General features: G+C 60.8%; 57 protein-coding genes, 1 tRNA gene and 1 pseudogene (2 of these 59 cut by a window edge). 28 read left to right on the forward strand and 31 right to left on the reverse strand.

Going from position 1 to position 56761, the window contains the following annotated elements:
• Positions 1 to 197: the final stretch of an aldo/keto reductase gene (locus tag PY649_RS14275; protein WP_285869132.1), read on the forward strand. 799 nt of this gene lie to the left of the window's left edge; the window shows 197 of its 996 coding nt (coding positions 800–996); its start codon lies off the left edge, out of view; the stop codon is at positions 195 to 197.
• A 105-nt stretch (positions 198 to 302) separates the two neighbouring features.
• Here the strand turns inward: PY649_RS14275 and phnF are convergent, their stop codons facing one another.
• Entirely contained in the window at positions 303 to 1052 is a 750-nt protein-coding gene (gene phnF / locus PY649_RS14280) for a phosphonate metabolism transcriptional regulator PhnF (RefSeq protein ID WP_285869133.1), read from the reverse strand.
• Positions 1053 to 1294: 242 nt separating this feature from the next.
• Between phnF and phnG the strand changes: the two genes are divergently transcribed.
• From phnG to PY649_RS14325, 9 genes are all read left to right on the forward strand, one after another.
• Positions 1295 to 1777 carry a phosphonate C-P lyase system protein PhnG gene (gene phnG, locus PY649_RS14285; protein WP_285869134.1) on the forward strand — a complete coding sequence of 161 codons (483 nt, stop codon included), beginning with the start codon at positions 1295 to 1297 and terminating at the stop codon, positions 1775 to 1777.
• Positions 1774 to 2376, forward strand: coding sequence for a phosphonate C-P lyase system protein PhnH (phnH, locus tag PY649_RS14290; RefSeq protein WP_285869135.1), 603 nt, complete (start codon positions 1774 to 1776; stop codon positions 2374 to 2376). Before phnG ends, phnH begins: the two co-directional genes overlap by 4 nt.
• 4 nt (positions 2377 to 2380) lie before the next feature.
• On the forward strand, positions 2381 to 3478 hold the full coding sequence (locus tag PY649_RS14295) for a carbon-phosphorus lyase complex subunit (RefSeq protein WP_285869136.1): 1098 nt from the start codon (positions 2381 to 2383) through the stop codon (positions 3476 to 3478).
• Entirely contained in the window at positions 3475 to 4425 is a 951-nt protein-coding gene (locus tag PY649_RS14300; RefSeq protein WP_285869137.1) for an alpha-D-ribose 1-methylphosphonate 5-phosphate C-P-lyase PhnJ, read from the forward strand. The genes PY649_RS14295 and PY649_RS14300 overlap by 4 nt, the downstream gene beginning before the upstream one ends.
• Before the next feature lie 17 nt (positions 4426 to 4442).
• Positions 4443 to 5219 carry a phosphonate C-P lyase system protein PhnK gene (gene phnK / locus PY649_RS14305; RefSeq protein ID WP_285869417.1) on the forward strand — a complete coding sequence of 259 codons (777 nt, stop codon included), beginning with the start codon at positions 4443 to 4445 and terminating at the stop codon, positions 5217 to 5219.
• 3 nt (positions 5220 to 5222) lie between these two features.
• On the forward strand, positions 5223 to 5945 hold the full coding sequence (gene phnL / locus PY649_RS14310; RefSeq protein ID WP_285869138.1) for a phosphonate C-P lyase system protein PhnL: 723 nt from the start codon (positions 5223 to 5225) through the stop codon (positions 5943 to 5945).
• Positions 5942 to 6667 carry an amidohydrolase family protein gene (locus PY649_RS14315; RefSeq protein WP_285869139.1) on the forward strand — a complete coding sequence of 242 codons (726 nt, stop codon included), beginning with the start codon at positions 5942 to 5944 and terminating at the stop codon, positions 6665 to 6667. Before phnL ends, PY649_RS14315 begins: the two co-directional genes overlap by 4 nt.
• Complete coding sequence (locus PY649_RS14320; RefSeq protein WP_285869140.1) at positions 6607 to 7089, forward strand: amidohydrolase family protein; 483 nt, start codon at positions 6607 to 6609, stop codon at positions 7087 to 7089. Before PY649_RS14315 ends, PY649_RS14320 begins: the two co-directional genes overlap by 61 nt.
• Positions 7090 to 7237: 148 nt before the next feature.
• Positions 7238 to 8215, forward strand: a complete 978-nt coding sequence (locus tag PY649_RS14325; RefSeq protein WP_285869141.1) for a serine hydrolase domain-containing protein — start codon at positions 7238 to 7240, stop codon at positions 8213 to 8215.
• Between the two features lie 37 nt (positions 8216 to 8252).
• Here PY649_RS14325 and phnE (PY649_RS14330) read toward each other — a convergent pair whose 3' ends face one another.
• The 4 genes from phnE (PY649_RS14330) to phnC all read right to left on the reverse strand — a co-directional run bounded on the left by phnE (PY649_RS14330) (position 8253) and on the right by phnC (position 12078).
• Positions 8253 to 9104, reverse strand: a complete 852-nt coding sequence (phnE, locus tag PY649_RS14330) for a phosphonate ABC transporter, permease protein PhnE (protein WP_285869142.1) — start codon at positions 9102 to 9104, stop codon at positions 8253 to 8255.
• Complete coding sequence (gene phnE / locus PY649_RS14335; protein WP_285869143.1) at positions 9101 to 9994, reverse strand: phosphonate ABC transporter, permease protein PhnE; 894 nt, start codon at positions 9992 to 9994, stop codon at positions 9101 to 9103. Before phnE (PY649_RS14335) ends, phnE (PY649_RS14330) begins: the two co-directional genes overlap by 4 nt.
• A 264-nt stretch (positions 9995 to 10258) precedes the next feature.
• Positions 10259 to 11179: a phosphonate ABC transporter substrate-binding protein gene (phnD, locus tag PY649_RS14340; RefSeq protein ID WP_285869144.1), complete on the reverse strand. Its 921-nt coding sequence runs from the start codon at positions 11177 to 11179 to the stop codon at positions 10259 to 10261.
• 62 nt (positions 11180 to 11241) lie between these two features.
• On the reverse strand, positions 11242 to 12078 hold the full coding sequence (phnC, locus tag PY649_RS14345; RefSeq protein ID WP_285869145.1) for a phosphonate ABC transporter ATP-binding protein: 837 nt from the start codon (positions 12076 to 12078) through the stop codon (positions 11242 to 11244).
• A 580-nt stretch (positions 12079 to 12658) separates the two neighbouring features.
• Between phnC and PY649_RS14350 the strand changes: the two genes are divergently transcribed.
• From PY649_RS14350 to PY649_RS14360, 3 genes are all read left to right on the forward strand, one after another.
• Positions 12659 to 18160 (forward strand): alpha-2-macroglobulin family protein, encoded by a 5502-nt coding sequence (locus PY649_RS14350; RefSeq protein WP_285869146.1) that lies wholly within the window; start codon positions 12659 to 12661, stop codon positions 18158 to 18160.
• 9 nt (positions 18161 to 18169) lie between these two features.
• Positions 18170 to 20257: a penicillin-binding protein 1C gene (gene pbpC / locus PY649_RS14355; protein WP_285869147.1), complete on the forward strand. Its 2088-nt coding sequence runs from the start codon at positions 18170 to 18172 to the stop codon at positions 20255 to 20257.
• 90 nt (positions 20258 to 20347) lie between these two features.
• Positions 20348 to 20707 carry a nuclear transport factor 2 family protein gene (locus PY649_RS14360; protein ID WP_285869148.1) on the forward strand — a complete coding sequence of 120 codons (360 nt, stop codon included), beginning with the start codon at positions 20348 to 20350 and terminating at the stop codon, positions 20705 to 20707.
• 146 nt (positions 20708 to 20853) lie between these two features.
• Here PY649_RS14360 and pheT read toward each other — a convergent pair whose 3' ends face one another.
• The 6 genes from pheT to infC all read right to left on the reverse strand — a co-directional run bounded on the left by pheT (position 20854) and on the right by infC (position 26197).
• On the reverse strand, positions 20854 to 23277 hold the full coding sequence (gene pheT / locus PY649_RS14365; RefSeq protein ID WP_285869149.1) for a phenylalanine--tRNA ligase subunit beta: 2424 nt from the start codon (positions 23275 to 23277) through the stop codon (positions 20854 to 20856).
• A gap of 16 nt (positions 23278 to 23293) precedes the next feature.
• Positions 23294 to 24376, reverse strand: coding sequence for a phenylalanine--tRNA ligase subunit alpha (gene pheS / locus PY649_RS14370; protein ID WP_285869150.1), 1083 nt, complete (start codon positions 24374 to 24376; stop codon positions 23294 to 23296).
• A 37-nt stretch (positions 24377 to 24413) separates the two neighbouring features.
• Positions 24414 to 24548 (reverse strand): hypothetical protein, encoded by a 135-nt coding sequence (locus tag PY649_RS14375; protein ID WP_285869151.1) that lies wholly within the window; start codon positions 24546 to 24548, stop codon positions 24414 to 24416.
• Between the two features lie 145 nt (positions 24549 to 24693).
• A complete protein-coding gene (rplT, locus tag PY649_RS14380; protein ID WP_285869152.1) occupies positions 24694 to 25098 on the reverse strand; it encodes a 50S ribosomal protein L20 in 405 nt (134 codons plus the stop codon).
• A gap of 37 nt (positions 25099 to 25135) precedes the next feature.
• A complete protein-coding gene (gene rpmI, locus PY649_RS14385; RefSeq protein WP_028750884.1) occupies positions 25136 to 25339 on the reverse strand; it encodes a 50S ribosomal protein L35 in 204 nt (67 codons plus the stop codon).
• A gap of 321 nt (positions 25340 to 25660) precedes the next feature.
• A complete protein-coding gene (gene infC, locus PY649_RS14390; protein ID WP_181315998.1) occupies positions 25661 to 26197 on the reverse strand; it encodes a translation initiation factor IF-3 in 537 nt (178 codons plus the stop codon).
• A 279-nt stretch (positions 26198 to 26476) separates the two neighbouring features.
• Here infC and PY649_RS14395 point away from each other — a divergent pair, with 279 nt between their 5' ends.
• Positions 26477 to 27289: an alpha/beta hydrolase gene (locus tag PY649_RS14395; protein ID WP_285869153.1), complete on the forward strand. Its 813-nt coding sequence runs from the start codon at positions 26477 to 26479 to the stop codon at positions 27287 to 27289.
• A gap of 235 nt (positions 27290 to 27524) precedes the next feature.
• Entirely contained in the window at positions 27525 to 28124 is a 600-nt protein-coding gene (locus PY649_RS14400) for a transglutaminase-like cysteine peptidase (RefSeq protein WP_285869154.1), read from the forward strand.
• A 224-nt stretch (positions 28125 to 28348) separates the two neighbouring features.
• Here the strand turns inward: PY649_RS14400 and mbfA are convergent, their stop codons facing one another.
• The gene (gene mbfA / locus PY649_RS14405) at positions 28349 to 29332 is read right to left on the reverse strand and encodes an iron exporter MbfA (RefSeq protein ID WP_285869156.1); all 984 of its coding nucleotides are present in this window, start codon (positions 29330 to 29332) and stop codon (positions 28349 to 28351) included.
• Positions 29333 to 29569: 237 nt separating this feature from the next.
• Here mbfA and PY649_RS14410 point away from each other — a divergent pair, with 237 nt between their 5' ends.
• Positions 29570 to 30037 carry a group III truncated hemoglobin gene (locus tag PY649_RS14410; RefSeq protein WP_285869157.1) on the forward strand — a complete coding sequence of 156 codons (468 nt, stop codon included), beginning with the start codon at positions 29570 to 29572 and terminating at the stop codon, positions 30035 to 30037.
• Between the two features lie 590 nt (positions 30038 to 30627).
• Here PY649_RS14410 and PY649_RS14415 read toward each other — a convergent pair.
• Both PY649_RS14415 and PY649_RS14420 read right to left on the reverse strand, forming a co-directional pair.
• Positions 30628 to 31542, reverse strand: coding sequence for an EamA family transporter (locus tag PY649_RS14415; RefSeq protein WP_285869158.1), 915 nt, complete (start codon positions 31540 to 31542; stop codon positions 30628 to 30630).
• 96 nt (positions 31543 to 31638) lie between these two features.
• Positions 31639 to 32664 carry a histone deacetylase family protein gene (locus tag PY649_RS14420; RefSeq protein ID WP_285869159.1) on the reverse strand — a complete coding sequence of 342 codons (1026 nt, stop codon included), beginning with the start codon at positions 32662 to 32664 and terminating at the stop codon, positions 31639 to 31641.
• A 160-nt stretch (positions 32665 to 32824) separates the two neighbouring features.
• Here PY649_RS14420 and PY649_RS14425 point away from each other — a divergent pair, with 160 nt between their 5' ends.
• Complete coding sequence (locus tag PY649_RS14425; protein ID WP_285869160.1) at positions 32825 to 33436, forward strand: HAD family hydrolase; 612 nt, start codon at positions 32825 to 32827, stop codon at positions 33434 to 33436.
• Positions 33437 to 33451: 15 nt separating this feature from the next.
• Here PY649_RS14425 and PY649_RS14430 read toward each other — a convergent pair whose 3' ends face one another.
• Positions 33452 to 33976 carry a GNAT family N-acetyltransferase gene (locus tag PY649_RS14430; RefSeq protein WP_285869161.1) on the reverse strand — a complete coding sequence of 175 codons (525 nt, stop codon included), beginning with the start codon at positions 33974 to 33976 and terminating at the stop codon, positions 33452 to 33454.
• A gap of 18 nt (positions 33977 to 33994) precedes the next feature.
• Entirely contained in the window at positions 33995 to 34564 is a 570-nt protein-coding gene (locus tag PY649_RS14435) for a helix-turn-helix domain-containing protein (RefSeq protein WP_285869163.1), read from the reverse strand.
• Positions 34565 to 34692: 128 nt separating this feature from the next.
• On the opposite strand from PY649_RS14435, the gene tenA reads away from it, so the two are divergent.
• The 4 genes from tenA (at position 34693) to PY649_RS14455 (ending at position 37888) form a co-directional block, all read left to right on the forward strand.
• Positions 34693 to 35391: a thiaminase II gene (tenA, locus tag PY649_RS14440; protein WP_285869164.1), complete on the forward strand. Its 699-nt coding sequence runs from the start codon at positions 34693 to 34695 to the stop codon at positions 35389 to 35391.
• Between the two features lie 85 nt (positions 35392 to 35476).
• Positions 35477 to 37300, forward strand: a complete 1824-nt coding sequence (lepA, locus tag PY649_RS14445) for a translation elongation factor 4 (protein WP_285869165.1) — start codon at positions 35477 to 35479, stop codon at positions 37298 to 37300.
• A gap of 58 nt (positions 37301 to 37358) precedes the next feature.
• Positions 37359 to 37589, forward strand: a complete 231-nt coding sequence (locus PY649_RS14450) for a type II toxin-antitoxin system CcdA family antitoxin (RefSeq protein ID WP_285869166.1) — start codon at positions 37359 to 37361, stop codon at positions 37587 to 37589.
• Positions 37589 to 37888, forward strand: coding sequence for a CcdB family protein (locus tag PY649_RS14455; RefSeq protein WP_285869167.1), 300 nt, complete (start codon positions 37589 to 37591; stop codon positions 37886 to 37888). The genes PY649_RS14450 and PY649_RS14455 overlap by 1 nt, the downstream gene beginning before the upstream one ends.
• A gap of 2 nt (positions 37889 to 37890) precedes the next feature.
• On the opposite strand, the gene PY649_RS14460 is transcribed toward PY649_RS14455, so the two are convergent.
• Together PY649_RS14460 and PY649_RS14465 are read right to left on the reverse strand one after the other, a co-directional pair.
• Positions 37891 to 38346 carry a GFA family protein gene (locus PY649_RS14460; protein ID WP_285869168.1) on the reverse strand — a complete coding sequence of 152 codons (456 nt, stop codon included), beginning with the start codon at positions 38344 to 38346 and terminating at the stop codon, positions 37891 to 37893.
• Between the two features lie 271 nt (positions 38347 to 38617).
• Positions 38618 to 39313: pseudogene (locus PY649_RS14465) on the reverse strand (type 1 glutamine amidotransferase); the annotation flags it as partial.
• A 123-nt stretch (positions 39314 to 39436) separates the two neighbouring features.
• Here PY649_RS14465 and PY649_RS14470 point away from each other — a divergent pair.
• Entirely contained in the window at positions 39437 to 39730 is a 294-nt protein-coding gene (locus PY649_RS14470; RefSeq protein ID WP_285869170.1) for an Rdx family protein, read from the forward strand.
• A 97-nt stretch (positions 39731 to 39827) separates the two neighbouring features.
• On the opposite strand, the gene PY649_RS14475 is transcribed toward PY649_RS14470, so the two are convergent.
• Together PY649_RS14475 and PY649_RS14480 are read right to left on the reverse strand one after the other, a co-directional pair.
• A complete protein-coding gene (locus PY649_RS14475; protein WP_285869171.1) occupies positions 39828 to 39965 on the reverse strand; it encodes a hypothetical protein in 138 nt (45 codons plus the stop codon).
• 154 nt (positions 39966 to 40119) lie between these two features.
• Positions 40120 to 40548, reverse strand: a complete 429-nt coding sequence (locus PY649_RS14480; RefSeq protein WP_285869172.1) for a BA14K family protein — start codon at positions 40546 to 40548, stop codon at positions 40120 to 40122.
• 181 nt (positions 40549 to 40729) lie between these two features.
• Here PY649_RS14480 and PY649_RS14485 point away from each other — a divergent pair, with 181 nt between their 5' ends.
• Positions 40730 to 42151: a phosphomannomutase gene (locus PY649_RS14485; RefSeq protein ID WP_285869418.1), complete on the forward strand. Its 1422-nt coding sequence runs from the start codon at positions 40730 to 40732 to the stop codon at positions 42149 to 42151.
• Between the two features lie 92 nt (positions 42152 to 42243).
• Positions 42244 to 42328: transfer RNA gene (locus tag PY649_RS14490), tRNA-Leu, on the forward strand.
• 424 nt (positions 42329 to 42752) lie between these two features.
• Here the strand turns inward: PY649_RS14490 and PY649_RS14495 are convergent.
• Positions 42753 to 43763, reverse strand: coding sequence for a COG3904 family protein (locus tag PY649_RS14495; protein ID WP_285869173.1), 1011 nt, complete (start codon positions 43761 to 43763; stop codon positions 42753 to 42755).
• A gap of 131 nt (positions 43764 to 43894) precedes the next feature.
• Positions 43895 to 44179 (reverse strand): hypothetical protein, encoded by a 285-nt coding sequence (locus PY649_RS14500; protein ID WP_285869174.1) that lies wholly within the window; start codon positions 44177 to 44179, stop codon positions 43895 to 43897.
• 52 nt (positions 44180 to 44231) lie between these two features.
• On the opposite strand from PY649_RS14500, the gene PY649_RS14505 reads away from it, so the two are divergent.
• Positions 44232 to 44498, forward strand: a complete 267-nt coding sequence (locus PY649_RS14505; RefSeq protein WP_285869175.1) for a hypothetical protein — start codon at positions 44232 to 44234, stop codon at positions 44496 to 44498.
• Positions 44499 to 44629: 131 nt separating this feature from the next.
• On the opposite strand, the gene PY649_RS14510 is transcribed toward PY649_RS14505, so the two are convergent.
• From PY649_RS14510 to PY649_RS14525, 4 genes are read right to left on the reverse strand one after another with little or no spacing between them, the layout of a single operon-like run.
• A complete protein-coding gene (locus PY649_RS14510; protein ID WP_285869176.1) occupies positions 44630 to 46549 on the reverse strand; it encodes a beta-N-acetylhexosaminidase in 1920 nt (639 codons plus the stop codon).
• Between the two features lie 26 nt (positions 46550 to 46575).
• A complete protein-coding gene (locus PY649_RS14515; protein ID WP_285869177.1) occupies positions 46576 to 47352 on the reverse strand; it encodes an SDR family oxidoreductase in 777 nt (258 codons plus the stop codon).
• Between the two features lie 21 nt (positions 47353 to 47373).
• Entirely contained in the window at positions 47374 to 48237 is an 864-nt protein-coding gene (locus tag PY649_RS14520; protein ID WP_285869178.1) for a MurR/RpiR family transcriptional regulator, read from the reverse strand.
• A gap of 13 nt (positions 48238 to 48250) precedes the next feature.
• Complete coding sequence (locus tag PY649_RS14525) at positions 48251 to 48640, reverse strand: RidA family protein (protein ID WP_285869179.1); 390 nt, start codon at positions 48638 to 48640, stop codon at positions 48251 to 48253.
• A gap of 112 nt (positions 48641 to 48752) precedes the next feature.
• Between PY649_RS14525 and PY649_RS14530 the strand changes: the two genes are divergently transcribed.
• From PY649_RS14530 to PY649_RS14540, 3 genes are read left to right on the forward strand one after another with little or no spacing between them, the layout of a single operon-like run.
• Entirely contained in the window at positions 48753 to 49235 is a 483-nt protein-coding gene (locus PY649_RS14530; RefSeq protein WP_285869180.1) for a hypothetical protein, read from the forward strand.
• A gap of 11 nt (positions 49236 to 49246) precedes the next feature.
• The gene (locus tag PY649_RS14535; protein ID WP_285869182.1) at positions 49247 to 50737 is read left to right on the forward strand and encodes a M81 family metallopeptidase; all 1491 of its coding nucleotides are present in this window, start codon (positions 49247 to 49249) and stop codon (positions 50735 to 50737) included.
• A 1-nt stretch (position 50738) separates the two neighbouring features.
• On the forward strand, positions 50739 to 51842 hold the full coding sequence (locus PY649_RS14540; protein WP_285869183.1) for a D-TA family PLP-dependent enzyme: 1104 nt from the start codon (positions 50739 to 50741) through the stop codon (positions 51840 to 51842).
• Positions 51843 to 51943: 101 nt separating this feature from the next.
• On the opposite strand, the gene PY649_RS14545 is transcribed toward PY649_RS14540, so the two are convergent.
• The 5 genes from PY649_RS14545 to PY649_RS14565 form a co-directional block, all read right to left on the reverse strand.
• A complete protein-coding gene (locus PY649_RS14545) occupies positions 51944 to 53101 on the reverse strand; it encodes an ABC transporter ATP-binding protein (protein ID WP_285869184.1) in 1158 nt (385 codons plus the stop codon).
• Positions 53102 to 53186: 85 nt separating this feature from the next.
• On the reverse strand, positions 53187 to 54416 hold the full coding sequence (locus PY649_RS14550) for an extracellular solute-binding protein (protein ID WP_285869185.1): 1230 nt from the start codon (positions 54414 to 54416) through the stop codon (positions 53187 to 53189).
• A 34-nt stretch (positions 54417 to 54450) separates the two neighbouring features.
• Entirely contained in the window at positions 54451 to 55308 is an 858-nt protein-coding gene (locus tag PY649_RS14555) for a carbohydrate ABC transporter permease (protein ID WP_285869186.1), read from the reverse strand.
• Positions 55305 to 56189: a carbohydrate ABC transporter permease gene (locus PY649_RS14560; protein WP_285869187.1), complete on the reverse strand. Its 885-nt coding sequence runs from the start codon at positions 56187 to 56189 to the stop codon at positions 55305 to 55307. The genes PY649_RS14555 and PY649_RS14560 overlap by 4 nt, the downstream gene beginning before the upstream one ends.
• 13 nt (positions 56190 to 56202) lie before the next feature.
• A protein-coding gene (locus PY649_RS14565) for a Gfo/Idh/MocA family protein (protein ID WP_285869188.1) crosses the window boundary here: on the reverse strand, positions 56203 to 56761 show its final stretch. It continues 602 nt past the right edge of the window; the window shows 559 of its 1161 coding nt (coding positions 603–1161); the start codon falls outside the window, past its right edge — the gene reads right to left on this strand; it ends in the stop codon at positions 56203 to 56205.

The raw sequence follows: 56761 nt of genomic DNA on the forward strand, positions 1-56761 counted from the left end.
CCTGGGTGCTGCACCAGGGCGACTACATCGTACCGATCCCCGGAGCCCGCAAGCTTCACCATCTGGAACAGAATGCGGCCGCTGCCGACATCACCCTCTCGGCCGGCGAAGTTCAGGAACTGACTGATATCATTCCGCTCGGGCAGGTGGCCGGCAAGCGCTACTCCGACGCGTCGCTGGCGATGACCAACCGCTAAGTCATCTCTCTATTTTCCCCTGCGCAACATCGGCACCGGCCTCATCGCCGGTGCCGATTTTTTTGTCCTTCAATCGCGCGGATCGGGACCGAAAGCGGGATGCGCTTATTCGATGACGAGCTGGACGCGATCGCCGGAGAAGCAGGAGATTCCGAAGGAGATCGGACGCCCCTCGGCATCGACGTCGACCTTGTGTATCTCGATCACCGGCCGCGTCTTCGGCAATTTCAGGGTCTTGGCCTCGCGCACGCTCGGCAGGCGGGCAATGATGCGGGTGCTCTTGCGCTTGTAGTCGTTGATCCCGAAGGAGCGGTAGGCGACGGTGCGCGACGGGTTCTGGCGCAACAATTCGTCAATGCCGCGGAAGCGTTCAGCGGGAAAATAGCTGCGTGCCATGCTGAGCGGCCGGCCGCTGACCTCACCCATGGAGTCGATCACCACCACTTCGGCGCCGCGCGGCAATTCGAGATTGCGCAATGTGGCAGCATCGGCCTCCTCGATCGAGCTCGCCAGAATACGGCGCTGGCTTTCGAGGCTGGCGCGGCTCATGTTTTCCGTCCAGCGCGTGCGCTCGCCGAGCGCATAGGGAATTGCGTCTTCGGCGACGAAGAGGCCGCGACCGTGTTCGATGCGGATCAGACCTTCCTTTTCCAGCTCGGCCAGCGCCCGGCGGACAGTGAAGCGGCTGACGTCAAAGTGCCTCGCCATGTCGAGTTCGGTCATCAACTGCATGCCGGCAACCAGTTTGCCGCTGCGGATATCCTCGCGCAGCGACGACGCAACACTACGCCACAGCCGGCCACGCTCCTGACCCTCGCCACCATGGATGTCACCGGTTTCTGCCATTGAAGCCATGTTTCCGATCCTTTGCGCATGGCCGTCGGGCCAGGTTTATCGGGAGACTTCGCCTCACCGAAATCATTTCCGCAATCGTCATAAGGGTGAAACAGACGATCTGTAAAGGTCCGTACTGCGAAAATAAGGTACGGACCTTTGTTATATTTGGGTTGCGATTTTCCCGTGTTTTTCCGCCGCCGAAGACATTGCGGCGGACGCACGGTCATGGCCGCAAACCGGCTTTCCTCAGGGGTGAGATAGTGCAAGACGACCACGGACAAGACGTAGCGGCTGGCGACAATGCCGACCGGAGGCGCTGGATGGGCATTCTGGCCCGTGCAGGCCGCAGTGAACTAGAAGAGGCCTGGAACGGGCTGCGTGAGCAGCCGGCCTATGAATGGCTGCGCCAGCCGGAGGTTGGCCTCGTGATGGTGCGGGCGCGGGCCGGCGGCACGGGCGACGCCTTCAACATGACCGAGATGAGCATGACGCGCTGCGCGCTGCGGCTTGCCGACGGCACGACCGGTTATTCCTATGTCCAAGGCCGCGACACCAGGCAGGCGGAGCTTGCCGCCGTCTTCGACGCGCTGATGCAGAAGCCGGAGCATCGTCTCGCTATCGCCGGCACGGTCATCGAACGCCTCGAAGGCAAACAGGCGGAACGGCGGCTGCAAAAGAGCCTGAAGGCTGCCTCCACCAAAGTCGAATTCTTCACCATGGTGCGTGCGGAGACGAAGAAATGAGCGTCGCTATCGATACAAGAAACCTGAAGCCGGGCTTTGCCGAGCCGATTTTCGATGCCCAGGCAACCTTCCGCGGCATTCTAGACGCCACCGCCTATCCCGGTCGTGTCCATAGCCTGGATCGGCTTGCCGACGTGCCCCATCTCCTGATGCCGGCGACGGCGGCGATTGTACTGACCCTTCTCGATTTCGAGACGCCAGTCTGGCTCGACCTCGACAACAGCTCGGCCGCCGCAAATTATATCCGCTTCCATGCCGGTTCGCCGCTGGTCTCCGACACCGCCAACTGCCGCTTCGCCATCGTGACGACGGCGGCGGAGATGCCGCCGCTCTCAGCCTTTTCCTTCGGCGAGGACAAATATCCCGACACATCCTGCACGCTCATCCTGCAGGTTCCGTCGCTGACCTTGGGAAAGCCGATGCGCTGGACCGGCCCCGGCATCCAGCATGCTGCGGTTTGCGGCATCGACGGGCTGCCGGAAACATTCTGGCAGGATTGGGACGACAATCACGGGCTCTACCCGATGGGCGTCGATGTGATTTTCGTGAACGGCAGTGAGATCATCAGCCTGCCGCGCGGCATCAGAGTGGAGGAATAACCCCATGTATGTTGCAGTCAAAGGCGGCGAACGCGCCATTTTGAATTCCCACAAACTGATCGCCGAAGAGCGGCGCGGCGACACGTCGGAAGCGGAGCTTTCGGTCGGCCAGATCGAAAGCCAGCTTGGCCTCGCTGTCGACCGCGTGATGACCGAAGGTTCGCTTTACGACCGCGAATTGGCGGCGCTGGCGCTAAAGCAGGCGCAAGGCGATGTGGTGGAAGCCGTATTCCTCTTGCGTGCCTATCGCACGACCCTGCCGCGCATCGGCATCACCGAACCGATCGATACGGCAGCCATGGACATCGAACGCCGTGTCTCGGCCGCGTTCAAGGACCTGCCGGGCGGCCAAGTGCTCGGCCCGACTTACGACTATACGCACCGCCTGCTTGACTTCGACCTGATGGAGGAAGCCGCCAGGGACCATCGGGCCGAAATTGCCAATCAGCCGCTCGATGCCTCCATGCCCCGCGTTACCGATATCGTGGCGCAGGAGGATTTCATGGAGCATGAAATCCCGGTCCGCGAAGGCGAGCCGGTCTACGACCTGACGCGCCAGCCCATGGCCTTTCCGGCAGACCGCGATCAGCGGCTGCAGAACCTGGCGCGTGGCGACGAAGGCTTCCTCACCTCGCTTGCCTATTCGACCATGCGCGGTTACGGCGGCAGCCACCCTTACGTCGGCGAAATCCGAATGGGTGAAGTGCCGGTCGAATTCGTGCCGGAGGAACTGGGCTTTGCCATCGAGATCGGCGACATCGTCGTCACCGAATGCCAGATGATCAATCATTTCGGTGGCTCGAAGACGGAAGCTGCCCGCTTCACGCGCGGTTACGGTCTCGCCCTCGGCAAGAGCGAACGCAAGGCAATGGCAATGTCGCTGGTTGACCGGGCGCTGCGCTGCCGCGAGCTCGGCGAGATGGCGCGTTATCCGGCACAGGACGAGGAATTCGTCCTCTATCACACCGACAATGTCGAGGCGGCCGGTTTCGTCTCGCACCTGAAGCTTCCCCACTATGTCGACTTCCAGGGCGACCTCCAACTGCTGCGCGGACTGCGTGCGGAATTCGAGGCACGCCAAACCAAGGAGGCAGCCGAATGAGCGCGGCCCAAGAAGACAACAACCAGGAAAAAACCAAGGCCGGTGACGCCTATAACTTCGCCTATCTCGACGAGCAGACAAAGCGGATGATCCGCCGCGCGATCCTCAAGGCAGTCGCCGTACCCGGCTATCAGGTACCTTTCGGTGGACGCGAGATGCCGCTCGCCTATGGCTGGGGCACCGGCGGCATTCAGGTGACGGCAAGCGTCATCGGCCCGAAAGATGTCTTGAAAGTCATCGACCAGGGTGCCGACGATACGACGAACGCTGTTTCCATCCGCCGCTTCTTCACCCGCGTTGCCGGTGTGGAAACGACCGAGGCAACCTCCGATGCCACCGTCATCCAGACCCGCCATCGCGTGCCGGAAATGCCGCTCACCGAAGGCCAGATCCTCGTCTACCAGGTGCCGCAGCCGGAACCCCTGCGCGGCCTCGAACCGCGCGAGATGGAGACGCGGAAGATGCATGCCTATGCCGAATACGGGCTGATGCAGGTGCGTCTCTACGAGGATATTGCCCGCTACGGCCAGATCGTCACTGCGCATAGCTATCCGGTCATGGTCAATGGCCGTCATCTGATGTCGCCGACGCCGATCCCGAAATTCGACAATCCGAAGATGACGCACAATCCGGCGATCCAGCTTTTCGGCGCCGGCCGCGAAAAGCGCATCTATGCCGTTCCGCCCTACACGACGGTGCGCAGCCTCGATTTCGACGATCATCCTTTCAAGGTGCAGAGCTGGAAAAGCTGCTGCGCGCTCTGCCGCGCGACCGACAGCTATCTCGACGAAGTCGTGACCGACGACAAGGGCGGCCGCATGTTCGTCTGCTCCGATACCGATCATTGCACCACCCGTCGCGCGGCCGGCCATGTCGGCCCGGAAGGCGGCAATCCGACAGCACTGGCGCTGACCTCGCTCAACGAAACCGAGAAGGAGCCGTCGTGATGGCTGCCGTTTCAACACTGCGTCGCGCGCCGCTGATGCGCGTCAACGGCATCTCCAAGACCTTCGGTGATGTCGCCGCCTGCAAGGATATCTCCTTCACGCTTTATCCCGGCGAAGTCATCGGCATCGTCGGTGAGTCCGGCTCCGGCAAGTCGACCTTGCTCAACTGCCTCTCGGCCCGCATGAAGCCCGATGCCGGCAGCATCGAATACGATACACGCCGGCATGGCCTCATCGATATCCTTTCGCTCTCCGAGCCCGAACGGCGGATGCTGATGCGCACCGACTGGGGCATCGTCCATCAGAACCCGCGCGACGGCCTGCGCATGAATGTCAGCGCCGGCGGCAATGTCGGCGAGCGGCCGATGGCGGTCGGCGATCGGCACTACGGAGAGATCCGCGCCAATGCCGAGGATTGGCTCTCCAAGGTCGAACTTGATATCGCCCGCACCGATCATAAGCCGACTACCTTTTCCGGCGGCATGCAGCAGCGCCTGCAGATCGCCCGCAATCTGGTGACCAAGCCACGCCTCGTCTTCATGGACGAGCCGACCGGCGGCCTCGACGTTTCGGTGCAGGCTCGCCTGCTCGACCTGCTGCGCGGGCTGGTGCGTGAACTCGGCATCGCCGCCATCGTCGTAACGCACGATCTCGCGGTCGTTCGTTTGCTCGCCGACCGGCTGATGGTGATGTGGCGCGGCGACGTCGTGGAGCAAGGCTTGACGGATCAGGTGCTGGACGACCCACACCATCCCTATACCCAGCTTCTGGTTTCCTCCGTATTGCAGGTCTGAGCGATGAACGACGATATCAATTCCGCAGCCACGCCGATCAGCGTTCGGTCGCTGTCGAAAACCTTCACGCTTCATACCCAAGGCGGCACCCGCATCCCCGTCTTCGCCAATCTCGATCTCGATGTCCGTCGCGGCGAATGCGTTTGCCTGCACGGACCTTCAGGCGCCGGCAAGTCGACGCTGCTGCGTTCGCTTTATGCCAATTACAAGCCGCACAAGGGGTCGATCCTGGTCAAGCATGACGACACCGTGGTCGATCTCGCCACGGCAGAGCCTTGGGAAGTAGTGGAAGTCCGCGGCCGCACCATCGGCTATGTCAGCCAGTTCCTGCGCGTCATCCCGCGCGTGCCGACGCTGGAGATCGTCGCTGAACCGGGCCTGATGCGCGGCATCCCGCGTGAAGACGCCGAAGCGAAAGCCAAGGCGTTGCTCACGCGGCTCCGGATCCCGGAGCGGCTGTGGAGCCTGGCGCCGGCGACCTTTTCCGGCGGCGAGCAGCAGCGCGTCAACATCGCCCGAGGCTTTGCGGTAGACTATCCGATCCTGCTGCTCGACGAGCCGACAGCCTCGCTGGACGCTCAGAACCGCCGCACGGTCATCGACATCATTCTTGAGGCGAAAGCGCGCGGCACGGCGATCGTCGGAATCTTCCACGATCAGGAGGTGCGCGACGCCGTTTCCGACCGTCTGTTCGAAGTTCTGGCCTATCAAGGGAGCGCAGCGTGATCGATTCACTCGTCCTGACCAACGCCAAGATCATCCTCCCTGAGGAGGTCATCAAGGGTACCATCCACATCGCCGATGGTCTCATCGATGATATTTCCACCGGGTCCAGTGCCGCCGCCGGCGCGATCGACTTCAACGGCGATTATCTGATGCCGGGCATTGTCGATCTCCACACCGACAGCCTGGAGAAACACGTCATGCCGCGTCCCGGCGTGCGCTTCAACACCGTTCTGGCGGCGATGGCGCATGACGCCCAGATCATTGCGTCCGGCATTACGACGGTGCTCGACGCCATCTGCATCGGCTCCAGCCTGCGCAATCCCGAGCGTAACGAAATCCTGATGCCGATGGTCGACGGCATCCGTACCGCCCGCGCACGCGGCTTGCTGCGCGCCGACCACCAGTTGCACATGCGCTGCGAGATCACCGACGACCGCGTGGTCGAGATGTTCGAACCTTTCGCCGCCGATCCGCTGACACGCATGATGTCGGTGATGGATCATTCGCCGGGGCACCGCCAATCGCCGGACCTCGAGAAATACAAGCAGAAGCAGCTCTCCTACCGGTCCTTCTCGCCGGATGAGCTCGACCGCGTCGTCGAGGAGCTCATGCGCGCCTCGACGACGCGGTCGGCCCCGGCAATCGCGCCGCACTCGTCGAGATGGGCCACGCCAATGGCATCCCGCTCGCGAGCCACGACGACGAAACCACCGACCACATAACCCTGGCCTCCAGCGAAGGCGTGGTCATCTCGGAATTTCCGACGACCTTCGAGGCCGCGGAAGCCGCCCGCGCGCACGGTCTCTCGATCCTGATGGGCTCGCCGAACATCATTCGCGGCGGCTCGCACACCGGCAATGTCGGCGCCGCCGATCTCGCCCGGCGCGGGCTGCTCGATATCGTCTCGTCGGACTATGTGCCGATCAGCCTGCTGCAGAGCGCCTTCGCGCTGACGGCGGAGGATATCGGCTACGACCTGACGCATGCGATCCGCACGGTCACCCTCAACCCGGCAACTGCCGTCGGCCTTGCCGACCGCGGCAGCATCGCGTCGGGCAAACGTGCCGATCTTGTTCGCGTCAGCGTGGTAGAAGGATTGCCGGTAGTCCGCTCGGTCTGGACGGAGGGGCGGCAGACCTATTGAGCCAAAGCATCGCTCTGCCGTTGAGCGGAGCGTGGATCATTGTGTGCCGATAGGTGACGGACACTCCCGAAAACTCAGGCGGTCATAAAAACGCTTAAGTTGCACTGATATCGAGGGAGCTATTTCCTCACCTTTCGGTAGCAATGATATGCAATTTCCCGATGACGAATGGCATGTCGATGGCAGCGGATACGATGCCGAATTGTTGGAACAGGCTCTTCAGGCAGCCTCCGATTTTGGCGCAATCGGCGCTGCGGTAATTCACCGCGGAAAGGTGCTCGCCTGGAGCGGCGATCCAAAGCAAAAGGTATTGATAAGGTCGGTTCGGAAAAGTTTGCTGAGCGCCCTGATCGGCATTGAGGTGAAAGCAGGCCGCATCGATCTCGGAGCGACGCTAAAGGACCTCGACATCGATGATGTGGAACCGGCGCTCACGGACGATGAAAAGCAAGCAACCGTCCGCGATCTAATGATGGCGCGTTCTGGGATCTATCATCCCGCTCTGGCCGAAAGCGCGGAGATGAAGGCGGCGAGGCCGGAGCGCGGATCACACCCTGTCGGCACGTTCTGGTACTATAACAACTGGGATTTTAATGCGTTGGGCACGATTTACGAGAGAGCCAGCGGCCACTCCGTGTTCCAGGGATTTCAGCGATACGTAGCCGAGCCGATCGCCATGCAGGATTTCCAGCTTGAAGATTGCGCGTTTCTTCGAGGTGAGGACTCCATCCATCCCGCCTATCATTTTCACCTGACGCTCAGAGACATGGCGCGCTTCGGACATCTCTATCTCAATGAGGGCGATTGGAATGGACAGCAGATCGTTCCGCGCGAATGGGTTCTGGAGAGCGTGACCGCCCATACCGTTTTGCCAAGCATCGGCGGCTATGGCTACATGTGGTGGACAACGGGACCGGATGGCAAGGCGCAGAGAGAAGGTAGCGCCATTGCCGCCCAACTTCCGCCGTTTCGATATTTTGCCCATGGCAACCATGGACAGATGATCGCGATCATGCCGGAGAAACAGCTTGTCTTGGCAATCCTTGCAACGAGCAAAATCAAGACTCAGACCGACTGGGCAAGGCTTAGCGACTTCATGTTGTCGGCATCGAAGGCGATTTCCTGACGGCGCCGCTATGCCATCGCCGCCATCTTCCCCCGCATTATTTGCCGCCGATGATCTTCAGCCGAATTCGCCGAGAGATGAAATCGATGATGGCGACGGCGACCAGCATCATGATGATGATGAACAGCGCCTGATCCCAATTGTTGACCAGGATCTGCTGTGACAGCTCCAAGCCGATGCCGCCGGCGCCGACAATGCCGAGGATGGTGGCGGCGCGGACGTTGGACTCGAAGAAATAGAGCGCGCTGGAGAGGATGACCGGCAGCACCTGCGGCACCACCGCTAAGCGGATCGCCTGCAGGCGGTTGGCGCCGGCGGCTTGCGTCCCCTCTATCGGCTTGCGGTCGACATTTTCGATCGCCTCGGCATAGATCTTGGTAAGGAATGCGACGTCGGAAAAGGCGATGGCGAGGACACCGGCAAAGGGACCCATGCCGACGGCGCTGACGAAGATCAGCGCCCATATCAGGATATCGATGCCGCGCATGACGTCGAGCACGCGGCGGAAGCCGAAATGCAGGAAGATGTTCGGCACGATGTTGCGCGCGCCGAGGAAGCCGAGCGGAAAGGCGACGATGGTCGACAGAAATGTGCCGAAGAAGGCCATGGCCAGCGTTTCGCCGAGCGCCTGCAGATAGGTGCCGAACACGCCACCGGTCGAGGGCGGCAGCATCAGCTTGATCAGAAAGCCGAGCCTTCCTGCACCGTTCCAGAAGCGCGGCGGCGTGGCGTCGATCCACCAGAGGCCGAACACAAAGATTGCCGCCAGCAGCAGGGCGATGCCACGGTTGCGCCAGCGCTCTGCGAAGGGTCTGGCGAAAAGCTCCGGATGGGCGTAGCGCCAGGCGGCGATTTCACCGGTTTGCGGAAGAAGGGTCGAGCTGGTCATGAGGTATACCGCAGGGATTCCTTGCTGATCATGCGATGGCGGATGGCTTCGCAGCTCAGGTCTGTGGCCATGACGACGGCGATGATTAGAAGGACGATGGCGCTGATATCGGGATAGTCGAACTGGCGGATGGAAAGATAAAGCTCCTCGCCGATGCCGCCGGCGCCGACGATGCCAAGCACAGAAGCGCTGCGGATATTGTATTCGAAGCGCAGCAGCGCATAGCTCATGAAATTCGGCATGACCTGCGGGAGCACTGCAAGCCGCATGATGACCGGCCAATTGCCGCCCGCCGCCATGACGCCTTCGATCGGCTTAGTGTCGACGCTCTCATTGATTTCGGAAAACAGCTTGCCGAGCGCACCGGTCGTGTGCACCGCGAGCGCCAGAACGCCGGCCAGCGGTCCGATACCGAAAGCGAAAACGAAGATCATCGCATAGACCGTGTCCGGCACGGTGCGGGCAAGCTCGAGAAAGCGCCGCGACAGGAAATAGAGCGTATTGTTGCGCATGAGATTGCGCGAGGCGGAAAAGCAAAGAAGCAGCGCGGCAATACTGCCGGCCATGGTGCCGACGAAGCTCATCAGCGCCGTTTCGGCAAGCAGTTCCAGCCAACGCGGCAGGTTCCAATACCATTCGCCGAGATCATGGCCGAGCGTGGCATAATGCAGCTGCGGAAAGGTGGAGGATATGTAGCGCCAGGCATCGGGCAGGCCGCTTGCGAGTCCGCTTAAACTGAAGCCGCTGAATATGGCAGAGAAGATCACCGCCGCGACGAGCAATACGCCGTAGATAACGGTCTGAAGCCACAGCTTCCGCCGCTCGACCGCAAAGGAGCGGTGGAAGGCTTCGATCCTGGCGGTATGGCCGGCGTCGATCGTTGGAATCATCGATGTTTACTCATGCAGGTTTCCGGTGGTCGTTGCAGGTGTGGCGAATGGGTCGGCCACCTCGTGGTTCGAGGCCCTGTCATCTCCGCATTCGCTTCAATGACAGGGCACCTCACCATGAGGTGGATCGAGCTTGCCCCAGACGCCAACTCCTCTCACCGAGACATGGAAAGAGTTCCTGGAGCTGCCCAGAAGGTTAGCCCTCACCCTGAGGTGGCCTGGAAGGCCCTCGAAGGGCGAGGGCCGGTGTGGCTGATGAGGTTCTCAATGCTTGCGGCGTTCGGCATCGTTCGCCTGGGTGATGGCGATGATGTCGTCGTAGTCTGAGTCCTTGACCGGCACGAGGTCCTTCGACGTTCCGTCCGTCTGGGCTTTGAAGTCGGTCGGATCTTCCTTGGGATAGGACAGGATGGCGTTTCGATAGGCGTCCTGCAGATCCTGCGGCAGGTCGGAGCGCATGACATAGGGACCATTCGGGATCAGATTCGAGGTCCAGATGACGCGGGTCGAGCCCTTCGGCACCATGCCCTTGCCTTCCATGCGCAGCGCATTGCTCTTCTGCGGATTGGTCCAGTCGTCGGCTGCAGCATCGAAGGTGCCGTTGACGACGCCGACGACACCCAGTTCATGACTTCCCGAGAACGGCGTCTTGGAGAAGAAGGTCGAAGGATCGATGCCGTCCTTTTTCATGAAATAGAGCGGCACGGCATAGCCGGAGGTCGAGTTCGGATCGGCCCAGGCCAGCACTTTGCCCTTGAGGTCGTCGATTTTCTGGTACGGGCTGTCCGTCTTGACGACGATGACAGAGTGATAGCCGGTCGAGCCGTAATTGTCTTCGCTGGTGGCGACGGCCGTGATCTTGTCGCCCATCACCTTGCGGCCGAGGGCGTAGTTGGCGGCGCCGATGGTTGCGAACTGGATCTTGTTGGAGTGGAGCGCCTCGATGACGGCGGCGTAGTCGGTGCCCCAGAGAATGTGGACGGGAACGCCGAGCTTCTTCGTCATATAGGCGGAGAATTTGTCGTAACGAGCGACTGCGTCGCGCTCATTCTCGGCGCTGGAAATGCCGAAATTCAGTTCCTTGTACTGATCGTGCCAATCAGCCTTGGCAGGGACGGCGGCAAGAAGCAGCCCGCCGACGAGAAGGCCGGCAACTGCGGTGCGACGGGTGACGTTGTTGGTCATGAGACAATACTCCGTGAGATGAAAGACGGCGAGCAGCGCCCGCCGTGTGGGAAAGCGAAGAGTCAGGCCCAAGCCGGATTGGTCTCGGAAGCGATCCCGGCACCAGTGCCGACAGCAGGGCGTCCGAACTGGCCGGCGGTCAGGCTTTCGTCGATGGGAGCGGCGCCATCCTCGCCGTAGATCCGATGCAGTACGTCGCTGGTCAGACCCTCGGGTCCGCCGTCGAAGACGATACTGCCCTTGGCAAGGCCGATGATGCGGTCGCAATAGCTGCGCGCCGCGTCGAGCGTATGCAGATTACAGATAACGGTGATGCCATCTTCGCGATTGATCGTCTTCAGCGCCTCCATGACGAGGCGCGCATTGTGCGGATCGAGCGATGCGATCGGCTCGTCGGCGAGCACGATGTCAGGCATTTGCACAAGCGCCCGCGCAATCGCCACGCGCTGCTGCTGGCCGCCGGAAAGCGTGTCGGCGCGCTGCAACGCCTGCGGCAACAGATTGAGGCGATCAAGCGCCTTCGCCGCCATCGTCCGTTCCGCCGCGGAGAACTGCTTGAACAGGATTGGCAAAGTGCCGTTGGTAGCGACGCGACCGACCAGGACGTTGGTCAACACATCGAGCCGGTTCACCAGATTGAATTGCTGGAAGATCATCGCGCAACGGGCGCGCCAGAGGCGGAGCTCGCGTCCCTTGAGATCGCTGACGGTCTTGCCGTCGAACTCGATCGCGCCTGCGCTCGGATCGATCAGGCGATTGATGATCCTGAGCAAGGTCGACTTACCTGCTCCGGATCGGCCAATAACGCCGACTATTTGTCCCTTGCCTATCTCTAGATCAATAGAATTGACCGCAGTCGACGCGCCAAACGTCTTCGTTACAGCGCTGAGTTTCAGCATGCTGTCTCCAATTTTCCCGCACCAATCATCAAGACGGTACGTTAAAAACGAACCTATTTTCTTGATGGTATGGATATATATTTTTATAATTCTACCGATAGTGGCGATGTATTTGTCAAAATGACAAAATTGCACGTCTCTGGGTGCAATTATACTTTTCAACGTGACATTTGTATTACGAATCCCGCCCCATGGTCGATATAATGGTACGGACCTTCGAAGATGTCTGTTTGATGTCAGAACGGTGACAGGCGCGAGCTTAGACAGGCTCCGCTAAAGTGCCTTGAAACCCACCGAAACACGTCGCGTCGCCGGCGCCCAAAAGGGATAAAAAGCAGCCGTCGGGGCGATAAAAGGCATGCGACCAGATAACGCAGCCTGCATGCTTCCGACATCGCCGTCGAGCGCGCGGTTGGAGCTCACGAAAGTGTGGGCTAAATCAGCGGGTTCTGGTCCAGGGCCTTCCACCAATGGAACGGCATGGTCGTAAACCGTGCCGTCACGTCTCGACGTTCGGTTGACAAATTAGCCCGAAGTTTGAAGAGTGCGGCCATCGAAACGGGCAGCGTCGGGGGGACTTATGTCTAAGCGCGCGTTCATCGGATTTTCAGCTTTTTTTCTCGCTACTTTCGCCGCCTTGACGCCAGCCAGCGCCGCCGATGCCAAGCGGCAGGTGGTCACCACGCAGGATGGCGATTACTTCGGCTTTGATCTGCGTACCGAGCAGAACGTCACGTTGGATCAATGCTCGACATCCTGCATAGGCGACAAATCCTGCAAGGCCTTCACCTATAATCCCAAGGTGAGATGGTGCTTCCTGAAGTCCGATTTCAACCAGCTCAACAGCTTCCCAGGCGCCGTTGCCGGCAAGATCGTCGAAACTGCTGCCGCCAGCGAGCCGGATATCGGAGCTGCGCCCGCCCTTCCCTTCCTTTCCGACAATTTTGTGCAGAGCGCGCGCGATGCGAAGAGCAGGCTCACGCTCGCCAATGAGCTGAAGGGACAGGGCGTCGAAAGCCTGACGGCGCTCGGCCGCATCGAGCTGACCTCCGGCAATGTCAACAACGCATTGAACGCCTTCCAGGGCGCGCTGTCGCTTGCGCCCGACAATGGCAATCTCTGGATCGAGATGGCCCGCGCCGCCAACACGATAACGAACGACACGACCGTCGCCACCCAGGCGGCCTACGCTGCTCTCAACGGCTATCAGCTTTCCCGCACGACGCGGAGCCGCGCCGACGCGCTCGCCGTACTCGCCACCTCACTGCAGAACGCTCAAAACTATCGCCAAGCGCTCAGCGCCTATAAGGCAAGCCTTGCTTTGGCCGGCTCCCCGACGATCCAGGCCGCCTATGACGATCTGAGAGCCCGCCAGGGCTTCCGCGTCACGGGCAACACGCTGGACAACGACAACGCCTCACCCCGCGCCTGCCTGCAATTCTCCGAAAAACTGGTGAAGAGCGGTGTCGACTACACGCCCTTCGTCACCGTCAATGGCGCCGCCCCGAAGGGTGTCGATGCCAAGGACAACCAGATCTGCGTCGAAGGCCTTGATTTCGGCCAGCACTACAAGATTTCGCTGCGACCCGGCCTGCCCTCCTCCGTCGATGAGGACCTTGCGACCCAGGTAGACATCGAGGTCTACGTCAAGGACCGCACCGCCTCGATCCGCTTCACCGGCGACAATTTCGTGCTGCCGTCAACGGCGCGTCGCGGCATCCCCTTGGTTTCGGTCAACACCACCACGGCCAATCTGAAGCTCTACCGCATCGGCGACCGCAACATCGCCCAGTTGCTCAGCAATTCGCAGTTCCTGACGCAGATGGACAGCTATAGTGCCGAGACCATACAGAATAGCAGTGGCGAGCTGGTCTGGCAGGGTTCGATCGACATCCAGCAGGACTTGAATAAGGACGTCGTCACCAGCTTCCCGGTCGATGAGGCTCTGCCGAAGCGCAAGCCCGGTGTTTATGTCCTGACCGCAGTCGCGCCGAACGCCGGCCAGGAATGGGATCCGCAGGCTACACAATGGTTCGTCGTCTCCGATATCGGTGTCACCACCTATGCCGGCACTGACGGCTTGAACGTCTTCACCCGCTCGCTCGGCAGCGCCAAGCCGATCGCGGGCGTCGAACTGCAACTGCTCGCCAAGAACAATGAAATCCTCGGCACTGCCAAGACCGATGCGAATGGCCGCGCCACCTTCAGCGCCGGCCTGATGCGCGGCACGGCGGGCATGACCCCGGCCGTCATCACGGCGCAGAACGGCGATCAGGACTACGTGTTCCTCGACATGACCCGCGCCGGCTTCGATCTCTCCGACCGCGGCGTGACCGGGCGCTCGGCGCCGGGGGCGATCGATCTGCTCACCTGGACCGAACGTGGCATCTACCGCGCCGGCGAGACAGTGCATGCCTCCGCTCTCGCCCGCGACGTCAGTTCCGTGGCGGTCGAGAACCTGCCGCTCACCTTCGTCTTCCTGCGCCCCGACGGCGTCGAGGACCGCCGTATCGTTACCGACGGCGGCAAGCTCGGCGGCTACAATGTCGACCTGCCGCTGCAGCAGACCGCAATGCGCGGCACCTGGACGATGAACATCTATACCGACCCGAAGGGCGCCTCGATCGGCTCGCAGACCTTCCTCGTCGACGATTTCGTGCCGGATCGTATCGAATTCGACATGAAGAGCGATGCCAAAGCGATTGAAGTCGGCCAGCCGACGCCGGTCAATATCGAGGGACGCTACCTCTACGGAGCGCCAGCCGCCGGCCTCAGCCTCGAAGGCGAAGTGACGCTGAAGCCGACGCGCGAAAACGCCGACTATAAGGGCTATGAATTCGGCCTCGCCGACGAGGGCGCCGGGCAGGACAACAGCGATAGCGACAGCAGCAGCGACAACAAGGCCGAGAGCTCGCAGGTGCCGCTAGAAGACCTGCAGGCACTGGACGAAGACGGCAAGACGACATTCGACGTCACCATCAACGATACGCCTTCGACCACGCAGCTCCTCAACGCCAACATCACGGTCCGCATGCAGGAGGCCGGCGGCCGCGCCGTCGAACGCTCCCTGACGCTGCCGGTCAAATCGGATGGGCCGCGGATCGGCATCAAGCCGGAATTCGACGGCGATCTCGGCGAAAATTCGATCGGCAATTTCCACGTCATCGCCGTCGACCAGAACGGCCAGAAGCAGGCCATGCAGGGCCTGACCTGGAAGCTGCTCAGCGTCGAGCGTGACTATCAATGGTATCGCGACGGCAGTAGCTGGAAATACGAGCCTGTCATGTCGACCAAGCAGGTCGCCACTGGCACGGTCAACGCCACCACGGACGGCGCGGAAATCTCCGTGCCGGTCACCTGGGGTCGCTACCGGCTGGAAGTGGAGACGGCTGATACGAACGGGCCCGAATCCAGTGTTGAATTCGACGCCGGCTGGTATGTCGCCTCGACTTCGACACAGACTCCCGACGCATTGGAAATCGCGCTCGACAAGGACAGCTACCATGTCGGCGACACGGCCAAGCTGAAGGTGACCTCGCGTTACGCCGGCCAGTTGATGGTGACGGCCGGGTCCGAAACGCTGATCTCGGTGACCAATGCCGATATCGGCGCGACCGGCGGCGAAGTCGACATCCCCGTTACCGCCGATTGGGGCGCCGGCACCTATGTGACCGCCACTCTCTTCCGCCCCGGCGATGCGCAGGAAAGCCGCATGCCGATGCGCGCGATCGGCATCAAATGGGCGACCGTCGACCCCGGGGAACGCAAGCTGCAGGTCAAGCTCGATGCGCCGCAGAAGACCTTGCCGCGCCAGCCGCTGAATATTGGCGTGCAGGTGGCCGGCGCAGGCGCTAACGAGGATGCCTATGTGACGGTTGCCGCGGTCGATGTCGGCATTCTCAACCTGACACGCTACCAACCGCCGGCACCGGACAACTGGTATTACGGCCAGCGTCAGCTCGGCCTCGAAATCCGCGACCTATACGGCCGCCTGATCGACGGCTCGCTCGGCGCCACCGGGCGGCTGCGCACCGGCGGCGACGGCGGACAGATAGCCTTGCAGGCGAGCCCGCCGACGGAAAAGCTGATCGCCTTCTTCTCCGGCCCGATCAAGCTCGATGCCAATGGCAAGGCCAATGTCAGCTTCGACATTCCGCAGTTCAACGGTACGGCGCGCCTGATGGCAGTCGCCTGGTCGAAGGCCGGGATCGGCCATGCCACACAGGATGTGATCATCCGCGACCCGGTCGTCGTCACCGCCAGCCTGCCGAAATTCCTCGCTCCGGGGGATAAGGCCAATCTCCGGCTCGATATCGCCAATACCGACGCGCCCGCCGGCGACTACAAGCTGACAGTCACGGGCAACTCGGCCGTGACTGTCGACGCCAGCGCCGCGCAACAGACGATCAAACTGCAGCAGGGCGGTAAATACGACATCACCCTGCCTCTGACCGGCGGACAGCCGGGCGCCGGTACGGTCGCAATCAAACTTTCGGATGCCTCGGGAATGTCGCTCGATCAATCGGTCGATATACCGGTTCGGCCGGCGCAATTGCCGGTGACCGAACGACGGCTGATCACGCTTGCACCCGGCAAGAGCCTGACGGTCAATGCCGACCTGCTGGCCGACAGCGTGCTGCCGGGTGCGTCCGTCAGCGTCAATGTCAGCCGCTCCAGCGCCTTCGATGTGCCGGCCCTTCTGATGAGCCTCAGCCGTTATCCCTATGGCTGCGCCGAGCAGACGGCCAGCAGCGCCATGCCGCTGCTCTATTTCAGCGACATGGCGATCAAGAACGGCTTGGCCGACGACACGGAAATCCATCAGCGCGTTCAGGACGCGATCTATCGCGAAATGTCCTACCAGTCGTCGACAGGCAGCTTCGGCCTCTGGGGTCCGGGCTCCGGCGATCTCTGGCTCGATGCTTACGTCACCGACTTCCTGACCCGCGCCCGCGAGCAGAAATACATCGTGCCGGACCAGGCCATGGTGCAGGCGCTGGAAAACCTTCAAAACTCCTTGAGCATCAACACCAATGTCAAGGACCAGGGCAACGAGATCGCCTATGCGCTCTATGTGCTCGCCCGCAACAAGAAGGCTTCGATCAGCGATCTGCGTTACTACGCCGACACCATGCTGAACGACTTCCCGACCCCGCTGTCCAAGGCACATCTGGCGGCGGCTCTGGCGCTCTATGGCGATGCGCAGCGCTCGCGCAACATCTTCGTCGATGCGCTGCAGATGTCGCAACAGGCGGCGGTGACCAAGGTCAGCTTCGTCCGTTCCGACTACGGTTCATCGCTGCGCGATGGCGCGGCGGTGCTGGCGCTTGCTGCCGAAAGCCGCCCCGTGCCGCCGATCATTCCGGACCTGGCGTCGGTCGTCGCGAAAGAATGGCAGACCAAGACCTATACCAGTACCCAGGAACAGACCTGGATGCTGCTCGCCGCCCGCGCCCTGCAGAACGGCGATGACGGCCTGACGCTCGATGTCAACGGGGCTGCCCATAGCGGCGCTTACATGGCCCAAATGACTGGCGACGCCCTGATGGGTCATCCGCTCACCGTCACCAACACCACCCGCCAGCCGCTATCAGCCGCCGTAACCACGGTCGCGGCGCCGACCACTCCGCTGCCGGCCGGCGGCAACGGCTTCACCATCGAGCGCAAATACTACACGCTCGATGGCGAGGAGGCGAACGTCACTCAGGCGCAACAGAATGAACGCTATGTCGTCGTGCTGCACATCACGGAAACCAATGATTGGCCGTCGCGCGTTCTTGTCACCGACCTCTTGCCGGCCGGGTTCGAGATCGACAATCCGAGCATCGTCAACAGCGCGCAGCTTTCGAACTTCGACTGGCTGAGCGATGTGCAGCCGGCTCATGTCGAGTTCCGCAACGATCGCTTCGTCGCCGCTTTCGACCAATCGTCGGACCGTGATCTGAGCTTCGCCTATGTCGTACGCGCCGTTACCCCCGGCACCTATGATCATCCGGCCGCGAGCGTCGAGGACATGTACCGTCCGCAATTTTCGGCCCGCACGGCGATGGGCCGCATGGAGGTGCTGGCAGCGCAGCAGTAAGAGCAGGTGATGAAGACGCGATGGAAAATTGCGATCGGTATCGGGGTGAGCGCCGTCTCGGTGGCGGCGCTGGTCTTTGGCCTCGAGGCTGCCGATCGCGCCTTTCCGCCGCCGCTCGACAAGGCCGGCATCGTCTCGGCTGAGGTGCTCGACGCCAATGGCGAGTTGCTCCGCGCCTTCGCCACGCCGGAGGGGCGCTGGCGGCTGAAGACCGATGTGGCCGATGTCGATCCGCAATTCCTGCGTATGCTGGTCGCCTATGAGGACCAGCGCTTCTACGACCATCACGGCGTCGACCCGATGGCGCTCGGCCGCGCCTTCCTCCAGCTCGTCAGCCATGGCCGCATCGTCTCCGGCGGCTCGACGCTGTCGATGCAAGTGGCGCGGCTGATCGAGCCGCGCAGCGAGCGGTCGGTGACGGCAAAGCTGCTCCAGATCGTCCGCGCCATCCAGATCGAGCGGCGGCTCAGCAAGGAACAAATCCTCGATCTCTATCTGACCCATGCGCCCTATGGCGGCAATCTGGAAGGGGTGCGTGCGGCAAGCCTTGCCTATTTCGGCAAGGAACCGCGGCATTTGACCGTCGCCCAAGCGGCCTTGCTGGTCGCTCTGCCGCAACTGCCGGAAAGGCGCCGGCCCGACCGCAATCTCGCAAGCGCCGAGGCGGCCCGCCGTCGCGTGCTCGACCGCGCCGCCGTTGCGGCTGCCGTCGGCGAAGGCGAAGCGGAGCGGGCAGCACTCGTCCCCGTCCCGGCCAAACGGCGTCAATTGCCGGCCTATGCCGCGCATCTCGCGGAAGCCGCGCTGCGCAAGCAACCGGGCGTCATTCAGCACCACACGACGCTGCGCCGGGATATTCAGCAGGGCCTGGAAATCGTCGCCGATGAGGCATCGAAGCGACTGGGGCCGAAGGTTTCGGTCGCGATGGTGATGGCGGATGCGCATACCGGGGAGATCGTCGGCGAGGTCGGCTCGGCCAACTATTTCGATTCCAGCCGCTCCGGCTGGATCGACATGACCCGCGTCCTGCGCTCGCCCGGCTCGACGCTGAAACCCTTCATCTACGGCCTTGCCTTCGAAGAGGGATATGTCGCCCAGGAGACGATCATCGAGGACCGGCCTGCCGATTTCTACGGTTATCGCCCGCGCAATTTCGACATGACCTACCAGGGCGATGTCAGCGTGCGCGAGGCGTTGCAGCTGTCGCTCAATGTGCCGGCCGTGCGCCTGCTCGATGCCGTCGGGCCGACGCGGCTGCTCGTGCGTTTCCGCCGCGCCGAAGTGAAACCGGTATTGCCACCCAATGAAGCGCCGGGCCTCGCCATCGGCCTCGGCGGCGTCGGTATCACGCTCAAGGATCTGGTACAGCTCTATGCTGGCCTCGCCAATCGCGGCAAACCGATGCGGATCGGCGACGGCATTCAGGATCAGCCCGGGCCAATCGAAAGCGAGCCGCTAATGGAGCCGGTGGCAGCCTGGAACATCACAGACATTCTCTCCGACATCATCGCGCCCGCCGGCAGCAAGCAGCTCGGCATCGCCTACAAGACCGGCACCAGCTACGGCAACCGCGACGCGTGGTCCGTCGGCTATGACGGCGCGCATGTGCTCGGCGTCTGGGTCGGTCGGCCGGACAATGGTGCGGTGCCGGGACTGGCAGGCTATGTCTCGGCCGCCCCCATTCTGTTCGAAGGTTTCGCCAAATCCGGCGTCGCGATCGCGCCGTTCCCGCCGCCACCCATGGGCGCGGTGCGAATTTCCGCCACCGAACTGCCGATCAGCCAGCGGCGCTTTTCGGTCACGGCGGCCGGCCTGCTGTCCGCCTCGACGCGCGAGCCGGCGCCACAGATCGTCTATCCGCCGGAGGGCGCGCGCGTCGACCTTGGCGCGCGCAACGGCGCCAGCGCGCCAATGCCGCTGGCTTTGAAGCTGCAGGGCGGCCGCGCGCCGTTCCGCTGGCTCGCCAATGGCAAGCCGCTGCCCGACCTCTCTCGCCGCCGGACCAATCAATGGATTCCGGATGGCGCCGGCTATTCGACGCTGACCGTCATCGACGCCGCCGGCCGCGCGGCGAGCGTGCGGATTTTCGTCGAATAAGACCCATCAAATCCTTGCGATCGCGCCACTGTTTTTGCCGGTTGGAGTGTTTATACTACATTAACAAGCACTCAAACGAGGAACGGCGAGATGTCAGAAGAGCAAGCAATCCGTGCGGTTGTTCACCTCTATGTCGATGGCATGGCATTCGCGAATGAGCCAGCGCTGCGTAAGGCGCTGCATCCAAGGGTAGCAATCATAGGCAATTATCAGGGCGCGGTGGAATGGATGACACGCGACGAATTCATCGCCGCTATCGTCGAGGAAGGCAGCGCACCGCCGGACACGATACCCCTGATGGAAATCGAGCTGATCGATATCGAGGGCGATGCCGCAAGCGTCAAAGTCGTCGACGAATTCGCGGGCATGCGCTTTTCCGACTATCTGTCATTGCTGAAGATCGACGGACGGTGGAGTATCGTCAACAAGGTCTATCATTTGCATCGGTGAAGCAAATCGAGGAAACGCCGGCGCGTCAAAGTCAGCCCTTCTATGCCGCACCTCTGAGACCCCCTCTGTCACTTTCGTGACATCTCCCCCACAAGGGGGGATCGTTGGGAGTTTGCCGCACCCTCCGCGAATTCAGCAGCAGCCGACTAACCTCTCAGCACGCCACCCGTCGACTTCGTCACATTGGCGACGATCTTCTGGGTCAGCGCCTCGAAATCCTCGTCGGTTAGCGTGCGCTCGGCCGGCTGGATCTGTACTTCGATGGCGATCGACTTCTTGCCATCGCCGAGCGATGCGCCTTCGAAAATATCGAAGACATTGACGCCGGTGATCAGCTTGCGGTCGGCGCCCGTGGCAGCGCGGATAATAGCGCCGGCTTCCACAGCCTTATCGACCACGAAGGCGAAATCGCGCTTGACGGCCTGGAACGGCGAAAGCTCCAGAGCCGGCTTCGTGCGCGTCGTCTTCTTCTTCGGTTCGGGCATGGCGTCGATATAGACCTCGAAGCCGGAAAGCGCGCCGGTGACATCCAGCGCTTCCAGCGTCTTCGGGTGGAATTCGCCGAAATAGCCGAGTACGACCTTCGGGCCCATCTTGATCGTTCCGGAGCGACCCGGATGATACCAGGCGGGGCCACCCTGCTCGATCTGGATATTGCCCATCGGCAGGCCGCAGGCTTGGATCACCGCCAGCGCATCGGCCTTGGCGTCGAAGACATCGACGGGCTTGCCGCCGCCGGTCATGGCATTCGACCACATACGGCCGGCGCCCGTCAGCGTCGCCGTGCCGCGGCGGATGCCACCGGCAACGCGGCGCTGGCCTTCCGGCCGATCGTTTTCATAGGTGCCGGAGACTTCGAAGATCGCGACGTCGCTATAGCCCTTGTCGGCATTGCGCTGCGCCGCCGAGAGCAGGCCCGGCAACAGCGAGGGGCGCATGTCGGACATGTCGGCCGCGATCGGGTTCGCGAGCTTCAAGGCCTCAGAACCGCCGCCGAAGAGCTTGGCCTGATCTTCCGAGATGAACGACCAGGTGACGCCCTCCAGCATGCCGCGGGAGGCAAGTGCGCGCTTGGCGGTACGAGTGCGGATCTGCAGCGTCGTCAGGATCTTGCCGTTGACGGCGTTGTGGCTAGCAAGCGGCTGCGGCTTGATATTGTCGACGCCGTGGATGCGCATGATCTCTTCGACCAGATCGGCCTTGCCATCGACATCTGGCCGCCAGGAAGGCACAGCGACGGAGACGCGCTCGCCCGAACCGGAAACGGAAAAGCCGAGCTTCGTCAGGATCGACCTGCCCTCTTCCACCGAGACGTCAAGGCCAGTCAGACGCTTGACCTCGGAGAAGGGGAAATCGACGACCTTGGCATCATAGCCCTTGTAGCCCTCGACCTTGGCCTTGGCAGCCGTGCCGCCGCAGCAAGCGAGCACCAGTTCGGTCGTACGCTCGAGGCCGGGAACCATATATTCCGGATCGACGCCGCGCTCGAAGCGGTAACGCGCATCGGTGATGATGCCGAGGCTGCGGCCGGTCTTGGCGATATTCATCGGATCCCAAAGCGCCGATTCGATCAGCACGTCGACAGTGTTCTCATCGCAGCCGGAATGCTCGCCCCCCATGACGCCGCCGATCGACTCGATGCCGTCGTCATCGGCGATGACAACGTTGCTCGGGCCAAGCTTGTATTCGCGCTCATCAAGTGCCAGCACGGTTTCGCCGTCCCTGGCGCGGCGGACGACAAGGTTGCCCTTGACCTTGGCAGCGTCGAAGACGTGCATCGGCCGGCCCTGGTCGAAGGTCATGTAGTTGGTGATGTCGACCAGCGCGCTGATCGGACGAAGGCCGATCGCCAACAGCCGCCGCTGCATCCATTTCGGGCTCGGGCCATTCTTGACGCCGCGCACGAGGCGGAGCGCAAAGCCGGGGCAGAGGCTGGCATCGTCGAGCTCAATCTTCACGTCCACCGGCGTATCGCCGTCGACGGCGAAGGTCGGGGTCAGGCGCGGCTTCAGCGTGCCGAGGCCGGATGCGGCGAGGTCGCGAGCGATGCCGTAGACGCCGGTGCAATCTGGACGGTTCGGCGTCAGGTTTATCTCGATCATCGGATCGTCGAGGCCGGCATAGGCGGCGAAGCTGGTGCCGACGGGCGCGTCTTCCGGCAGATCGATGATGCCGTCATGGCTGTCGGAGATTTCCAGCTCCTTTTCGGAGCACATCATGCCGTGACTTTCGACGCCACGGATATTGCCGACCGTCAGCGTCACGTCGATCCCCGGAACATAGGTGCCCGGCGCGGCGAAGGCGCCGACGAGGCCGGCGCGGGCATTCGGCGCCCCGCAGACAACCTGGATCGGCTTGCCGGAGCCGGTGTCGACCATCAGAACCTTCAACCGGTCGGCCTGCGGATGCTTTTCGGCTGACAGCACCTTGGCGATGACGAAGGGCTTGAACGCGGCCTTGTCGTCGACATCCTCGACCTCCAACCCGATCATCGTCAGACGGGCGCAGATCTCGTCGAGCGTGGCGTCCGTTTCCAGGTGCTCTTTCAGCCAGGAGAGTGTGAATTTCATGTGCTTTATCCCTTCCTTACGCACTCAAACCGCCGAACAGCGTCGGCATGTCGAGCGGGCGGAAGCCGTAGTGGTTCATCCAGCGGACGTCGGCGTTGAAGAAGTCGCGCAGGTCGGGCATGCCATATTTCAGCATGGCGATGCGATCGAGGCCCATGCCCCAGGCAAAGCCCTGATATTCATCCGGATCGAGGCCGCCGTAGCGCAGCACGTTCGGATGCACCATGCCGCAGCCGAGGATTTCCATCCAGTCGGTGCCTTCGCCGAACTTGACGATCGGGCCGGTGCGGTCGCACTGAATATCGACCTCGAAGGAGGGTTCGGTGAAGGGGAAGAAGGACGGGCGGAAACGCATCGTCACATTGTCCACTTCGAAGAAGGTCTTGCAGAACTCCTCGAGCACCCAACGGATATTGGCGACATTCGCGGTCTTGTCGACCACGAGGCCCTCCACCTGATGGAACATCGGCGAGTGCGTGGCGTCACTGTCCTGGCGATAGGTCTTGCCGGGGATGATGATGCGGATCGGCGGCTTCTGCGCTTCCATGGTGCGCACCTGCACCGGCGAGGTGTGCGTGCGCAGCACCTTGCGCTCACCCTTCTCATCCGGCTGGAAGAAGAAGGTGTCGTGCATCTCGCGCGCCGGATGCCCTTCGGGGAAGTTCAGCGCCGTGAAATTGTAATAGTCGGTCTCGACGTCGGGACCCTCGGCGATCGAGAAGCCCATGTCGCCGAAGATGGCGGTGATTTCGTCGACGATCTGGCTGATCGGATGGATGCGGCCGCGTTCCGCAGGCGAAGAGCGCACGGGCAGGCTGACGTCCACGGTCTCGGCCTTCAGCTTCGCTTCGATCGCAGCGTCCCTCAGCGCGCCTTTGCGCGCGTTGATCGCGTCTGATACCGAGCTCTTCAGCGCGTTGATCGCGGCACCCCGTGTCTGCCGCTCTTCCGGCGACATGCTGCCCAGCGTCTTCAACAGTTCCGAAACCGAGCCCTTCTTGCCGAGAGCGGCCACCCTGACGGCTTCGATCGCCTGCTCGTCCGCAGCGGCGGCCACATCGGCCATGAGTTGGGTTTCAAGAGTATCGAGTTCCGTCATCTTGTCCTGCCTTGCGGAGAGTGGCTTGGGATGCCGCTCATTCCACGGAATAATTGGTAAACACATACATCAGATAGCTGGTGGCAACGATGAAGCGCTGCAGATCACTACCGATGTGCAGGCGGCCAATCAACCGGGCAAATGACAAAAACCCGCCAAGAAAGCGGGTCATCTGCCGAAGTTCGGCCGCTGCCTCCGGCGACGCATGCTTTGACCAAGCCACATGGGCTCGACCGAGTGGGATTCAAAACACAAAACCCGTGCCGGTTTTGCCAGCACGGGTTTGTAATGAATACGCGAAGTACGTGCGAGGCGGCTTAGTTGACGACCGCTTCGAACTCGTTCTTCGTGCCGGCGTCCTTGAGGTATTCCAGCGCCTTCTTGGAGGCGGCGACGAGCGCGCCGAAAGCTTCCGGCTCATGGATCGCCATGTCGGAGAGAACCTTGCGGTCAACTTCGATGCCGGCCTTGTTCAGACCGTCGATGAAGCGGCCGTAGCTCAGGCCGAATTCGCGGACGGCAGCGTTGATGCGCTGGATCCAGAGGGCGCGGAAATTGCGCTTGTTGACCTTGCGGTCGCGGTAAGCGTACTGCTTCGAGCGGTCGACGGCGGCCTTGGCGGTACGGATCGTGTTCTTGCGGCGGCCGTAGAAACCCTTGGCTGCCTTCAGAACCTTCTTGTGCTTGGCGTGGGCGGTAACGCCTCTTTTTACGCGTGCCATTTCATGATCTCCTTAGTCTATAGCGTTACGAATAGTCTTAGAGACCGTTCGGCAAGTAGTTCTTGACAACCTTACGGCCATCCGGTTCTGCGAGAACCATGGTGCCGCGGGCGTCGCGAATGAACTTGTTGGTACGCTTGATCATGCCGTGGCGCTTGCCAGCAGCGGCTGCCTTGACCTTGCCGGATGCGGTGATCTTGAACCGCTTCTTGGCAGAGGACTTCGTCTTCATCTTGGGCATTTTGCTACTCCTTCGATGCTTCCTGGCGCGCTTTGTAAAAAAGCCTTCCCACAGATCCGGCCAAGCCGGGCTGCAACAAGGTGCCGGAGCGTTTGTTGTTGAACGGCGGATACGGTGACGAACCGCCCCGCCAGCATTCTGAACTGCCACGGCATGCCCTGCCGGTCAGTTCGGACGCGCGCTTATAACCGCAGTTGCCTATAAGTGCAACGGGCACGGCGGGGATTCTTTTACGGATCGATGACAGGCATAGACTCGGGCAACACAAAAGGAAAAAGCCGCCCCATGGGACGGCTCCGGCCTCTTACGTCCGCTCGCGCCTCACTTCGGCGCAAGCACCATCATCATCTGACGGCCTTCGAGCTTGGGCTCGGCTTCCACCTTGGCGATCTCAAGCGTATCTTCCTTGACCTGCTGGAGAAGCTTCATACCGAGTTCCTGGTGCGCCATTTCGCGGCCGCGGAACTTCAAGGTCACCTTCACCTTGTCGCCTTCTTCGAAGAAGCGGCCGATCGCCTTCATCTTCACCTCGTAGTCGTGAGTGTCGATGTTGGGGCGCATCTTGATTTCTTTGACTTCGACGATCTTCTGCTTCTTGCGCGCCTCGGCGGCCTTCTTCTGGTTGGCATATTTCAGCTTGCCCAGATCGAGGATCTTGCACACAGGCGGTTCAGCGTTGGGGGAAATCTCCACCAGATCGAGGCCGGCCTCCTCTGCCATTCTCAATGCCTGGTCAGTCGGAACAATGCCCATATTCTGGCCGTCAGCCGTGATGAGCTGAACTTTGGGAATGCGAATTTCCCTGTTGGAACGCGGCCCGTCCTTTACGGGCGCGTCGGCTTTAAAGGGTCTGCGAATGGTCGTACTCTCCACGAATTGTTTCGGATTGCTGCAGCCTCTCGCTCCCGTCGGCGCAACTGACGGAAATGTCGTAAAAGCTGTGGTGAAGTCAATAGCATGACGCCAGGAAAAAATCACCTCCCGTGTACCAATACTGCGCGGCGCAGCCGTAAGATGCGCAAAGGACACAATAACATCCTAAAAAAGCGCAGGAGCCTTTCCAAGAATCGAGAGGATTTTTTGGGGTCACGCGCACAAGAATCTGCTTTATAGGACGGAAAAAAGCAGGAGTTCTTCATGTCCGAAGCAGCGATAAGCCTTGAACCTTCCTTCCTTTCCGTCGGCAGCGGTGATGATCAACGACAGATCGCCATGCAATTGCGCGCAGCCAGGAGGGGCGTGAATAGGGCGACTTTCGTCTGGCTCTCCGGCTATCGTTCCGACATGAGCGGCACCAAGGCGCTGGAGCTCGACGCGCGGGCCGAACGGCTGGGCCTCGGCTGCATCCGGTTCGACTATTCAGGCCACGGCCAATCCGGCGGCAAGTTTACCGATGGCACGATCTCCCGCTGGCTGGAGGAGGCGCTCGCAGTCATCGACCACGCCAAGCCGAGGCGCATCGTCCTCGTAGGCTCGTCCATGGGCGGCTGGATCGCACTGAGGCTCATTCAGGAACTGCGCAAGCGCAAGAAGACGGCCGCCATCCAGGGCCTCGTGCTGATTGCGCCTGCCCCGGACTTCACCATCGACCTCATCGAGCCGAACCTTTCCGATGTCGAGCGGAGATCCCTTGCCGAGCGCGGTTATTTCGAGGAGCCCTCGGAATACAGTCCCGAGCCGAATATTTTCACCCACGCGCTCATCGAGGACGGCCGCGCCAACCGCGTCTTGACCGGCATCATCGAAACCGGCTGCCCGGTTCATATCCTGCAGGGCATGCAGGACGAGGATGTGCCATTTGCGCATTCGTTAAAATTGGTCGAACATTTGCCGGCCGATGATGTCGTGTTAACACTTGTGCGTGATGGCGACCACCGGCTGTCGCGGCCGCAGGATATCGAGCGCATGTTGAGTGCGGCCGAGACATTAGCGCTGCATAATCATCCGTGAAAACAGATAGATAGCTTCAAGAAAAATCCGCGGCTCGCCCCGCCGCCGGGTAGAATTTGCCTACACCTCCGTAATCATAAGAGGCAGGAAATTGTGGCAACTATCCCCTTGATTGTGCTGAAATTAACCATAAAGGCTGGTTCCGCTGTTAACACTTAAGTAATGATTGACTTGGCGCACCCCCCTACATTAACAATTTGTTAACAAATGCAGGGACGATACAAGGATAGTGGGCGTGCGTATTAAGGGCGTATTCGTTGCCTTCGCAGCTATAGTTGCGATGTCGTCGTCGGCGATGCCGGCCCCCCAGAACACCGCATCGATGACCATCGGCGGCGTCACATCGCAGCCCATTGGGCATTATGAATTTTGCGAGCGTCACGCCGACGAATGCGGCCCGACGCGCAATGCCGGTCCCGTCGATATGAACGCCGCCACATGGGCGCTGGTCAACCAGATCAACCTGCGCGTCAACAAGACCATCACGCCGGCCACCGACATGGAAGTCTACGGCCAGGAAGAATATTGGGAATATCCGAAAACAGCCGGCGATTGCGAGGACTTCGCGCTTCTCAAGCGCAGGCTCCTGATGCAGAAGGGCATCTCTGCCGCCAACCTGCTGATGACCGTCGTGCGCAAGCCCGATGGCGAGGGCCATGCCGTGCTGACACTGCGCACCAAGCAGGGCGACTTTATTCTCGACAATCTCGATGACGAGGTGAAGGCCTGGTACCAGACCCCCTACTCCTACCTGAAGCGGCAGGCCAGCTACAACGCCGGCCGCTGGGTCACCATCGAAAACGGCAACGACGTCCTGGTCGGCGCAGTCAAATAAGCGCAACAGGCACCTGATCTAAACAGAAGGCCGGCAATTTTGCCGGCCTTCTGTTTTTCCGTAAATGATTTGGAACGGTCCCTGCCCTTTGGATTTACCTTCGGCCTATCGGGGAAGGGTAAGACATCGCCTATGCCGCACCCACCGGCCCTTCGCTTAGGCTCAGGGCGTTCGATGCTCGAAACGATTCACTGGATCGTTTCGTCAGCTTCGCCGAACGCATCTCACCCATTCCCGATCAATATGCCTGCGGCAAGCACCAGCGAACCGCCGAGGACGACCTGGAAAGCGGCGCGGAGAAAAGGCGTCTCCATATATTTGTTCTGAATGAAGGCGATCGCCCAGAGTTCGAAGAAGACGACGATGGCGGCGGTGATGGTCGCCGTCCAGAAATCCGGAATGAGATAGGGAAGCGCATGACCAAGGCCACCGAGCGCCGTCATGATGCCGCAGGCAAGGCCGCGCTTGATCGGCGAACCGCGGCCGGAAATCTTGCCATCGTCATGGGCGGCTTCCGTGAAGCCCATGGAAATGCCGGCGCCGACCGATGCCGATAGACCGACCAGGAAGGTCTGCCAGGTCTGCTGCGTTGCGAAGGCGGCCGCAAAGATCGGCGCCAGCGTCGAGACGGAGCCATCCATCAGACCGGCAAGGCCCGGCTGCACATAGGTCAGCACGAATTTGCGGCGGGCGCTCGCGTCTTCTTCTTCCTTGACCGATTGCGGTGTGTGCTGATCGCCTAGCATGCGGGCGATGTCTTCATGGCCTTGCTCGGCCAGAGCGAGATCGCCGAGCAACTGACGCGTCGAGGCGTCGGAGACCTGCTTGGCCGCCTCGACATAGAAATTATACGCCTGCTGCTCCATGTCCTCCGCCTCATTGCGGATGGCTTCAAGCGACAGGTTCTTGCGCAGCCAATCCGGCTTGCGTTCATAGAAGCCGCTGACATGCTCGCGCCGGATCAGCGGAATGCGCTCGCCGAAACGCTTGCGATGCATGTCGATCAACGTCTTGCGATGCGTATCCTCGACTTCTGCCATATCTTCGAAGACCTTGGCGGAGTCGGGATAATTGGCTCTCAGAATATCGGCATAGGCGAGATAGATGCGCGCGTCGTCCTCTTCCGAGGCGATCGCGACGGCAAGAATTTCTTGTTCGGACAAAGAAGCAAAAGAACGTTTTGGCGAGCGAAAAAACCTCAGCAACATAAGAATCTCCATTTTAGAATTATTCTAAAACTAAAGTGGACAATTGCACTGGTCAAGAGCTAAGGCATGCGCCGAACTGAAGGACTCCACAGCGAAATGGCGGAGGCGGCACGACTCTGACAGATTGCTGCAACGGTTGCGTGACCTCTTGGTTGCGCCGCAAAAATGCATAGATAGAGGCCGACAAACACTCGTTTTGCGCAGAAAAGACGCTGCGCGCGGCGACAGGAGCATGACATGACGACTGAGATACAGGGCCGCGCCGTCCACCTGGCCGGCATTCGTGAGAAGGCCGAGGCCGAGATGGAGCGCATCGGCATCGATGCCGCCTTCATCGAGCGGCTTGTCGACACGTTCTACGGCCGCATTCAGGCGCATCCACGGCTCGGCCCGGTTTTTGACGGACGCCTTGCCGGGCGCTGGCCGGATCACATGGAGAAGATGAAGCGCTTCTGGTCGTCGGTCGCGTTCAAGAACGGCGCTTACGGCGGCAAGCCGGTGCAGGCTCATCTCGGGGTCGAAGGCATTGCGCCCGATCTTTTTCCCGAATGGCTGGCGCTGTTTTCGGAAACGCTCGCCGATATTGCGCCCTCCGATGAAGCCAAGGCCTGGTTCATGGCAACAGCCGAGCGCATCGCCAAGAGCCTGACGCTGTCACTGTTCTATAATCCGGCGCTGGACGATCCCGCGAGGAAGACTGTCTAAAACATGCCGCCCAAGAATGTGGAATCCGATAACGGATGCCACAACCTTGGTCGTGGTTTAGGGCAGTTTTGCCTGCTCGGCACTATCGCCTTCCACTGATGCGGCGCATATCTACGATGCGGCCATCGCGCTGCCGTACGGCAATCTCGAACCGGTTACCGCCCCTGCGGGCACGATAAACGAAGGTACGACCGCGGCAGTCGATCCGCCTGACGTCCCTAAAACCGCGGTTGCGGAGCAGCCTCTCGCCCTGACTACAGCTAATCCCTCTGCCTCTATTGAGATTGGTACCGACGCTGATGGAGACGTGGGTCTGCGCGCTTGCTACGGTCGGCACGGATATTGATGAGACCGACAGGCCGACAGCCAGCGCGAGTGACAGGAACAACGATGATCTAGGCAAGGCATCCTCCATTTGGATAACGGGTTCTGAATCCACGACGCTCGCTCCCCTACGGAGTTATACAACCATGAGAGTAGAAGCGATAGGGGTTGCTTAAATACAACCTGTCTACGCGGCGCATTCAGCTAACCACAGTAATATTGAGGACCAGCCAGTGGAGAGACAGCCGCCGACGGTGCGCTTTGGCTCAGCTTTTCGTGGCGAAAATCGTTGCCCCGATGCTGGCGGCGACGACGAGCGCCGTGCCGAACATCTGCGACGGCGTCATCGGCTGCGACAGGATGACGAAGCCGGCGAAGGCACCGATGGCCGGCTCGAGGCTCATGAGGATGCCGAAGGACGAGGTGGGCATGCGTCGCAAAGCGACCATTTCCAGCACATAGGGAAGGAGCGGAACGAGCAGCGCCAAGCCGGCTATTTCGAGGAGGCCAAAGGCCGTCAGATGCGGAGCGGCGGCGGCAAAGCCGAAGGGTGTAGAAACGACCGCCGCGACCAGCAGCGACATGGAAAGCCCCTCGAGACCCTTGAAGGCATTGCCGACCCTCTTCGTCAGCAGGATGTAGCAGGCCCAGCCGGCCCCCGCGCCGATGGCAAAGAGGATGCCCGGCCAGTTGCCGACCCACTCTTCGCCGTCATAGGCCAACAGCAGAACGCCGATAGCGGCAAAGACGGGCCAGAGAAGCTGGCGGCTCAGCCCGAAGCCGAGGGTCGCGACGAGCAGCGGTCCCAGAAATTCTATGGCGACCGTAAGACCCAGCGGAATACGCGCAATCGCCGAAAAGAAGGACGTCGTCATCAGCGCCGATACGGTGCCAAGCGCCAGCACGCCGATCCATTGTGAGCGGCTGTAGCTCATGATCTTCGGCCGGACGATGATCGCCAATGCAGCAGACGCAAAGACGAGCCGCAGCCATGTCGCGCCGGCTGGTCCATAGGCGTTGATGATCGGAGACGACAATGCCGAGCCGAACTGGATACAGGACATGGACATCACGCACATGAGCACTCCCGCGGCAATGCCGCCGGAGGATGGCGCAACGTCCGGATGCGGCATCAACGCCGCGCCGCCATCCGTGCCACTCTCGATAAGCGTCTGATCCATGACCTCTCTCCTTGCGCGGGTTTTTAGAGGTCCGGCCGCGTGCTGGCAAATTCAAACTTTTCATCGAGCGATCAGGCGCTTTGATCCAAGGCCTTTTCAGGCTTCGAGGCCCTTCAGCACATTGGCGACGTTCAGGCCGATCTCTGGCACGCCATAACCGCCCTCCATGCAGGTCAAAACCGGCAGGCCGGCGCCGGCGATAAGCTTGCCCATGCGGATGTAATCCTCCGAGGTCAGGCTGAAGAAGGAGATCGGGTCGCGCTCGAATGTGTCGACCCCGAGCGAAAGGACGATCGCCTCGGCGCCAAAGCTCCTGATGCGGGCTAGAGCGTCGGCGAGCGCTGCCGACCATTGTTCCCAGGGCGTGCCGCGCGGCATCGGATAATTGCGGTTCGCGCCAAGCCCTTCGCCCTCGCCCCTCTCGTCGACATGTCCCAAGAAATAGGGGAAAGCGTGGATGGGGTCGCCATGCAGCGAAGCGGTAAAGACATCGCCGCGCCGATAGAAGATGTCCTGCGTGCCGTTGCCGTGATGGAAATCGACGTCGAGAACAGCCACTTTCTTCGCGCCATGGTCGCGAAGTCGCTGCGCCGCGACGGCGGCATTGTTGATGAAGCAATAGCCACCGAAGAGATCGAAACCGGCATGATGTCCGGGCGGGCGGCAGAGCGCGAAGGCAAAGCGATTGCCCGCATGGAGCCAATCGGCGCCAGTCAGCGCGCAGCGCATCGATGCCAGTGCCGCTTCGTAGGAGCCCTTGGTGATGGAGGTATCGGCGGCGTTGGCATAGTGGCCGATCATGCCGACGATGTTTTCCGGCACGCGCTGGCTGGTGCGCCGGACCGGAAAGGAATTTGCGATCGCCTCACCCTTATAGCCGGCGGCAACCCAGCGTTCCCATACCGTTGCGAGGAAATCGAGATAGGCCGGATCGTGCACCTTGCGCGCCGTTTCCAGTCCATGAGCGTCCGGCGGGACAACATCGACAAAGCCGGCTCCCTTGACGGCAGCCAATATCCATTCGGCACGGAAAGGAGCCTCGAAAGGCGTCACCAGCTGGCCATCGTGCAGCTCTGTCTTGGCGTCCCTCAGCTTGTGGTCTTCCGAATAGATGACGCGCATCTGGCTGCTCCCCCGCTTGGTTTCCTCATTTCAACGATGGCCGAGATTTGCACGGAACCGTCACATGCGAAAGCGGGAGCGCCCTTTTAAAGGCTCTTGAATGCGGGAAGCACCTGCATGATTCTCGCAGAAATTTTGGACAACGGGAGTCGATCGAATCATGAAAGTGCTGATGGTGGATGTCGATGGCGTGCTCGTTCATGGACGCCCGCAGGACGGTCTCCATTTTTCCACATTTCTGGAGCCGGATTTAGGCTTTTCGCCTGAGCTTCTTCAGAAGGAATTCTTCAAACCGTACTGGAGCGAGATCATCGTGGGACGCGAGCCGATGATGCCGCGGCTGGAATCGGTCCTATGCAGAATTGCGCCCGATATCAGCGTCGAAGTGCTTGCCGCCTATTGGTTCAAAAACGATTCCCGCCTCGATCGCGCCTTTCTCGATGCGCTGGCGCATTACCGCGCCGATGGCATCCGCATCTTACTCGCAACGAACCAAGAGCATATGCGGGCGAAATATCTGATGGAAGAACTTGGCCTCCGCGCCCATGTCGACGGCATCTTCTATTCCGCCGCGCTTGGCCACCGCAAACCGTCCGAGGCGTTTTACGCGCTCGCCAGCGAAAGGGCGGAAGCTTCTCCAAGCGATATCGTCTTCATCGACGACGTAGAGGAGAATATCGACAGCGCGCGGCGTTTTGGCTGGCAGGCGATCCACTGGACCGGAGAGATGGCGCTGCACGACGCACTCGCTCCGTTTGTCGCGCACAAATAGGCGGCGCCGGCTTTATTAGTCGGCTACTATTCTCTTGTAGAACAGGGTCGTGTCGCAAAGGCCGCCCTCCGGCCACATCGCATAGTCGGGAATGACGCCGACGCGCTGCCAGCCGAGACGGGGATAGATGGCTTCGGCTTCGCTGCCGGTTGCCGTGTCGAGCACCAGCAAAGTCTTGCCGCGTTTGGCTGCCTCGTGCTCCGCAGCAGCCATCAGCAGCCGGGCAAGCCCCCTGCCCCGCGCCGAGCGACGCACCAGCAACTTCTTCAGATCGCCGCGATGGGGTTGGTTCGGCATCTGCGCTGCGCCGATCTGCACGGTGCCGGCGATTTTGCCCTCCACTTCGGCGACAAAGAGCAGCGTGGCGTCGTCAGCCACGGCTTCGGCCACCCCACGCCAGTAGGTTTCAGCATCGGCAGGCGTGTAGGGCTGCATGAAGCCGATCGAGGCGCCGCCATTGACGCAATCGGCAAGCACTTCGCAAAGACCCGGAATAGCGGTGCGAGCTTCGGGGGCGGAGAGAAGGCGGATAGTCGACATGATGGTCCTCTAGCTTGTTCAACGGCCGCCGCGATCCAGCACGACGCAATAGCGTGCCGGCGCATGGCCCGGATTGTGAAAGACGTGGCCGTCACCAACAGGCATGAAGAGACAGTCACCGGGCTTCAGGCGATATGAGGTTTCGCCGACAGTCATTTCCAACTCGCCGTCGAAGAGCCAGACGTGCTGAGTCATGCCGCGGCTCGCCGGATGTGGCGGAAAGCTGACCCGTGCCCCAGCAGGAAACTCGACATCTACTATATCGACATCCGAGGCGGTCCTGGGTGGAGAGACGGCGCGGCGCACATAGCCGGTTTCGGGATCGCGCCAGACTTGCTGCTCCTGCCGGCGCGAAAGCGGTGAAGCCTTCTGCCCTTCCTCGGCGAAAAATTCCGACAGCGACAGGCCGAGCGCTGCGCAGACCCGCGCCAAAAGAGAAGCTGTCGGGCTTGCTTCGGCGCGTTCGATGCGAGAGATCATGGCGCGGCTGACACCGGACGCTGAAGCGAGATCATCCAGCGTGAGGCTCCTTTCCAGCCGCAGCGCACGGATGCGAATGCCGATCGCCTGTTCGAGTTCCAGTTCCATCTTTCGATCCATTCTTCTACTATAAGAGAAATACAGGATCCGATGATGGAATCAAGCCCTCGTGAGCAGCCTTGCTTTCACGATTACTCCGTCGATATATGGCGGTGCATTCAAGAGCGGAGAGTAGCATGGACGGCGTCAGGCAAGGCACCGAGACGGCGGAGAGCTTCACAGCTGCCGCCTGGGACCGCATCAAACCAATCATGGCCGAAATCGAGCGATTGCCGCTGCTGGAACGGCTTTCGGACGGCACGCTGCCGCCAGAGGTTTTCCGCCATTATATCCTGCAGGATGCGATCTATCTGAAGCACTATGCTCGCTGCCTCGCCATCGTCGCCGCCAAGGCGCCCGACAATGCGCAGGTGCTGCGTTTCCTCGGTTCGGCGCAGAAGGCGATCACCGTCGAGCAGGGCCTGCATGCCGGCTTCCTGACTCAGTTCGGCATTTCGAGCGCGGATGTGACCGCTGCCGAGCCGTCGCCGGCCTGCTTCGCCTATACAAATTTCCTTCTGGCGACCGCCTATCACAGCTCCTATGCCGTTGCGCTTTCGGCTGTCCTGCCGTGCTTTTGGATCTACTGGCATGTCGGCGAAGGCATCAAAAGCAAGCCGGCGATCGAGGGCAATGTGTTCCAGGCCTGGATCAATACCTATGGCGATCCGCAATTCGCTGCCGGCGCCCGGGAAGTCATCGCACTGACCGACATCGCGGCCCGTGCAGCCTCGGCGACAGAGCGCCAGCAGATGAGCGACGCTTTCGCGCGTGCCTCCCAATATGAATGGATGTTCTGGGATTCGGCCTGGCGGCTGGAGAAGTGGCCGGTCTGACGCATGCTCCCGGACTGAAAAATAGCGTAAACGGCGGGATAATTACCGCTTTGCGACGCGGGGCGGCGCTGCTATATGCTCGCGCATGAGCACCAATTCCACCACTCCGCTTTCGCATATCCGCAATTTCTCGATCGTGGCCCATATCGACCACGGCAAATCGACGCTGGCCGATCGTCTGATCCAGACGACGGGCGGCCTTGCCGAGCGCGAAATGTCCGAGCAGGTGCTGGACAACATGGAGATCGAGCGCGAGCGCGGCATCACCATCAAGGCCCAGACCGTGCGCCTGCACTACAAGGCGAACAACGGCGAGACCTATATCCTGAACCTGATCGACACACCCGGACACGTCGACTTCGCCTACGAAGTCTCGCGCTCGCTGTCGGCCTGCGAGGGTTCGCTTCTGGTCGTCGACGCATCGCAGGGTGTCGAAGCGCAGACGCTCGCCAACGTCTATCAGGCGATCGACAACAATCATGAGCTCGTCACCGTGCTCAACAAGATCGACCTGCCGGCGGCCGAACCGGACCGCATCAAGGAACAGATCGAGGAAGTGATCGGCATCGACGCGTCCGACGCGGTGTTGATTTCGGCCAAGACCGGCCTCGGCATTCCCGACGTTCTCGAAGCCATCGTCCACAAGCTGCCGGCGCCGAAAAGCCCGGGCGGCGAAAAGGCGCCGCTGAAGGCGCTGCTGGTCGATAGCTGGTACGACACCTATCTCGGCGTCATGGTTCTCGTGCGCATCATCGACGGTGTTTTGACCAAGGGCCAGACCATCCGAATGATGGGCACGGATGCGAAGTACCAGATCGAACGCGTCGGCGTCCTGACGCCGAAGATGGTCGCCGTTGACAGCCTCGGCCCTGGCGAGATCGGCTTCATCACCGCCTCGATCAAGGAAGTGGCCGACACCCGCGTCGGCGATACCATCACCGAGGACAAGCGCCCGACCGCCGAGCCGCTGCCGGGCTTCAAGCCGGCGCAGCCGGTCGTGTTCTGCGGCCTCTTCCCGGTCGATGCCGCTGATTTCGAAGACCTCCGCTCGGCCATGGGCAAGCTGCGCCTCAACGATGCCAGCTTCTCCTTCGAAATGGAATCGTCTGCCGCTCTCGGCTTCGGCTTCCGCTGCGGCTTCCTCGGACTCCTGCACCTGGAAATCATCCAGGAGCGCCTAGAACGCGAATTCAATCTCGACCTGATCGCGACGGCGCCCTCGGTCGTCTATCAGCTCACCATGACCGACGGCACCGAGATCGAGCTGCACAATCCGGCCGACATGCCCGACGTGGTCAAAATTTCCGAATTCCGCGAGCCATGGATCAAGGCAACGATCCTGACGCCGGACGATTATCTCGGCTCGATCCTGAAGCTCTGCCAGGACCGCCGCGGCATTCAGACCGAGCTGACCTATGTCGGCAACCGCGCCATGATCACCTACGACCTGCCGCTCAACGAAGTCGTCTTCGATTTCTACGATCGCCTGAAGTCGATCTCGAAAGGCTATGCTTCCTTCGACTACAGCCTGACCGATTATCGCGAGAGCGATCTCGTCAAGATGTCGATCCTCGTCAATGCCGAGCCGGTGGACGCGCTCTCCATGCTCGTGCACCGCTCCGCCGCCGAAAAGCGCGGCCGCGTCATGTGCGAAAAGCTGAAGGATCTGATCCCGCAGCACATGTTCCAGATCCCCATCCAGGCCGCAATCGGCGGGCGCATCATCGCCCGCGAGACGGTGAAGGCGCTGCGCAAGGACGTGACCGCCAAGTGCTACGGCGGCGACGCCACCCGCAAGCGCAAGCTGCTGGACAAGCAGAAGGAAGGCAAGAAGCGCATGCGGCAGTTCGGCAAGGTCGAAATCCCGCAGGAAGCCTTCATTGCCGCGCTGAAGATGGGGGATGAGTGAGGGCTTCTCAATAAAGAATTATGCGCATATACTTTGCGCATGATTTGAGGAACGTCCTATGGCCCAAACGACGCGAAAAGCCGCAAACTTGTCTCTCGACGAGAGCCTTGTCGCAGATGCCCGCGAATTGAAAATCAATATTTCGCGTGCGGCCGAAGATGGCATAGCGCGCGCCATCAAGGCTGAGCGCGAGCGCCTATGGCTTATGGAAAATGCTGAGGCAATCGAACAAGCCAATGCCTATGTTGAAAAACATGGCCTGCCGTTTGGAAAGTATCGGCAGTTCTGATGGCAAGATTCCATGTCTATGGCCTAAAGCAAAGTCGAGCTCTCGCGCTGGATCTTCAGTCTGACTTGTTAGAGAGGCTGAGCACACGGATGATGGCGCCTCTGCTTCGCGCAGAAGATGTGTCGACGCCAATGGCAAAGCTCAATCCGCAATTCACTATCGCTGGCAAGCCTTACATCATGGCGACGCAACTGATGGCAGCAATACCGCTTACCGAAATCGGGGAGTTGATCACCGATCTGAGTTCGCACGGCGATCAGATTACCGCAGCGACGGACTTTCTTTTCCAAGGCTTCTGACCTCAGTTCTGCGCCATAAATTCCTTGATCAGCCCCTCATATTCATTCATCTCCGGCAGCGCGGCATAGCTGTGAACCGCCGGGGTCGTCACCCAGGGCAACTTTTCTCTCGTCCAGGTCTCGACGAACGGCGTGAACCAGCGGGGATCGTCGAGCATGGTCGGGCGCAGGTTCACGAACCAGTCGAAGCCCTCCAGGCGCGTAAACATCCAGGTCATGCAGTATGGGCAAAAATAGTGTTTCAGGTTTTCGTCGTGCATGCCGCCGATGACGGGTTCACCCTCGGTGACTTCGAAACCTTCGCTCGGAATGGCAACGCTCAACGAATAGGCGCTGGAGGACATATGCTGGCAGCCGGTGCAGTGGCAGGCCATGGTCAATAGCGGCTTAGCGCTGATCTTCAGTCGCACCTGCCCGCAACGGCATCCGCCTTCCCAAGGCAATTCTGGCTGCGTCATGATCTCGTCTCCTTCGATTTGCAATAATTAACTAGAGCCGGACGACTAGCCGTCGAGTCGATCTCTGCTCCAGTTATTTAACCAGCCGCCGGAGGTGAGAGCGCGAAGCACAACGGTTACACGCCTGTTAGACGCAATTTCATTGCGACTGAACATCCGCCCGTCGCCGCGCCTCGGCGAGAACTTCGCGAAGATCACGCTCACTAAGACCACTTTCCAAGCCCTCGTCGATTACCTTTCGCAGACGCGCGATGCTTGTCGCCTCAGCGCCGATCGTCCTCACCCAGCCCCGTGCGATCGCCAGCCCGGCGGTCTCCGCCGCGGGCGCATGCTGCGCGGCGATCTCGACATAGCGCTCCAGCCAGCCGGGTTCGTTGCGTTCGATCGATGCCTTGAATTCCGTCCGCCAGCCTTCGACCACGGCGGCATTGGCCTCGAAATGGAACTGGGTGCCATAGGCGGCGCGGCCGATGCGGAAGGCCTGGTTCCTGGTCGTCGCGTTGGTCGCGAGGTGCACTGCGCCGGCGGGCAGCGAAAACGTGTCGGAGTGCCATTGGAAGATGGTGAAATCGTCGGCGAGACCGGACAGCAACGGATCGGCCTTGCCCTCCTCGGTGACGCCGACCGTTTTCCAGCCGAATTCATGGGTTGCGCCGATGAGGTTTTCGGCCTCATAGGCGCGCGCCAGAATCTGGCTGCCGAGGCAGATGCCGAGCACGGCCTTGTCCGCCTCTTCGAAGCGGCGCATCAGTTGCGCCAGCTCCGGCAGATAGGGATGGATCTCGTCGTCAAGCGCATTCTGCTCGCCGCCGAGCACGACCAACGCATCATGCGCCGTTACGTCCTTCGGAAGCCTCTCGCCATCCCACGCACGGAACCACTCGATCTCCGCTCCCGCTTCTTCCAGCGCGATGCCAAGGGCGCCAAGCGGCGTGTTTTTCATGTTTTCGACGACCGCGACCCGCATCCTGTTGATTCCCGAAAATTTATCCGGGCAAAGATGAGCATGAGTGGATCAACGGCGCAAGAGCCCCGCTTGCGGCCGATTAAAGTTGAGCCTAAATGTCAGCAAACAACGAGGAACCCGACGATGACCGATAAGCCGCGGATCACCATTCTCTATTGCACGCAATGCAACTGGCTGCTGCGCGCCGGCTGGATGGCGCAGGAACTGCTGCAGACCTTCAGCGACAGCCTGGGCGAAGTGGCGCTGATCCCCGGCACCGGCGGCAACTTCGAAATCCGCATCGACGGCGAACTGCTGTGGGAGCGCAAGCGCGATGGCGGCTTTCCCGGCCCGAAGGAGTTGAAGCAGCGGGTGCGCGACGTCATCGATCCCGACCGCGATCTCGGCCATACGGACCGCGGATCGCTGGAGAGCTGACTGCACCACTCACCGGCGAACCTCGGGGCCGCGCCGGCTGACATTGCACCGACTGACATATCCGGAAGGCGCGGCCCGCTGGCGCGCCTTAGCCCTGTCATTTGTCTTTCCTGCCAAGGCTCACCGTGCTTGCAGCCTGCCTGACCTGAGAGCCCGGCTGCTGCTTTACGGCGACGATCTTGTCCTTCTTGGGTTTTCGCACCTCGCGATGACTTCTTATTTGACCCTTTGCCATGGTGGGCTCCTTCCTTCGCGCGCGACCATATGGAAGCGGCGACACTTTAGGGACTGCTCAAGTTGCGCGAAAATCAAGCGAATATTTTCGAAAATACCAATAGACACGGCAAATGGATGCGCTCTGCTCTGAAACGGGCGCCTGAAGCGCCTGCTTAATTGTAAGGTGAGCGGCAGGTCTGGAACCCATGGTTAAGCGTCGTGTAGAGATTGGTGCCGGGATTGTAGCTCCGATGATGTTCGGAGCACCAGATCTGATGGCGGGTGCGATTATTGACTGGCGCCTGAAAGTCGGTTCTTGGCGGGACATAATTGGTGCGCGGCGGGATAACGACGCGGGGATCATCAAAGCGATTCGGATTGCCGAGGGTCCGCGGCGTATTCGGGAGCGGATAGCCGGGCGGCCGATACCATTGCTGCGATCCGAAGCCGAAACAGCCGCGATTGTCGCAAACAGTGGGCCCAACCCTGGGGGGAGGGAGGCCGATCTTCGGGCTATTCGAGGCCGCATTGGCGAAATCCGGTGGGGACAGCAAAACGAGGCTGACGACACAGCCGAACGCGATCTTGCCGAAAACAGTCATGACAGACTCCTGTTGTTGATCATAGCGACCCAACCCGCGGCTTCGCTCTATATTTGGGCCTTCACCGGACGTAAAACCAGAGTTGCGATGGGAGATATCGGCCGTCATCGATCGGTTGATCCTTTTCCTCGCTTGTTCCATAAGAGGCGCAACCTTTCCGAGGAGATTGCACGTGAGCAGCTTGAAATTTGGAACCAGCGGCCTTCGCGGCCTGTCCGTCGATCTCGTAGGACGGGCGTCTGCCCTCTATGCCACGGCCTTTGCCCGCCACCTTTTGAAAAGCGGCCATGCGCAGCCCGGCGATCTCATCCTGGTCGGCCGCGATTATCGCGAATCCAGCCCGGCAATCTCGGCCACCTGCATCGGCGCGCTGAAACGTGCCGGCCTGACACCGCTCGATTGCGGCACGGTGCCGACGCCGGCGCTAGCGCTTTACGGACTGGAGCTCAAGGCCGCTTCGCTGATGATCACCGGCTCGCATATTCCGGCCGACCGCAACGGCATCAAATTCTACCGGCCGGACGGCGAAATCGACAAGCAGGACGAGCTGGCGATAAGCGCCGAAGCTGCTGACATCGGCGACGCCAGCCTGGATGAGACGCCCGGCACTGGTGAGAATCGAACGGCGGAGACCGAGGCGCTGTTCTTCGAGCGCAATACCGCCCTGCTGCCCGCCGACAGCCTCGCCGGCCTCACCATCGGCGTCTATCAGCACAGCACGGTGGCGCGCGAGCTGCTCGGCCTGGTGCTGGTGCATTATGGAGCGCGCGTCGTGCCGCTCGGCCGCTCCGAAAGCTTCATTCCCGTCGATACGGAGGCGGTCTCGGCGGAAACCATCCGCCTGCTGAAGAGCTGGACGCCGGAGCATGAGCTGGACGCGATCGTCTCCGCCGACGGCGACGGCGACCGGCCGCTTGTCTCCGATGAAACCGGCGAGCCGCTGCGCGGAGATCTGCTCGGCCTCATCGCCGCGAATTTCCTGGGCGCGGAGGTCGTGGTGACACCGGTCACCTCCAATTCCGGCATCGAAGCCGCCGGTTCCTACGCCGTCACCCGCACCCGCGTCGGCTCGCCCTATGTCATCGCCGGCATGGATGAGGCGCTGGCGGCCGGCAAGGCTAATGTGATGGGTTTCGAAGCCAATGGCGGCACGCTGACGGCAAGCCGCTTCATCATCGAGGGACAGCCGATACGCGCGCTGCCGACCCGCGACAGCTTCCTGCCGATCCTCGCGACGCTTTACGCCGCCGCGCTTGCAAGACAATCACTGTCGACCGTCGCCGCCAACTACCGCCTGCCCTTCGCCGCCGCCGACCGGCTGGAGAATTTTCCGGTCGAAACCAGTGCGGCGCTGATGGCTTATCTGCGCGCCTCCGACGCCAACCTCACCGACTTCCTGGCGCCGGTCGCCGGGGTGGCGTCAAAGAGCGACATCGACGGGCTGCGGGTGACGCTGGCGGACGGCCGAATCATCCATTTCCGTCCCTCCGGCAATGCGCCGGAGATGCGCTGCTATGTCGAAGCGGCGGATGAAAACGAAGCAAAGGCCTTGCTGGAACAGGGACTTGACCTCATCCGGGTGTGGGCGGCGGCCCGGGGCTGACCCGGGCTTCAACCGCTTTTTTTCAGATTGCCACGAAAACTTCAAAAACCCTGTTGACACCGGAGAGCCACCCCCTTACATGCGTGTCCGTCGCCCAGATGGCGGAATTGGTAGACGCGCAGGTTTCAGGTACCTGTGCCGCGAGGCGTGGAGGTTCGAGTCCTCTTCTGGGCACCATTTCCTTTTGAACGTATTGATTACGTTCAACTTCCTGATACCACTAGGTCTTTCGCTCACTCGCTGCTATATGCGGGTGGAACGTATATGTTTGTCTGAATGGCTCGACCGATGCGGCCGCAAAGGCTCGTATTGCGAAGGATGTCCTCGGTAAAGCCGTTGACGTATCCTCCGATTCATCAAGATCGGGGGCACGTCCGTCACAAACTTGACTGGAGTCGGCCTGGTTGCGGCGGAGCCTGCTCATGCAGAGATGCCAGGCTCACTATCGGCGTTTTTTGACCTAACTGCCCTAGATAGCTTCGATTCCGTCAAAGCGGCAACCTCGCTGACCAATTGCAGAGCCTATGCCTGCCATGAATGGAACGTATGCGAAGCAACAAGGGTTATAACGAGCTGCTGAGCCTTTATGGCTCCCGGCGGCCTATTTGGACCCGATGTGGTAAAGCCCCTTCAACATAGATCCCCCGCCCTCCGTGGACATTGCAGCGATCCCTAGGAATATCTCGGCATCTTCACTCGCTCGGACACGAATACCAATGCTCGTTGCGTCGGTTAGAACTTTCGCCTCCTCGTCAGAGAGCTTGATCATGAACATAATGTAAATGCCGGTGGGTGACCTCAAGCATCTATCAGTTACGTCAATTCGAACATCCTCGCCGTTGGCTATGATCTCAACTAGGCCAAAGGTCATCAACTCGCGCTCGTGCCCCATTGCCTCTACCAAAGCGGCAAAGGAAAAGCCGTCAGACTTTGCGTAAATCACCATGACTTTGCCATGCCCAAATAGCGAGTCCCGCTGACCTCGAACCCACATAGCGTCCTGATGCACCTCCACGCCCCACGCTGCAGGAGTTTCCCCGTCAGTCACCACTTTCAGGGCTCGCAACTGGTCTCCTGTAACGAGTTGCAGATCGTGTCCTGACGCCATGGCAGAGAGTTCAAGAAATGCCGCAGGTATATCCATGTCTTCAATGTATCGTGCGATGGCAGCAGACAGCCTCTGGGACTTCTCTAGGTTATGGGGGGAGGGATTCTTGAATGAGAATTGATGGACGCCAAACTCGGATTCGGGATCGAAGTAACGGAGTCGACCCCCAAGAAAGATAAGGGTGGCGGCGCTCAAACACTTCCCAGGAGTGAATTTTCTGGGAATGAGATATTCGCCAACCTCCTGATGGTCCAAAGTATATGTGCCAACAGATGTGGAGAACGACGCGTCCCGTATTAACCGGCCAATCCCCATTGCAGCTTCAACGTCTCCTCCACTCGAATTAAGGTAAACGCTGATTCTGGGAGGTGGTGCAGAACGCTCTAGAAACTGGCGAAACTTGATGTCATCGCCTTCGATAATCTTCCCGAAGAGATTGATGCTAAAGTAACCACCTAATGCTCGCTCCAGATCCGTTTGAGGCTCGGAATATTCGAACTGCATTAGTCTCTCCTAGCGATTCCAAAGGTGATGCTAACGAGATTCGACTAACGTGAGTAGTCGAATCAAGCCCATGGGCTTAGATCTATCCTTGATAACGTACCGCAGTTTCATACGTGGCCGTGACCAGCCTCTCAGTCCCTCGGCATCATTCCAATCATCAGCATGTTCCCTTGCCTATTGCCGCACCCCTGGCAGACCAACTTGTTTGCCAGTGACCCTACCTTCCTGTCGCCGCCAAAACGTCTGGCCATCTCGTAGCGGTCGACATGCACGGTCCTGTGGCAAGTCGAGCAAACGGCATTCAGTTCGTACCATTGCGGCAGACTTCCAAGCGTACGCTGGTAATCATCATGCCCGATGGGCAGCAGCGATATGCCTTTGCGGTGTCTCATTTCGTGCGTCGTGCCGTGGCTCATTGACTCTCCTGGCAGTTAGAACATAAAGGGAACAACAAGGAGTCACAAGCTAATGATTCGATTTGCACCGCAGGCAGCCCAAATCGCTACCCCGTTGAAGGCCATCAAGGAAAGTCCGGCGGTCGAACCCGCAAAGGTGACCGACGAAGGCAAGGAGATCGCTGAAATTGGAATGCTGCTTGCCGAGCTTCCGGAGGTTTCCGCTCCCGCTCCGTCCAAGACCAACAGCTCCCATCAGAGCGCCAAGGCCCGTTCGCCCAGGAAGCCGAAGGCCAAGCCAGACGCTACGGCAGCCATGCAACTCGATTTGAACGCATAGGCTCTTCCTGCGTAAGAAAAACTCCGGAGATTTCCGCTCGGCAGTTTGTCAGATCAAATGGGATGATTTTTGAGAGGAAGCCACGCACTGCCTGCAATGCGGCAGGCAATGCATGGCTTTGGAAATCACGCCTATAGAGAGGGGCTGAGCGGCACAATCACCGCAAACCGTTCCCAGTTCTTCCCGGCCTTCGGAGTCCAGGCGGCTTCGGCGATCGCCGGCAGTCTGGGGAAGACCAGGCGATTGAAATAGGCGCGGGAGAGGAAATTCTCTTGCCAGATGCAGGCCTGCACGCCCTTCATCCGGTCCTTCAATTCCTCGGGGAACTCGCCTTCCGCCTCATAGGCGTAGGTAAGCGCCGGCGGCACGGTGCCGGCCCAGCTCGCGCCCGGCTCCTGCCAGGCTTCCGCCTGCACCATGTCGAGATAATAGGCCTGGCCGGGGGTCATCACGACATCATAGCCTTCGCGCGCCAGCTCGATGCCGACCTCGGGCTTTTCCCAGGCCATCAGCAGCGTGTCTTCAGTGGCGACGCCGCCGCCATGAGCGACTTCGTTCCAGCCGGCGAGCTTACGGCCGCGCGCCGTCAACAGCGCCTTCACCCGCTTCAGGAAATAGGATTGCAGCGCGAAAGTGCCGGATATGCCCTCCCGCTCCATCAGCCTGCGCGCGAGCGGCGAGGCAAGCCAGGAACCGTTGGCGACCTCGTCGCCGCCGATATGGATATATTGCGAGGGGAACAGCTCGACCATTTCGTCGAACACTTTCCCGAGGAAGTCATAGGTCGGCTCCACGGCCGGGTTGAGGGCATTGTTCGGATAGCCCTGGACCGAATGATAGCTCTCCGGCGCCTCCTGCCCGTCGGCCAGATCCGGCAGGGCGATGAGGGCGGCCGTGCTGTGGCCGGGAATATCGATTTCCGGCACGACCTCGACGCCAAGCGCCAGGGCATGGGCGACGATCTCCCGGACATCCTCATGCGAATAGAAGCCATCCACCGGCTCGGCGCCGTTTCCGAGTTGCGGCAGCAGGGGTTCGTCGGGGCCGCGCAGCACGCCGGTCGAGGTTAGCTGCGGATAGGCCTTGATCTCCAGCCGCCAGGCCTCGTCGTCGGTCAAATGCCAATGGAAGATGTTGAGCTTCAGCCAGGCGAGGATATCGATCAGCCGCTTCACATTCTCCTTGGGATGGAATTGCCGGGAGACGTCGAGGTGGCAGCCGCGCCACCCGTAACGCGGTTGGTCGGAAATTGTGCCGGCGATTGGAAACCGGAATTTGCCGGGTTCGCGCCGCGCGCCATCCAGAAGCTGCGCCAGCGTCGTCAAACCATAAAGGCGACCGGCGTCAGTGGAATAGGCAAGCGTGATCTCGTCGGCCGAGAAGGTCAGCTCATAGGCCTCCTTGGGGAGAGCCGGCCGCTCGACGAAGCGCAGGCGCCTGCCCTGCGGCGCGGCGATGAGGCTGAACGGCGCGTGATTGGCAGGAAACAGGCGCTGGAAGAGCGCCTGCGCCGTCGCAACCGCCTTCAGGCTGGCAGTATCGGTTCCCTTGGCGGGATAGAGCACGACCGGAAAGCCTTCGCCCGGCCAGGCATCGATCGTCGCCGGCCAGGGCTGAATGGCGAAGGGGAGATCGAGCCTGCCTTCCGGCAACAATACCGGCGGCGGCTCGCTGACACGGCCTTCGAGCAGGAGATCGGAGACCGAAAGGTTGATGTGGCGGCCGTCTGCGAGCGTCAGATAGGCGGACTTGGCGCCATCGGTGCAATGTTTCGCCACCCGGTTCAGACCGCTGACGCTGAAGGTCCAGCTTTCGCCTGACGAAATGGTGAGGCCGGCAGGCGGGGCGAATTCATGAAAATTGGCGTTGCGTCGCAGGAAGACTGCATTATCGCAAGCCTTGGGATCGATGACGCGCGTCAAGGAGGTATAGACGAGGCTGAAACCGGTGAGCGGCGCATCCGACAGATTGATCAGCGTAAAGGTCAGGCGGCCATTCGGTCCGCCATCGGGAGACCAGGTGTTTTCGAGATGATAGGAAGCCGGCTGCATATCTATTCCCCTTTAACAACAAGCGTTCAATAATGATCGGACTGTGAAAATGTGTGGGCGAGCTCCGCCTGCCCCGCCGTCAGGCCGCAATCGACCGGCAGGCAGACGCCGGTGATGGCAGCGGCGAGCGGGCCGGCGAGAAAGGCCACCGCATTGGCGACGTCTGCGGGATCGACGACGCGCTGCAGCGGATACCAGCGGCGAGCCTCTTCGAAGACATTCGGGTTGGCGTTGGCGCGAGCCTCCCAGGCCTGGGTGCGCACCGTGCCCGGCGCGACTGCATTGGCGCGGATGCCGAACTTGCCATATTCGACCGCGACCAGCCGAGTGAAATGCAAGAGCCCGGCCTTGGCGGCGCTATAGGCGGGGTGGCCGAAAACCGCCATGCCGTTGACCGAGGCAATGTTGACCAGCGATCCCTTCGACGCCTTCAGCATGTCCTCGACAGCGCGGAAACAGAGGAAGGCGGCTTCGAGATTGAGGGCATTGTCGGCGCGCCAGATATCCGGCGTCGTGTCGTGCAGGCTGACGGCGCGGGCCGCACCCGCATTGTTGACCAGGGTCCTGACCACGCCCAGCCCCGCGGCAACCTTCGCCATCTCGGCAGTGTCGATTTCACTGGTGACATCGGTTTTCAGGGCGGCGAAGCGTTCTGCCGGGCCTAGCTCCTCCGCAGCCTTTCGAGCGGCGGAGGCATCGATATCGACGAGCAGGACCACATCGTGATCATCGGCGAGACGGCGGGCAATGGAGCGGCCGATATCGCCGGCGGCTCCGGTGATGATGGCGACGGATCTGTTCATGCTTCTGCCCCATGATGCGTTCTAATCCCCGAGAAGCTGGCGGTCGTCGCCGTCGCGATGGGTCACGAGCTGCTGCTTGATGCGACGCAGCGTCACCGTCGCTTGCGGCTGGATGCGGTAAGCGACAAGGCTTGCAAGAATATCCACCACCGCGAGATAGGCGATGCGCGTCGAGGTCGGGCGATAGATATTGTTGCCCTCGGGCAAGTCGATCGGCACCGTGATGTCGGCGGCAAGCGCCACCGGGCTGTGGCTCTGCGTCAGCGCGATCGTCGGCACCTTGGCTTCGCGGGCAAGCATGAAGGCCCGCACCAGCTCGGCATTGCGGCCCGACAGCGACGAACCGATCAGTACATCCGTCGGCTTCGCGGCCGCGGCCATCATCAACTGCATGCTGTGGTCGGAACTGGCGGTAACGCGCAGGCCAAGGCGGAAAAGCCGGTTCTGCAGTTCGCTCGCGATCATGGAAGAATTGCCGCCGGAGCCGAAGGCATAGATCATCTCGGCGCCGGCAAGCCTGTTCGACGCCTGTTCGATGGCCGGGATGTCCAGCCCGCGATGCAGCAGGAACAGAGCATTCTGCGCCTTGGTGATGATGTCCTGGGCGACATCCGCCGGCGCGATGCTCTTCGGCTCGGGCTTGAAGTAGCGCATGCCGACATAGGCGGTGCGGGCAAGCTGTACCTTGAAATCGGAAAAGCTCTCGCAGCCGAGGCGGCGGCAGAAGCGGGTCACGGTCGGCGGCGAAACATCCGCCTTGCCTGCGAGCTCGACAATGGAGGCGTTGACCGCGAATTCGAAGTCGTTGAGGACGATGTCGGCAATGCGGTTTTCCGACTGCGACAACCGCCCCCTTTCCTCCTGCATGGTCGTGAAAATATCCACGAGCTTCCCCGTCCTACGCTTCCGGCGTCTTATACGCGATGCAATCGATCTCCACCTTGCAATCCACCATCATCGACGACTGCACGCAGGCGCGCGCCGGCGGATGGGCGCCGAAGTAGTCCTGGTAGATCTTGTTGAAGCTCCAGAAATCGCGGGGATCGTCGAGCCAGACGCCAACGCGGACGACATGCTCGACGTCGTAACCGGCCTCATGGAGAATGGCGATGAGATTGCCGATCGCCTTATGGGTCTGAGCGACGATGCCACCATCGATGATCTCGCCATCTTCCATGGCGACCTGGCCGGAAACATGGAGCCAGCCATTGGCTTCGACAGCGCGCGCAAAGGGCAGCGGCTTGCCACCCGCACCCGTTTGGCCAGTGCCATAACGCTTGATGGACATTTTCGAATCCTGCAAATTATTTTCTTGATACGTTGACAAATGACCATAGAAAGCAGAATTTGGCCAGTGAAAATCGCAGTTTATGAAAAGAATTTCAATACTGGCTGACACAATGCGCGATCCCTTTAAAAATCCCTTCCCTGCCGACGATGCCGCCCGGCGTGCGATCTGGGAGATGCTTGTGCCGCGCGACATCGACGCCTTTCTCGCCGCCGACTGGTCGCTGGTATCGGACGATTTCGTGGAAGACGGCTTTATCGGTATCGATGGCCGCCGTGAGGTCAGTCCCGACAAATGGCGCCTCGCTTTCCCGACGCTTGGCGCCTATCGCGACGAATGGTTGCGGCAAGCACGCGACTTCGCCGGCCAATCCTTTGCGGAAGACCCGCGCACCGCCATCTTCACCACGACGACACTGGAAGACATCGAGATCGAAGGCGAGATGGCGCTGGTGCGCAAGAAATTCGATGGCAGCCTGAAGAAGACGGACGGCGTCGATGTACTGAAATGGCAGACGCTTTATTATTGCCGCCTGCATGAAGGCCGCTGGAAGATTTCCGGCTTTACCGGTTACCTGCCGAACCCCATGGAATAGAGGCGACGGCGTTGCGCATTTTCACCGCGGTGCTCGCGACAGAGACGAACACTTTTTCTCCGATCTGCGTCGATCGGCGCGCCTTCGAGGCTTCCCTCTATGCGCCGCCGGGCACGCATCCGGAGACGCCGACGCTCTGTTCGGCGCCGATTACCGTGGGCCGGCGGGTGACCGCGGAAAAAGGCTGGGAACTGATCGAGGGGACGGCCGCCTGGGCCGACCCGGCCGGCTTGGTGAACCGCGGGGCCTATGAGGATCTGCGTGACGAAATCCTCGACCAGCTTCGCGCCGCCATGCCGGTCGACGCGGTCGTACTCGGGCTGCACGGCGCGATGGTTGCCGACGGCTATGAGGACACCGAGGGCGATTTTCTCACCCGAGTCCGCCAAATCGTCGGGCCGAACATCCTTGTCTGCGCTGAACTCGATCCGCATAGCCATCTGACAAAAAAGCGTGTCGGAGCAGCGAATTTCTTCGTTTATTTCAAGGAATTCCCGCATACGGACTTCGTCGATCGCGCCGAAGACCTCTGGCGCATCGCCGTCGATACGCTGGAGGGCCACGCAAAGCCGGTCATGTCCGTCTTCGATTGCCGGATGATCGACGTCTTTCCAACCTCGCGCGAGCCGATGCGCTCCTTCGTCGACAAGATCATGACGATCGAGAAAGATGATGCGGATATCCTGTCCATATCCGTGATCCATGGTTTCATGGCCGGTGACGTGCCGGAAATGGGCACGAAGCTGCTGGTCGTCACCGATAATAAGCCGGATAAGGGTTCCGCCCTCGCCCGTGAACTCGGTTCGGAGCTCTTTTCCAAGCGCGGCACCTTCATCATGCCGCAGATCGACGAAAAGCAGGCGGTGGCCGAGGCCATTGCCGCCTGGTCGGGGGCAGCCCGTTCGGCTCCCGTCGTCATTGCCGATGTATGGGACAATCCCGGCGGCGGCACGGCGGGCGATGCGACCGTTATCCTCGAAGAGCTGCTCGCCCGAGGCGCACGCGACACGGCGATCGGCACGATATGGGACCCGATGGCAGTGCAGATCTGCATGGCGGCCGGGGAAGGCGCGGAAATTCCGCTGCGATTCGGGGCGAAATCGGCGCCGGGCACCGGCAATCCTGTCGATGGGATCGTCAAGGTCGTGCGCCTCGTCGCCAATGCCGAGATGCGCTTCGGCGAAAGTTTCGCGCCATTCGGCGATGCCGCGCATATCGAACTCAACGGCGTCGACATCATTCTCAACTCAACGCGCGCCCAAAGCTTCGATCCGAGCCTTTTCTCCGTGATGGGCATCGATCCTACGCGGAAGAAGATCCTCGTGATCAAGTCGACCAATCACTTCTACGCTTCCTTCTCCAAGATCGCGTCGGAAATCCTTTACTGTTCGGCCGGAACGCCCTATCCGAACAATCCGGCGCGCACGCCCTATCGCCGCGCGCCGAAGGACATCTGGCCGTTGGTTGCCGACCCGCACACGGCAAAAGAGGGAGTTGCCTGATATGGCACATGATATCGTCTCGGAGATCAGCCCCAAGCCTGGCGACCGCATCGACGATCTCTCGACACCGCGCCCGATCATCGACGAAGACCGCATGGCGGCGAATATCGCCCGCGTGCAATCCTATATGGACACGCATGGGCTGAACTTCCGGCCGCATATCAAGACCCACAAGATCCCCGCGCTGGCGAGCGCCCAGGTGGCGGCAGGCGCCAAGGGGATCAATTGCCAGAAGATCACCGAAGCCGAAGTGTTTGCCGATGCCGGCTTCGAGGATATCCTCATCACCTTCAATATCATCGGTCCCGAGAAGCTCGTCCGCCTTACTGCCCTGAACGATCGTGTCGCCGGGCTGAAAGTGGTCGCCGACAGCACAGCTACGGTCGACGGCTTGTCAACCCATTTAGCAACCCGCAAACCGCTCACCGTGCTGGTGGAGTGCGATACCGGCGGCGGGCGCTGCGGCGTGCAGTCGCCGCAAGAGGCCGCGGCATTGGCCCAGCATATCGCCGGCAAGCCGGGCCTGATTTTCGGCGGCCTGATGACTTATCCGAAGCCGAACAGCGCTGCCGCCATACAGGCCTTTCTGGCGGAGACCATGACTCTTCTGAAACGCGACGGCGTCGAATGCCCGATCGTCAGCAGCGGCGGCACGCCGAGCCTTTACGAGGCGCATCTGGTAACGGCGGCCACTGAGCACCGTGCCGGGACCTATATCTACAATGACCGCTCCATGGTGCGCGCAGGCCATTGCGGCGAAGACGACTGCGCCATGCATATCCTCGCGACCGTCGTCTCGCGCCCGACGCCGGACCGCGCCGTCATCGACGCCGGTTCCAAGGCACTGACCTCGGACCTTCTCGGCTTTTCGGACTATGGCGCCGTGGTCGGTTATCCGGAAGCCGTCATCACGAACCTCTCGGAAGAGCATGGGGTGGTCGATCTTTCGAAATGCAGCGGGCCGCGTCCAGCGATCGGCGACAAGATCCGCATCATCCCCAACCACACCTGCGTCGTCTCCAACCTGTTCGACCGCATGGTGTTTCACCGCGACGGCTTTGTGACTCGCGTCGAGGATGTCGCCGCGCGCGGGCTGGTCTGGTAGGTGACGACGCCCTTCTGCCCTCGGGGAAGAATGCGCCCGCCCTTCGACAGGCTCAGGAAGCGGATGAGGGGGCGTCGCTCTAGCGCCGCGTCAAATCTGCGCTACGCGCGACCTTCCTCCAACTTGGACGTAGGTGTGCTCAGCCACTCCATATCGATATCCGTCAACTCCACCTTGCGTTCGAAAGCCATGCCATTCTCATCGAAAAGATGGCAGTCGGCGATGCGAAAGCCTGTGACCAGCGGCACGTCCGTGCGGATGGCAACGCTTCCGGGCAGCGTAGCGCAAAAATTCTCGCCGCTATAACGTTCCAGCGCCGCATAGGCGACCGTCTGCGCGCCCAGCCGCTCGATCACGGTCGGCATGACTGTCAGCGATATATCGCCACCGCCGAGCTGCACATGCTCCGGCCGGATGCCGAGCGTCAGCTGCTTGCCGACAGCGACATCTCGTGGCCTCACCGGCAGCAGCGCCGTCTGGCCCTTGTATTCCACCTCGACGCCTGCCTCGGTGAGGCCCTTGCACGTCACCGGCAGGAAATTCATCTTTGGATTGCCGATGAAGCTGGCGACGAATTTATTTGCCGGCTTATGATAAAGCTCCAGCGGCTCGCCCGTCTGGGCGATTTCGCCGGCGTTGAGGACGACGATCCGGTCGGCCATGGTCATTGCCTCGACCTGATCGTGTGTCACATAGATCATCGTCGCCTGCAATTGATGGTGCAGCTTGGCAAGCTCGATGCGCATATCAGCGCGCAGGGCCGCGTCCAAGTTCGACAACGGTTCGTCGAACAGGAAGATCTTCGGCTCACGGACGATCGCGCGGCCAATGGCGACGCGCTGGCGCTGGCCGCCCGACAGCATGCCGGGCTTTTGCTGCAGGCGTTGGTCGAGATGGAGGATTTGGGCGGCGCGCTCCACCCTGGCCTTGAGTTTGTCTTCCGCCATTCTCTCGACGCGCAAGGGAAAGGCGATATTCTCGAACACCGTCATATGCGGATAAAGGGCATAGGACTGGAACACCATGGCGATGCCGCGCTTGACCGGCGGTAGGTCGTTGACGCGCACACCGTCGATGACGATGTCGCCGCCGGTGACATCGTCGAGCCCGGCGATCATCCGCAGCAAAGTCGACTTGCCGCAGCCGGAGGGACCGACGAAAACGACGAACTCGCCGTCCGTCACGTCAAGCTCAACGCCTTTGATGACTTCGAAGTGGCCGTAAAATTTCTTGACCTGCTTGAGGTGAAGCTGTCCCAAAAATCTGTCTCCGCGCGGCGCCGCCATAAGGCGGGCGGGGCTCAAGAGGCCGCGCGTGTTGCGCGCGGCCCGGCGATTTGCAGGCCTATTTATATTGCTCGAGGTCCGCGGCTGCCTTCTTCAAGGCATCCGCCGGCTGGGCCTTGCCGGTCACAACGGACTGGACCATCTCGATCATGACATTCTGGAAGCCCTTATAGTCCTTGAACAGCGGCTCCGGACCACCATAGCTGATGCCGTCGATGAACGGCTTCCAGAAGGGATCCTTCTTCTCGAACTCGTCTACCAACGGAGATGGACGCAGGGGCGTCAGACCGGCGCCGCCCTGAAGTTCGTATTCGGCCTGCGGACCGGGAGAGGTGATGAACTTCGCGAATTCGATCGCCTTGTCCTCAACGCCAGTGCCTTTGAATACAGCAAGACTATCGGTGATGAGCAGCGTGCCCTGGCCCTTGGCCGAAGGACCGAGCGGCAGCGGTGCGACGCCCCAGTTGATCTTCGTATCCTTCAGGCGATAGGCAGCGCCCGACCCCGCCTGGAGCATGCCGACCTTGCCGTCCAGAAAGATGGCGCGCATTTCGTTCTGCTCGTAAGCCGTGGCGCCTTCGACGGAATAAGGGGTGATATCCTTATAGGCCTGAAGGGCGGCCAGCACTTCCGGGCTATCGAGGACAATCTTGTCGCCGTCGATCACCTTGCCGTTGTTCGTGTAAACCCAGTGCAGGAACTGGTGCATTGTGTTGTCGAACGTCTTGGCCGACAAGCCGTAGCCAGGAATTCCGGTCTTTTCCTTGATCACCTTGGCGTCGGCGATTTCCTCGGCCCAGGTTGTCGGCGGCTTTTCCGGATCGAGACCCGCCTGCTTGAAGAGGTCCTTGTTCCAATAGAGCGCCTTGGTCGAGAAGGCGATCGGCACACCCCACTGTTGTCCGTCGGAGGTTACGGTATCGACGATATTCGGATAGTAGCTCTTCTTTTCCTCGTCCGTCATCGGGATCGGAACGATAAGATCGTTTTCCGCGAACTGCTTCAGCGTACGCGAGCCGACATAGGCCATGGCGACCGGGGTACCGGCTGCGGCCAGCGTCGTCGCCTTGTCCTGGCACTGCTCCCAGCCGACGACTTCCGGCTTCACTGCCCAGCCCGGATTCTTGTCTTCCCATTGCTTGATATATTTCACATGGATCGGATCGATGCTGTCGCCGCAATAGATCCAGTTGATTTCCTTGTCGGCGGCTTGGGCATTCACGGCGCCAAGCGCGGTGGAGCCGAGCAAAGCAAGGGCAAGCAGCCCCGTTTTGAAATGAAATTTCACGTTTAAGCTCCCGTTCTCTGGTGGTTGATTGATTTTATTGCTTCACCGCGCCAGCAGTCAGACCGCTGACGAGATACCGTTGCAGAAAGAAGATCACGACCAGAGCCGGCGCGATGCCGACGAAGCTTGCCGCCATGAGTTCGTTCCAGACAACCTCTTGCCGGCCGAAATAAGCGAACAGCCCAACCGGCAGCGGCATGTACTCGGACTTAGAATTAAAGGTGAGCGCATAGATGAATTGCTGCGCGTAGGCGCCGATGAAAGTGGTGATGGCGACGACGGTGATGCCTGGCATGGCGATGGGCAGGATGACGCGGCGCAACGTATAGAAATGGCTGGCGCCATCGACAAAGGCCGCCTCGTCGAGCTCCTTCGGAATGCGCATCATATAGGTGCGCAGCAACCAGATGGCCGAGGGAATGAGGAAGGCGACACCCGGCACGATCATCGCAAAATAAGTGTTGAGCACGCCCATGCTGCGCATCAGCCGGAAAAGCGGAATCAGCAGCACGGCACCGGAAAACATGTTGACCGCCAGGAAGGCGCCGAGCAGCACGCCGCTGCCCCTGAAATCGAAGCGGGCGAAGGCATAGGCCGCCGGCACGACGAGCACCAGCACAACGGCCGTGACGATGGTGGAAATGAAGAAGGAATTGAATATATAGCGGCCGAAGCCCGGCACGCTGATCCACATGGTGCGGTAGGCTTCGAAGGAGCCGTTTTCCGGCCAGAAGCGATAAGGCGACGAGAAAAGCAGTGAGAGCGGTTTCAGCGATACCAGGAAGCCCTCGACGAAGGGCGCCAATACGAAGGTTAGGAATACCAGGATGCCGGCATAGATGCCGATCAGTTCGTACCATTTGTAGCGGTTGATCATCGCCGGATGGCTCATGCCCTGTCCCCCGTGGCAAAACGACTGGTGGTGCGGAAATAGGCAAGGCAGAACAGCGACAGGAAAATGCAGATCAGCACCGCGCGAGCCGCACCCTCGCCATACTTGTACGAGCCGATCGCCGTGCGATAGGTATCGATGATCATTGTCGTCGTCTCGCCGTCCGGGCCGCCGCGCGTCAGGATCCAGATGATGTCGAAGGAATTGAAGGTGGCGATCAGCGACAGCATCGACATCGTGATCAGCGACGGCACAAGGAGCGGCAGCGTGATGCGGCGAAAGCGGTAAGCGCGTCCGGCGCCGTCGGTCCAGGCGGCCTCGTACAGATCCTGCGGAATCGCCTGCATGGCGGCGAGCATATAGAGCGTCACCAGCGGCACGCCGATCCAGACGTCGGTGATGATCGTCGCCCAGAAGGCCGTGTTGCCATAGGCCAAGAAAGCGACCGGGCCGCTGACGAGGCCGAGATTCTGCAGGACGCCGGAAATCATCCCGAACTGGCCGTTATACATCCAACCCCACATGAAGATGCCGATCGCCATGGGCACGATCCAGGGCGGCATGGTCAGAACCCGAAAGAGCGAGCGACCGGGAACCGCCGAATTCAGCATCATCGCCCCGAAAGTGCCGATGATCATCTTGATCGACACCGAAAAGAACGTCCAGACAAAGGTCCGGATGATCACCGAGGCGAAAGTGGCGTTGAAAATCTTCCAATAATTGTCGAAGCCGACCCAGTTCGTCAGTTTCTTCAGCGAGGCGTCGGTGAAGGACAGGATGACGGTGTCGACCAACGGATAGGCGACGATGACGAGGACATAGAGAAGGGCTGGAAGAAGCAGGATCCAGGCGAAGATGACTGTGCTGCGGTGAACACCCATCTTGCGCCTCCCTCTATGCGGCTCGCGATTGCAGGGCTTCGTCGAACCTGTCCCAGATCGGGCGCAGGTCCACGACCGCCCTCTTCATTCGGGCCTCGTCCATGGACAGCGCCAGGATGCCGGCTTCCAGTGCGTTAAGCGTCGAGACCGGCAAATCCTGGCCTGATTTGACATGCGCGATGACATCGGCGGCCATCTGTTCGTCGGCGCCGTAATGCTGGGAAAGCGCCGTTCGTGCCGCGTATTTCTTCTCGATCACCTTATTGCCCGTCAGCATTTCATGAACATTGAGGTAGCCGCGAATAAAGTCGCCCTCAGCCATGCCCCGCGAACCCATGATGGCGAAACGACGGAACTGGTCCGGCACGTTCAGATTGGTGTGAAAATTCATGCCGACGCCGTTGGCGTATTCGATGATTGCGACCTGATAATCGATGATGTCGCCATCGCTGTCGAAGACCTTGTCCGAGCCCATCCAACCGCTAGGCTTGCGATGGAACAGTTCAAGGTCATTGATTCCTTCCCTCGCAGGATCGTTTGCCGGAATGAAGCTCTTTCGTCCTCCGAAGCTG

The organism is Rhizobium mayense (assembly GCF_030272705.1).
Taxonomy (GTDB): Bacteria; Pseudomonadota; Alphaproteobacteria; order Rhizobiales; family Rhizobiaceae; genus Rhizobium; species Rhizobium mayense.

Bases quoted from the DNA above. Each gene is read 5' to 3' on its own strand.
- phnF (WP_285869133.1), bottom strand. From the start codon at position 1,052: ATGGCTTCAATGGCAGAAACCGGTGACATCCATGGTGGCGAGGGTCAG.
- phnH (WP_285869135.1), top strand. From the start codon at position 1,774: ATGAGCGTCGCTATCGATACAAGAAACCTGAAGCCGGGCTTTGCCGAG.
- PY649_RS14295 (WP_285869136.1), top strand. From the start codon at position 2,381: ATGTATGTTGCAGTCAAAGGCGGCGAACGCGCCATTTTGAATTCCCAC.
- PY649_RS14300 (WP_285869137.1), top strand. From the start codon at position 3,475: ATGAGCGCGGCCCAAGAAGACAACAACCAGGAAAAAACCAAGGCCGGT.
- phnL (WP_285869138.1), top strand. From the start codon at position 5,223: ATGAACGACGATATCAATTCCGCAGCCACGCCGATCAGCGTTCGGTCG.
- PY649_RS14320 (WP_285869140.1), top strand. From the start codon at position 6,607: ATGGGCCACGCCAATGGCATCCCGCTCGCGAGCCACGACGACGAAACC.
- PY649_RS14325 (WP_285869141.1), top strand. From the start codon at position 7,238: ATGCAATTTCCCGATGACGAATGGCATGTCGATGGCAGCGGATACGAT.
- phnE (WP_285869142.1), bottom strand. From the start codon at position 9,104: ATGACCAGCTCGACCCTTCTTCCGCAAACCGGTGAAATCGCCGCCTGG.
- phnE (WP_285869143.1), bottom strand. From the start codon at position 9,994: ATGATTCCAACGATCGACGCCGGCCATACCGCCAGGATCGAAGCCTTC.
- phnD (WP_285869144.1), bottom strand. From the start codon at position 11,179: ATGACCAACAACGTCACCCGTCGCACCGCAGTTGCCGGCCTTCTCGTC.
- phnC (WP_285869145.1), bottom strand. From the start codon at position 12,078: ATGCTGAAACTCAGCGCTGTAACGAAGACGTTTGGCGCGTCGACTGCG.
- PY649_RS14350 (WP_285869146.1), top strand. From the start codon at position 12,659: ATGTCTAAGCGCGCGTTCATCGGATTTTCAGCTTTTTTTCTCGCTACT.
- pbpC (WP_285869147.1), top strand. From the start codon at position 18,170: ATGAAGACGCGATGGAAAATTGCGATCGGTATCGGGGTGAGCGCCGTC.
- PY649_RS14360 (WP_285869148.1), top strand. From the start codon at position 20,348: ATGTCAGAAGAGCAAGCAATCCGTGCGGTTGTTCACCTCTATGTCGAT.
- pheT (WP_285869149.1), bottom strand. From the start codon at position 23,277: ATGAAATTCACACTCTCCTGGCTGAAAGAGCACCTGGAAACGGACGCC.
- pheS (WP_285869150.1), bottom strand. From the start codon at position 24,376: ATGACGGAACTCGATACTCTTGAAACCCAACTCATGGCCGATGTGGCC.
- PY649_RS14375 (WP_285869151.1), bottom strand. From the start codon at position 24,548: ATGACCCGCTTTCTTGGCGGGTTTTTGTCATTTGCCCGGTTGATTGGC.
- rplT (WP_285869152.1), bottom strand. From the start codon at position 25,098: ATGGCACGCGTAAAAAGAGGCGTTACCGCCCACGCCAAGCACAAGAAG.
- rpmI (WP_028750884.1), bottom strand. From the start codon at position 25,339: ATGCCCAAGATGAAGACGAAGTCCTCTGCCAAGAAGCGGTTCAAGATC.
- PY649_RS14395 (WP_285869153.1), top strand. From the start codon at position 26,477: ATGTCCGAAGCAGCGATAAGCCTTGAACCTTCCTTCCTTTCCGTCGGC.
- mbfA (WP_285869156.1), bottom strand. From the start codon at position 29,332: ATGTTGCTGAGGTTTTTTCGCTCGCCAAAACGTTCTTTTGCTTCTTTG.
- PY649_RS14410 (WP_285869157.1), top strand. From the start codon at position 29,570: ATGACGACTGAGATACAGGGCCGCGCCGTCCACCTGGCCGGCATTCGT.
- PY649_RS14415 (WP_285869158.1), bottom strand. From the start codon at position 31,542: ATGGATCAGACGCTTATCGAGAGTGGCACGGATGGCGGCGCGGCGTTG.
- PY649_RS14420 (WP_285869159.1), bottom strand. From the start codon at position 32,664: ATGCGCGTCATCTATTCGGAAGACCACAAGCTGAGGGACGCCAAGACA.
- PY649_RS14425 (WP_285869160.1), top strand. From the start codon at position 32,825: ATGAAAGTGCTGATGGTGGATGTCGATGGCGTGCTCGTTCATGGACGC.
- PY649_RS14430 (WP_285869161.1), bottom strand. From the start codon at position 33,976: ATGTCGACTATCCGCCTTCTCTCCGCCCCCGAAGCTCGCACCGCTATT.
- PY649_RS14435 (WP_285869163.1), bottom strand. From the start codon at position 34,564: ATGGAACTGGAACTCGAACAGGCGATCGGCATTCGCATCCGTGCGCTG.
- tenA (WP_285869164.1), top strand. From the start codon at position 34,693: ATGGACGGCGTCAGGCAAGGCACCGAGACGGCGGAGAGCTTCACAGCT.
- lepA (WP_285869165.1), top strand. From the start codon at position 35,477: ATGAGCACCAATTCCACCACTCCGCTTTCGCATATCCGCAATTTCTCG.
- PY649_RS14450 (WP_285869166.1), top strand. From the start codon at position 37,359: ATGGCCCAAACGACGCGAAAAGCCGCAAACTTGTCTCTCGACGAGAGC.
- PY649_RS14455 (WP_285869167.1), top strand. From the start codon at position 37,589: ATGGCAAGATTCCATGTCTATGGCCTAAAGCAAAGTCGAGCTCTCGCG.
- PY649_RS14460 (WP_285869168.1), bottom strand. From the start codon at position 38,346: ATGACGCAGCCAGAATTGCCTTGGGAAGGCGGATGCCGTTGCGGGCAG.
- PY649_RS14470 (WP_285869170.1), top strand. From the start codon at position 39,437: ATGACCGATAAGCCGCGGATCACCATTCTCTATTGCACGCAATGCAAC.
- PY649_RS14475 (WP_285869171.1), bottom strand. From the start codon at position 39,965: ATGGCAAAGGGTCAAATAAGAAGTCATCGCGAGGTGCGAAAACCCAAG.
- PY649_RS14480 (WP_285869172.1), bottom strand. From the start codon at position 40,548: ATGACTGTTTTCGGCAAGATCGCGTTCGGCTGTGTCGTCAGCCTCGTT.
- PY649_RS14495 (WP_285869173.1), bottom strand. From the start codon at position 43,763: ATGCAGTTCGAATATTCCGAGCCTCAAACGGATCTGGAGCGAGCATTA.
- PY649_RS14500 (WP_285869174.1), bottom strand. From the start codon at position 44,179: ATGAGCCACGGCACGACGCACGAAATGAGACACCGCAAAGGCATATCG.
- PY649_RS14505 (WP_285869175.1), top strand. From the start codon at position 44,232: ATGATTCGATTTGCACCGCAGGCAGCCCAAATCGCTACCCCGTTGAAG.
- PY649_RS14510 (WP_285869176.1), bottom strand. From the start codon at position 46,549: ATGCAGCCGGCTTCCTATCATCTCGAAAACACCTGGTCTCCCGATGGC.
- PY649_RS14515 (WP_285869177.1), bottom strand. From the start codon at position 47,352: ATGAACAGATCCGTCGCCATCATCACCGGAGCCGCCGGCGATATCGGC.
- PY649_RS14525 (WP_285869179.1), bottom strand. From the start codon at position 48,640: ATGTCCATCAAGCGTTATGGCACTGGCCAAACGGGTGCGGGTGGCAAG.
- PY649_RS14530 (WP_285869180.1), top strand. From the start codon at position 48,753: ATGCGCGATCCCTTTAAAAATCCCTTCCCTGCCGACGATGCCGCCCGG.
- PY649_RS14540 (WP_285869183.1), top strand. From the start codon at position 50,739: ATGGCACATGATATCGTCTCGGAGATCAGCCCCAAGCCTGGCGACCGC.
- PY649_RS14555 (WP_285869186.1), bottom strand. From the start codon at position 55,308: ATGAGCCATCCGGCGATGATCAACCGCTACAAATGGTACGAACTGATC.
- PY649_RS14560 (WP_285869187.1), bottom strand. From the start codon at position 56,189: ATGGGTGTTCACCGCAGCACAGTCATCTTCGCCTGGATCCTGCTTCTT.